General features: G+C 59.9%; 54 protein-coding genes, 2 tRNA genes and 3 pseudogenes (2 of these 59 running past the window's edge). 32 read left to right on the forward strand and 27 right to left on the reverse strand.

From position 1 onward, the window contains the following. The 3 genes from E0E29_RS03070 to E0E29_RS03080 form a co-directional block, all read left to right on the forward strand. Nucleotides 1-1,979 carry the 3' portion of an alpha/beta fold hydrolase gene (locus tag E0E29_RS03070; protein WP_130848586.1) on the forward strand. Its footprint begins 43 nt before the window's first position, so the window shows 1,979 of its 2,022 coding nt (coding positions 44-2,022); its start codon lies off the left edge, out of view; it ends in the stop codon at nt 1,977-1,979. A gap of 154 nt (nt 1,980-2,133) precedes the next feature. After that, nucleotides 2,134-2,220 (forward strand) — tRNA-Leu (locus E0E29_RS03075). 4 nt (nt 2,221-2,224) lie between these two features. After that, a tRNA-Met gene (locus tag E0E29_RS03080) sits at nt 2,225-2,301 on the forward strand. Between the two features lie 109 nt (nt 2,302-2,410). On the opposite strand, the gene E0E29_RS03085 is transcribed toward E0E29_RS03080, so the two are convergent. From E0E29_RS03085 to E0E29_RS03095, 3 genes are read right to left on the reverse strand one after another with little or no spacing between them, the layout of a single operon-like run. Continuing rightward, nucleotides 2,411-2,968: a site-specific integrase gene (locus E0E29_RS03085; protein ID WP_130848587.1), complete on the reverse strand. Its 558-nt coding sequence runs from the start codon at nt 2,966-2,968 to the stop codon at nt 2,411-2,413. A gap of 3 nt (nt 2,969-2,971) precedes the next feature. Further along, nucleotides 2,972-3,598, reverse strand: a complete 627-nt coding sequence (locus E0E29_RS03090) for a phage integrase SAM-like domain-containing protein (RefSeq protein ID WP_130848588.1) — start codon at nt 3,596-3,598, stop codon at nt 2,972-2,974. Continuing rightward, nucleotides 3,591-4,160 carry a helix-turn-helix domain-containing protein gene (locus E0E29_RS03095; protein WP_207303558.1) on the reverse strand — a complete coding sequence of 190 codons (570 nt, stop codon included), beginning with the start codon at nt 4,158-4,160 and terminating at the stop codon, nt 3,591-3,593. The genes E0E29_RS03090 and E0E29_RS03095 overlap by 8 nt, the downstream gene beginning before the upstream one ends. Nucleotides 4,161-4,352: 192 nt before the next feature. On the opposite strand from E0E29_RS03095, the gene E0E29_RS03100 reads away from it, so the two are divergent. Further along, complete coding sequence (locus E0E29_RS03100; RefSeq protein ID WP_130848590.1) at nt 4,353-4,550, forward strand: MerR family transcriptional regulator; 198 nt, start codon at nt 4,353-4,355, stop codon at nt 4,548-4,550. 111 nt (nt 4,551-4,661) lie between these two features. Continuing rightward, the gene (locus E0E29_RS03105; RefSeq protein WP_130848591.1) at nt 4,662-5,285 is read left to right on the forward strand and encodes a C39 family peptidase; all 624 of its coding nucleotides are present in this window, start codon (nt 4,662-4,664) and stop codon (nt 5,283-5,285) included. Nucleotides 5,286-5,421: 136 nt separating this feature from the next. On the opposite strand, the pseudogene E0E29_RS03115 reads toward E0E29_RS03105, so the two are convergent. From E0E29_RS03115 to E0E29_RS03145, 6 genes and pseudogenes are all read right to left on the reverse strand, one after another. Then, a pseudogene (locus tag E0E29_RS03115) lies at nt 5,422-6,186 on the reverse strand (type IV secretory system conjugative DNA transfer family protein); the annotation flags it as partial. Continuing rightward, nucleotides 6,173-6,652, reverse strand: a complete 480-nt coding sequence (locus tag E0E29_RS03120) for a PcfB family protein (protein WP_326928751.1) — start codon at nt 6,650-6,652, stop codon at nt 6,173-6,175. The gene E0E29_RS03120 and the pseudogene E0E29_RS03115, both read right to left, overlap by 14 nt. A gap of 55 nt (nt 6,653-6,707) precedes the next feature. Then, nucleotides 6,708-7,421, reverse strand: coding sequence for an antirestriction protein ArdA (locus E0E29_RS03125; protein ID WP_130848593.1), 714 nt, complete (start codon nt 7,419-7,421; stop codon nt 6,708-6,710). Beyond that, the gene (locus E0E29_RS03130; RefSeq protein ID WP_130848594.1) at nt 7,421-7,762 is read right to left on the reverse strand and encodes a DUF7768 domain-containing protein; all 342 of its coding nucleotides are present in this window, start codon (nt 7,760-7,762) and stop codon (nt 7,421-7,423) included. Before E0E29_RS03130 ends, E0E29_RS03125 begins: the two co-directional genes overlap by 1 nt. A 295-nt stretch (nt 7,763-8,057) precedes the next feature. Beyond that, nucleotides 8,058-8,435, reverse strand: a pseudogene (locus tag E0E29_RS03135) (ParB/RepB/Spo0J family partition protein); the annotation flags it as partial. Nucleotides 8,436-8,995: 560 nt separating this feature from the next. Then, nucleotides 8,996-9,232, reverse strand: coding sequence for a hypothetical protein (locus E0E29_RS03145; RefSeq protein ID WP_479723844.1), 237 nt, complete (start codon nt 9,230-9,232; stop codon nt 8,996-8,998). Between the two features lie 133 nt (nt 9,233-9,365). Here E0E29_RS03145 and E0E29_RS03150 point away from each other — a divergent pair, with 133 nt between their 5' ends. The 3 genes from E0E29_RS03150 to E0E29_RS03160 all read left to right on the forward strand — a co-directional run bounded on the left by E0E29_RS03150 (nt 9,366) and on the right by E0E29_RS03160 (nt 11,444). Further along, nucleotides 9,366-9,794, forward strand: coding sequence for a hypothetical protein (locus E0E29_RS03150; RefSeq protein WP_130848595.1), 429 nt, complete (start codon nt 9,366-9,368; stop codon nt 9,792-9,794). 69 nt (nt 9,795-9,863) lie between these two features. Beyond that, nucleotides 9,864-10,184 carry a helix-turn-helix domain-containing protein gene (locus E0E29_RS03155; protein ID WP_071430674.1) on the forward strand — a complete coding sequence of 107 codons (321 nt, stop codon included), beginning with the start codon at nt 9,864-9,866 and terminating at the stop codon, nt 10,182-10,184. A 3-nt stretch (nt 10,185-10,187) separates the two neighbouring features. Beyond that, complete coding sequence (locus E0E29_RS03160) at nt 10,188-11,444, forward strand: type II toxin-antitoxin system HipA family toxin (RefSeq protein ID WP_130848596.1); 1,257 nt, start codon at nt 10,188-10,190, stop codon at nt 11,442-11,444. A gap of 43 nt (nt 11,445-11,487) precedes the next feature. On the opposite strand, the gene E0E29_RS03165 is transcribed toward E0E29_RS03160, so the two are convergent. From E0E29_RS03165 to E0E29_RS03195, 7 genes are all read right to left on the reverse strand, one after another. After that, a complete protein-coding gene (locus E0E29_RS03165) occupies nt 11,488-12,357 on the reverse strand; it encodes a DUF6551 family protein (protein WP_130848597.1) in 870 nt (289 codons plus the stop codon). Continuing rightward, nucleotides 12,357-13,310, reverse strand: coding sequence for a ParB N-terminal domain-containing protein (locus E0E29_RS03170; protein WP_130848598.1), 954 nt, complete (start codon nt 13,308-13,310; stop codon nt 12,357-12,359). The genes E0E29_RS03165 and E0E29_RS03170 overlap by 1 nt, the downstream gene beginning before the upstream one ends. Beyond that, a complete protein-coding gene (locus tag E0E29_RS03175) occupies nt 13,291-13,689 on the reverse strand; it encodes a hypothetical protein (protein WP_130848599.1) in 399 nt (132 codons plus the stop codon). The genes E0E29_RS03170 and E0E29_RS03175 overlap by 20 nt, the downstream gene beginning before the upstream one ends. Further along, nucleotides 13,679-14,314, reverse strand: a complete 636-nt coding sequence (locus E0E29_RS03180; protein ID WP_207303559.1) for a hypothetical protein — start codon at nt 14,312-14,314, stop codon at nt 13,679-13,681. The genes E0E29_RS03175 and E0E29_RS03180 overlap by 11 nt, the downstream gene beginning before the upstream one ends. Beyond that, complete coding sequence (locus E0E29_RS03185; protein WP_242622349.1) at nt 14,251-14,784, reverse strand: recombinase family protein; 534 nt, start codon at nt 14,782-14,784, stop codon at nt 14,251-14,253. Before E0E29_RS03185 ends, E0E29_RS03180 begins: the two co-directional genes overlap by 64 nt. Then, the gene (locus E0E29_RS03190; RefSeq protein ID WP_130848600.1) at nt 14,777-15,382 is read right to left on the reverse strand and encodes a recombinase family protein; all 606 of its coding nucleotides are present in this window, start codon (nt 15,380-15,382) and stop codon (nt 14,777-14,779) included. The genes E0E29_RS03185 and E0E29_RS03190 overlap by 8 nt, the downstream gene beginning before the upstream one ends. Before the next feature lie 144 nt (nt 15,383-15,526). Then, a complete protein-coding gene (locus E0E29_RS03195) occupies nt 15,527-15,886 on the reverse strand; it encodes a helix-turn-helix domain-containing protein (RefSeq protein WP_130848601.1) in 360 nt (119 codons plus the stop codon). A 141-nt stretch (nt 15,887-16,027) separates the two neighbouring features. Here E0E29_RS03195 and E0E29_RS03200 point away from each other — a divergent pair, with 141 nt between their 5' ends. Both E0E29_RS03200 and E0E29_RS17970 read left to right on the forward strand, forming a co-directional pair. Continuing rightward, nucleotides 16,028-16,405 (forward strand): helix-turn-helix domain-containing protein, encoded by a 378-nt coding sequence (locus tag E0E29_RS03200; protein ID WP_122791188.1) that lies wholly within the window; start codon nt 16,028-16,030, stop codon nt 16,403-16,405. Between the two features lie 179 nt (nt 16,406-16,584). Next, nucleotides 16,585-16,734 carry a hypothetical protein gene (locus E0E29_RS17970; protein WP_165449772.1) on the forward strand — a complete coding sequence of 50 codons (150 nt, stop codon included), beginning with the start codon at nt 16,585-16,587 and terminating at the stop codon, nt 16,732-16,734. 409 nt (nt 16,735-17,143) lie between these two features. Here the strand turns inward: E0E29_RS17970 and E0E29_RS03205 are convergent, their stop codons facing one another. The 5 genes from E0E29_RS03205 to thiS are packed head-to-tail and all read right to left on the reverse strand — an operon-like array spanning nt 17,144 to nt 20,706. Next, nucleotides 17,144-17,779, reverse strand: coding sequence for a thiamine phosphate synthase (locus E0E29_RS03205; protein ID WP_130848602.1), 636 nt, complete (start codon nt 17,777-17,779; stop codon nt 17,144-17,146). Beyond that, entirely contained in the window at nt 17,772-19,034 is a 1,263-nt protein-coding gene (thiH, locus tag E0E29_RS03210; protein ID WP_130848603.1) for a 2-iminoacetate synthase ThiH, read from the reverse strand. The genes E0E29_RS03205 and thiH overlap by 8 nt, the downstream gene beginning before the upstream one ends. A 13-nt stretch (nt 19,035-19,047) precedes the next feature. Continuing rightward, nucleotides 19,048-19,830 carry a thiazole synthase gene (locus E0E29_RS03215; RefSeq protein WP_130848604.1) on the reverse strand — a complete coding sequence of 261 codons (783 nt, stop codon included), beginning with the start codon at nt 19,828-19,830 and terminating at the stop codon, nt 19,048-19,050. 44 nt (nt 19,831-19,874) lie between these two features. Further along, nucleotides 19,875-20,510 carry a sulfur carrier protein ThiS adenylyltransferase ThiF gene (gene thiF, locus E0E29_RS03220; RefSeq protein WP_130848605.1) on the reverse strand — a complete coding sequence of 212 codons (636 nt, stop codon included), beginning with the start codon at nt 20,508-20,510 and terminating at the stop codon, nt 19,875-19,877. A gap of 1 nt (nt 20,511) precedes the next feature. Further along, nucleotides 20,512-20,706: a sulfur carrier protein ThiS gene (thiS, locus tag E0E29_RS03225; protein WP_130848606.1), complete on the reverse strand. Its 195-nt coding sequence runs from the start codon at nt 20,704-20,706 to the stop codon at nt 20,512-20,514. Nucleotides 20,707-21,118: 412 nt separating this feature from the next. Between thiS and E0E29_RS03230 the strand changes: the two genes are divergently transcribed. Then, a complete protein-coding gene (locus E0E29_RS03230) occupies nt 21,119-22,840 on the forward strand; it encodes an FAD-dependent oxidoreductase (RefSeq protein ID WP_130848607.1) in 1,722 nt (573 codons plus the stop codon). Nucleotides 22,841-22,989: 149 nt separating this feature from the next. Beyond that, the gene (locus tag E0E29_RS03235; protein WP_130848608.1) at nt 22,990-23,676 is read left to right on the forward strand and encodes a DUF6710 family protein; all 687 of its coding nucleotides are present in this window, start codon (nt 22,990-22,992) and stop codon (nt 23,674-23,676) included. Between the two features lie 63 nt (nt 23,677-23,739). Here E0E29_RS03235 and E0E29_RS03240 read toward each other — a convergent pair whose 3' ends face one another. Genes E0E29_RS03240 through E0E29_RS03250 form a run of 3 tightly spaced genes read right to left on the reverse strand, consistent with a single transcriptional unit; the run spans nt 23,740 to nt 28,180 of the window. Continuing rightward, a complete protein-coding gene (locus E0E29_RS03240; protein ID WP_130848609.1) occupies nt 23,740-25,044 on the reverse strand; it encodes a sedoheptulokinase in 1,305 nt (434 codons plus the stop codon). A 13-nt stretch (nt 25,045-25,057) separates the two neighbouring features. Beyond that, nucleotides 25,058-27,424, reverse strand: coding sequence for a pyruvate formate lyase family protein (locus E0E29_RS03245; RefSeq protein ID WP_130848610.1), 2,367 nt, complete (start codon nt 27,422-27,424; stop codon nt 25,058-25,060). A 27-nt stretch (nt 27,425-27,451) separates the two neighbouring features. Beyond that, nucleotides 27,452-28,180, reverse strand: a complete 729-nt coding sequence (locus E0E29_RS03250; protein ID WP_130848611.1) for a radical SAM protein — start codon at nt 28,178-28,180, stop codon at nt 27,452-27,454. Nucleotides 28,181-28,399: 219 nt separating this feature from the next. On the opposite strand from E0E29_RS03250, the gene E0E29_RS03255 reads away from it, so the two are divergent. Together E0E29_RS03255 and E0E29_RS03260 are read left to right on the forward strand one after the other, a co-directional pair. Next, nucleotides 28,400-29,452: a class I mannose-6-phosphate isomerase gene (locus tag E0E29_RS03255; protein WP_130848612.1), complete on the forward strand. Its 1,053-nt coding sequence runs from the start codon at nt 28,400-28,402 to the stop codon at nt 29,450-29,452. A 12-nt stretch (nt 29,453-29,464) separates the two neighbouring features. Next, nucleotides 29,465-30,577: an ROK family protein gene (locus tag E0E29_RS03260; protein ID WP_130848613.1), complete on the forward strand. Its 1,113-nt coding sequence runs from the start codon at nt 29,465-29,467 to the stop codon at nt 30,575-30,577. A gap of 95 nt (nt 30,578-30,672) precedes the next feature. Here the strand turns inward: E0E29_RS03260 and E0E29_RS03265 are convergent, their stop codons facing one another. After that, on the reverse strand, nt 30,673-31,542 hold the full coding sequence (locus E0E29_RS03265; RefSeq protein ID WP_242622350.1) for an aldose 1-epimerase family protein: 870 nt from the start codon (nt 31,540-31,542) through the stop codon (nt 30,673-30,675). Nucleotides 31,543-31,910: 368 nt separating this feature from the next. On the opposite strand from E0E29_RS03265, the gene E0E29_RS03270 reads away from it, so the two are divergent. The 5 genes from E0E29_RS03270 to E0E29_RS03290 all read left to right on the forward strand — a co-directional run bounded on the left by E0E29_RS03270 (nt 31,911) and on the right by E0E29_RS03290 (nt 37,260). Then, nucleotides 31,911-33,434 (forward strand): sugar ABC transporter ATP-binding protein, encoded by a 1,524-nt coding sequence (locus tag E0E29_RS03270; protein ID WP_130848615.1) that lies wholly within the window; start codon nt 31,911-31,913, stop codon nt 33,432-33,434. Nucleotides 33,435-33,439: 5 nt separating this feature from the next. Further along, the gene (locus E0E29_RS03275) at nt 33,440-34,453 is read left to right on the forward strand and encodes an ABC transporter permease (RefSeq protein ID WP_130848616.1); all 1,014 of its coding nucleotides are present in this window, start codon (nt 33,440-33,442) and stop codon (nt 34,451-34,453) included. 67 nt (nt 34,454-34,520) lie between these two features. Then, a complete protein-coding gene (locus E0E29_RS03280; RefSeq protein WP_130848617.1) occupies nt 34,521-35,504 on the forward strand; it encodes a substrate-binding domain-containing protein in 984 nt (327 codons plus the stop codon). A gap of 89 nt (nt 35,505-35,593) precedes the next feature. Continuing rightward, nucleotides 35,594-36,280: a D-lyxose/D-mannose family sugar isomerase gene (locus tag E0E29_RS03285; RefSeq protein ID WP_130848618.1), complete on the forward strand. Its 687-nt coding sequence runs from the start codon at nt 35,594-35,596 to the stop codon at nt 36,278-36,280. Between the two features lie 23 nt (nt 36,281-36,303). After that, a complete protein-coding gene (locus E0E29_RS03290; RefSeq protein WP_242622351.1) occupies nt 36,304-37,260 on the forward strand; it encodes a carbohydrate kinase family protein in 957 nt (318 codons plus the stop codon). Between the two features lie 77 nt (nt 37,261-37,337). On the opposite strand, the gene E0E29_RS03295 is transcribed toward E0E29_RS03290, so the two are convergent. Next, nucleotides 37,338-38,270: a reverse transcriptase family protein gene (locus E0E29_RS03295; protein ID WP_165449773.1), complete on the reverse strand. Its 933-nt coding sequence runs from the start codon at nt 38,268-38,270 to the stop codon at nt 37,338-37,340. A 356-nt stretch (nt 38,271-38,626) separates the two neighbouring features. Here E0E29_RS03295 and E0E29_RS03300 point away from each other — a divergent pair, with 356 nt between their 5' ends. The 11 genes and pseudogenes from E0E29_RS03300 (at nt 38,627) to E0E29_RS03350 (ending at nt 54,376) form a co-directional block, all read left to right on the forward strand. Continuing rightward, entirely contained in the window at nt 38,627-39,061 is a 435-nt protein-coding gene (locus E0E29_RS03300) for a MarR family winged helix-turn-helix transcriptional regulator (protein WP_130848620.1), read from the forward strand. Beyond that, nucleotides 39,058-40,821, forward strand: a complete 1,764-nt coding sequence (locus E0E29_RS03305; protein ID WP_130848621.1) for an ABC transporter ATP-binding protein — start codon at nt 39,058-39,060, stop codon at nt 40,819-40,821. Before E0E29_RS03300 ends, E0E29_RS03305 begins: the two co-directional genes overlap by 4 nt. Continuing rightward, nucleotides 40,787-42,593, forward strand: a pseudogene (locus tag E0E29_RS03310) (ABC transporter ATP-binding protein). Before E0E29_RS03305 ends, E0E29_RS03310 begins: the two are co-directional and overlap by 35 nt. A 253-nt stretch (nt 42,594-42,846) precedes the next feature. Further along, complete coding sequence (locus E0E29_RS03315; protein WP_242622352.1) at nt 42,847-43,449, forward strand: ANTAR domain-containing response regulator; 603 nt, start codon at nt 42,847-42,849, stop codon at nt 43,447-43,449. Next, a complete protein-coding gene (locus E0E29_RS03320; RefSeq protein ID WP_130848623.1) occupies nt 43,446-44,819 on the forward strand; it encodes a sensor histidine kinase in 1,374 nt (457 codons plus the stop codon). Before E0E29_RS03315 ends, E0E29_RS03320 begins: the two co-directional genes overlap by 4 nt. A 161-nt stretch (nt 44,820-44,980) precedes the next feature. After that, nucleotides 44,981-46,348 carry an ethanolamine ammonia-lyase subunit EutB gene (eutB, locus tag E0E29_RS03325; RefSeq protein ID WP_130848624.1) on the forward strand — a complete coding sequence of 456 codons (1,368 nt, stop codon included), beginning with the start codon at nt 44,981-44,983 and terminating at the stop codon, nt 46,346-46,348. 16 nt (nt 46,349-46,364) lie between these two features. Beyond that, entirely contained in the window at nt 46,365-47,231 is an 867-nt protein-coding gene (eutC, locus tag E0E29_RS03330; RefSeq protein WP_130848625.1) for an ethanolamine ammonia-lyase subunit EutC, read from the forward strand. Nucleotides 47,232-47,267: 36 nt separating this feature from the next. Beyond that, nucleotides 47,268-47,558 (forward strand): BMC domain-containing protein, encoded by a 291-nt coding sequence (locus E0E29_RS03335; protein ID WP_130848626.1) that lies wholly within the window; start codon nt 47,268-47,270, stop codon nt 47,556-47,558. Nucleotides 47,559-47,854: 296 nt separating this feature from the next. Next, nucleotides 47,855-49,465, forward strand: a complete 1,611-nt coding sequence (locus E0E29_RS03340; RefSeq protein ID WP_130848627.1) for a hypothetical protein — start codon at nt 47,855-47,857, stop codon at nt 49,463-49,465. 160 nt (nt 49,466-49,625) lie between these two features. Then, on the forward strand, nt 49,626-51,047 hold the full coding sequence (locus tag E0E29_RS03345) for an S-layer homology domain-containing protein (protein ID WP_130848628.1): 1,422 nt from the start codon (nt 49,626-49,628) through the stop codon (nt 51,045-51,047). A 218-nt stretch (nt 51,048-51,265) separates the two neighbouring features. Further along, on the forward strand, nt 51,266-54,376 hold the full coding sequence (locus tag E0E29_RS03350) for an alpha/beta fold hydrolase (RefSeq protein WP_165449774.1): 3,111 nt from the start codon (nt 51,266-51,268) through the stop codon (nt 54,374-54,376). Nucleotides 54,377-54,450: 74 nt separating this feature from the next. Here E0E29_RS03350 and E0E29_RS03355 read toward each other — a convergent pair whose 3' ends face one another. Beyond that, on the reverse strand, nt 54,451-54,777 hold the full coding sequence (locus tag E0E29_RS03355) for a helix-turn-helix domain-containing protein (RefSeq protein ID WP_130848629.1): 327 nt from the start codon (nt 54,775-54,777) through the stop codon (nt 54,451-54,453). A 151-nt stretch (nt 54,778-54,928) separates the two neighbouring features. On the opposite strand from E0E29_RS03355, the gene E0E29_RS03360 reads away from it, so the two are divergent. Continuing rightward, entirely contained in the window at nt 54,929-55,132 is a 204-nt protein-coding gene (locus E0E29_RS03360) for a hypothetical protein (RefSeq protein ID WP_130848630.1), read from the forward strand. Between the two features lie 442 nt (nt 55,133-55,574). Then, nucleotides 55,575-55,975, forward strand: partial view of a threonine--tRNA ligase gene (gene thrS / locus E0E29_RS03365; RefSeq protein ID WP_130848631.1) — the start only. Its footprint extends 1,360 nt past the window's final position; only the first 401 of its 1,761 coding nucleotides appear in the window; the start codon lies at nt 55,575-55,577; its stop codon lies beyond the right edge, outside the window.

A 55,975-nucleotide genomic window follows, 5' to 3' on the forward strand; every position in this document is an offset into this window, starting at 1 on the left:
CCGGCATCATGGGCGGCAAGCCCGGCGACCTGCTCGACCCCAACGGCACCGCCGTCCGCACCGAGCTGGCCACCATCCTCCTCAACTTCTCCAAGCTGGCGGAGGCCTCCAAGGGCTACACCGAGACCGCTGTGAGCATCGAGGTGCCTGAGACCGACGGCATCCCCGCTCACGCCATCCCCGCCATCGTCACCGTGCCCGACGGCGAGGGCCCCTTCGCCGCCGTGGTGATGCTCCACGGTACCGGCTCCGACAAACACGAGGCCGGTATGGGCTATGACTACGCAGCCCCTGTCCTGGCTGAGGCTGGCATTGCCACCATCCGCTTTGACTTCATGGGCAACGGTGAGTCCACCGCCAACTATTCTGACTACTGCTACACCTCCGCCAACATCGACGCCAAGGCTGCCGCCGACTACATGGCTGCCCTGGAGAACGTGAACGCCGAGAAGATCGGCATTATGGGCTGGAGCCAGGGCGGCACCAACGCCCTGCTGGCCGCTGCGGCCTATCCCGAGACCTTCAAGGCCGTGGTGACCTGGTCCGGCGCCACCACCCTGGACGGCAGCACCCTCTTCGCCGAGGGCTTTGACGCCGCCTATGAGACTGCCAAGGCCGACGGCGTCTACACCATGACCTTCGACTGGCGCGATCCCCTGGAAGTGGGTACCCGCTGGTTCGAGGAGGTGGAGAGCACCGACGTGCTCAAGGAGGCCGCCAAGATCACCGCTCCCGTGGTGGCCATCAACGGCGATCTGGACACCACCGTCACTCCCGACAACGCCACCGCCATCGCTGAGGCCGCTCAGAACGGCAGCGTGTGGATGATCGAGGGCGCCGACCACACCTATAATGTCTTCACCGAGGCCGACCACGCCACCATCCTGAAGACCGCTGCCGATACCGCCGCCTTCTTCCAGCAGGCCTTTGACGGCGCTCTCTCCGGCACCGTCACCTCCGTGAGCAAGTACGGCAACGTCACCACCAGCATCTCCCTGGAGGCCCTGAGCACCATCGGCGCTGAGGCCGGCGACATCCTCACCATCACCGTGAATGGTGAGGCTATGGACGTGCCCTACGGCACCGCTTACAGCGATGTGGACAACGGCAGCGTCATCGCCCTGCCTGACACCGACACCAACACCCTGGCCGTGGCCATCAACATGGGCAACTTCGCTGAGACCTACAAGGCCGGCGAGGGCACCGTCATCACCGTGGCCATGAAGGAGAAGGCCGGCTATCTGGAGGAGTACCAGATCCGGAACATTGACTCCCTGCGGACCAACAACAGGGACGACTACGCCTCCGATGAGGTCTTTGCCAACTTCCGCCCCGTGGTCATGGGCGACATCGCCGAGGGTGTGCTCTACCGCTCCTCCAGCCCCGTGAACCCCGAGCTGGGCCGCAACACCTACGCTGACGCCTTGGCCGAGGCCGCCGGCATCAAGACCGTCCTCAACCTGGCCGACAACGAGGAGACCATGAAGGCCTACGAGGGCTATGCCGACAGCTACTACGCCACCCTGAACGTGGTGGCTCTGGACATGGGCGTGGACTTCGCCGCTGAGGACTTCAACGCCAAGCTGAAGACCGGCCTGGAATACATGATCGCCAACGAGGGCCCCTACCTGGTCCACTGCAACGAGGGCAAGGACCGTGCCGGCTTTGTCTCCGCTCTGCTGGAGGCCCTCATGGGCGGCACCGTCGACGAGATCAAGGCCGACTACATGACCTCCTATGAGAACTACTACCACGTGGAGAAGGACTCCGAGCAGTATGAGAAGATCGCCGAGAGCAACATCATGAACACCCTGCGGACCATCGGTGGTCTGGAGGAGGGTGCTAATCTGGCCGACGTGGACCTCGCCGCTGCCGCCGAGACCTATCTCACCGAGACTGTGGGCCTCTCCGCCGAGCAGGTGGACGCCCTTCAGGCCGTCCTCTCCGGCACCGCTGCCGAAGCTGAGCAGGCCGCCTGAGCAAATTTTGCAAGGGTAAAAAGGGAGACAGCCCATGGGCTGTCTCCCTTTTCTTCTATTGTGACAGATGGAATGTAAAAATAAGACTTGACAGAGACGTTAGGATATGGTATTCTATTCTAGCACCTGAAAGCGTGAGACGCTGGAGTGGGATGCCGGAGTGGCGGAATTGGTAGACGCCCGGGACTTAAAATCCTGTGGGAGCGATCCCGTGCCGGTTCGACTCCGGTCTCCGGCACCAATATCGCGGGGTAGAGCAGCTTGGTAGCTCGTCGGGCTCATAACCCGGAGGTCAGTGGTTCAAATCCACTCCCCGCAACCAGAAAAACGCCTGATTTCGTAAGAAATTAGGCGTTTTTATTACTTTTTTGCCGTTTTTAAAAATAAGGCGGACCGGGAAATTCAACTTTAGTTCAACTCGCCTTTTAAATTCAAGCCTTTTTCAAAAAGATATCTGACAAGATATCCGCATTGCGCTGGTCGGCCTCCTCCATCACATGGGCGTAAATATTGGCCGTGGTGCTGACCTGGGCGTGGCCCAGCCGTTTGGAAATGCTCACACTGTCCACCCCGTTGAAGTACAGCATAGAGGCCATTGTATGCCGGAAGGCATGGGCATTGATGTGTGGGAGACCGTGGCGCTTGCTGAACTTTTTGAGATAGTCGGTCACGCTGTCCGGGTGCATGGGCTTGCCGTTGTCCTGGGAGAATACGAAGTCCTGATTCTGGTGGTACTCCCCCAGCCGCATCCGTTCCTCCGCCTGCCATGCCCGATACCGCCGGAGCAACTGCATTGTCTCAGCGGGCAGGGTGATGTACCGCCGGGATCGTTCCGTTTTGGGCGTGCTCTCATAGATGCCGATATCCGGGGAATAGAGAACGCTGTTACAGATGTAAATCCGGTTCCCCTCAAAGTCCACCTTGTCCCATTTCAACCCCAGCACTTCACCACGCCGCGCGCCGGTAATGAGCAGCAGATGGACAAGCATTTTCTATTTGATCGGCTCTTGCTCCAGTGCGTCCCGGATCGCCGACACCTGTTCCGGCTGGAAGTAGTTTACTTCCTTGTGCTCCGCCTTTGGAAGTGTGGCACGGCTGGCGACGTTGAAGGGGACAAGGCCCTCTTTCACCGCTTGCTCCAGCACCGTGGAGATCAGCCGATGATGCTCCAGGATCGTCTTTGTGGACAGCTTGCCACCCCGCTTGTTCTGTCCCTCCTGGCCCAATAGGGTATAGAGATCATTCAGGTGGTCGGCCCTCAGTTCTCGCAGCTTGATGTGTCCTATCTGTGGGTAAATCCGGCCTGTCAGCTCCTTGTATCTCACAATGGTGGAGTGCTTCACGCCCCGCTGCTCTTTCAATCCAATTACATAATCACAGTAGGCGGCAAACTTCTGGCGGCTGTCGGAGGTTACACCCTCTCTGCATTCTTTCTCAAAGGTTGCGGCGAAAGCCTCAGCCTTTTTTCTTGCGCTTTTTTCCGTCCAGGTGGGTGATACCTCAAAAGTGGCCGTCCAGGGCTTGAGCTGCTTTCCGTCAGATCCCCGGCCCCGGTGTACCCGGATGGAGTAGGAGATCAGCTTTCCGGACTTGTCCCGGCGCTCTTGGATGTTAGCCATTCTCTATACCTCCCTTGGTCGATACAGGCAACGACACCATGTCGTTTTTCACAAGAAGGTTTACCAGATATGAGGCATAGTGCTCCAGCTCATCCCGCATTTGATCAAATGCCTCAGCAGGAACAGCACCCACGGCCTTCCCGGTTTTATCCGTGACCACAATGTACTCCCCTATCAGGCTGTCAACACCTTGGGAGTGCAAGCCAAACCCGCTTTTATCCTCTATGCCGTCTATAAAGAGGCGAAATGCCTTGTCGTAAAGGCGGGCGATTTCTTGTCCCGTCTCCCACTCTGCCTTTGCCGCAAGTTCCTTCTCCGCTTGTGTCTTAAAGTCGTCACGGCATAAGAGCCATTCCGGTCGCACATCAGGAAAAATCTCTCTCGTGATCCTGTCTGCAATATCCCCATTCAGCCGTCTATTCCCCCGCACAATATTTGAAATATGCTGAGGCTCATAACCCAAACGGGCCGCCAGATCTTTTTGAGTGATATTCCGCTCTTTCAACAGCAGTTTGAGCCTCTGCCCACACTCTTGATTTACTTCGACCGGCTTTCTCGGCATACCATCCACCATCCCAATAAGACTTATTTTAGCCCATTTTCTTACCAACATGGTAAGATAGTTATCCAGAATATATCTTCTTTTCGATATAATAGATGTTCGTCAAATATATCTTTATGATATATACTGCATTATAGTACGATACACACCAAAAGTCAATTAAATTACTACGAAAAGGGACGGTGTAACACTATGAGTGAGAATATCCCCAAGTTTTTAACCATTCGAGAAACTGCGAAAACCGGTATTCTTTCTGAGCATCACCTCAGGATTATGGAGAAGCAAGGGAGATTGCCCGGGGTCCGTGTCGGCAACCAGTTCAAAGTCAATCTGGATCTTTTGGTGGATCAGTTGAACCAGGAAAGTACACCCGCACAGCGGGAGGAGTAAGGCAATGGAAGATATAAAACCAAAGCACCCAAGCTGGTTCAAACTGAAGCTTGAGCGCCGGGAGCTTCTTCACCAGTTATCTCCTGAGACAGCAATCAATGTCCTGCTCTAGTGCAGGACTTTCAAATTCAGTACGGCTATAACCAGCAGCTCGGTATTTATGAAAAGGACTACATTGAAGGCAGCGGCCAGAGCTACGAGGGCGTGGTCTTTACCGATGGGGGCCGGGAGGTCATCTATTACAACCAACTGGATGAGCGGTGGGCAGATACCATGTACGGCACATCCGGCACGATTGGCGAGGCCGGGTGCGGCCCCACGGCGATGGCGATTGTCACATCCACTCTGACCGGGATGGCTCACGACCCGGTGGAACTCAGCGAATGGTCTGTGGCGAATGGGCACCGCTGCGAAGGGAATGGCTCTTATCACAGCCTGATCCCAGCCGCCGCCGAAGCCTACGGCCTATCCTGGGAGAGTGTTCCACGGGATGACCCGCAGGCGATGGTGGACGCCCTGACAGATGGGAAACTGGTTGTGGCGATCATGGCAAAGGGACACTTTACCAGCTCCGGTCATTTCATTGTCCTGCGCGGCGTGACTGCGGAGGGAAAAATCCTGGTAGCCGACCCTGCCAGCCGCAAGCGGAGCGAACAGGAATGGGATCTCTCCATTATTCTGGATGAAGCCAGAAAAGGCGCTGCCGCTGGCGGCCCCTTCTGGGCAATCTATTAAAGGAGCATGGTATGAACAACCGAAATAAACTGATTGAATTATTGATCTACATCGCCATTGTAGTGGTTGGCGTTGTCCTTTTGCTGACGGGAGGACCGGAAAAGACGGTAGAAAACATGGATATGGGAGGAACATCGTACAAAAGCGTTTCGGCCTTCGTCCAGAACGGATCGCCTTCCTTGCCCTCGCCTTTGGTATTGGAAATCAACGCATCCACAAATTTAAGGATGTCGGCCTCGTTCTTGATATAGGCCAGCGGATTGTAGTGCATGGATTTTGAAAAATCAATGGAATTGAACACCTTGATCCGATACCCGCGCCGCTGTAAGAAAGAGCCCACCTGGGAGAGCACCCCGCCTTTCGGATCTACGCACACATAGCTGCATCCGCCGTTTTTATCCGCGCTGGCCTGCAAAATCTGCGGAGTGAGCCAGAAGCGGGTTTTGCCCGAGCCGGACGAGCCGATCACGCAGGCGTTGAGGTTGCGGGCGTTGGCCGGGTTTTTTGGGCGGGTGTTCATAGTAAGAAACTCTGTCCCGGTCAAAATGATGTTGTTCTCAAATTTCGGATCGACAAAGGGCTTGATGTCCTTTTCCGTTCCCCACCGGGCGGAGCCGTATTCCTCATCCCGCCTGTACTTTTTCGCGTTCTTACTTTTGAAGTAGATCAGCAGGCGGAAGCCCACCGCGCCCACAATGCCGATGAGCCAGTCAAAGGGATTGAGCCCCGGCGCAAAGTCGGCAAAGGCCGGGCCGATGGTCTGCCCCAGCCCCATGAGCTTATGGGCGAAATCCGCGCCAGCGGCCAGACGGTAAGCCGTCCCCAGCTTTAAGCAGGCCCACAGCACAAACAGATAGGGGATGTTGGGGAGTACATATTTTTTGATGTTATCTGTCCTCACGAACCGCCTCCTTTACCCGTTCCCGCTTGCGGGGCTTTTCCTTCGCAAGCTGATCCGCCGCCTGTTTAAGCTGTTCCCGGATGGGGATGCGGCGGGATTTGGATTTATTCAGCACCTTCCGCGAGTATTCAGAAAAGCAGGCGGTGATCGCATCCGCCTGCCCCGACTTGAAAAACAACAGGTATTTGTCCGGCCCGGTTTTATAAAAGGCATAGTCTACATTCCACTTCCGGGCCACCCGGTCAAAAGCCTTCGTGTCCCCGGAAAGCTCAATGCTGTTTGTAGCCGCGCCGTGTCCCATGAGCTTTTTCACGCTCTGCCTGCCGTGGGGCGTTTGGTGTTCCCGGTAAGCCTTGCGGATCTTCCGGCCCACAGCCCCCAGCACATAGGCAAGGCCCCGCGCCGTCAGCTTGCTGGCCCGGACAGAAATTGCTATGGTACGCCGGGAAACATCTTCATCAATCAGTTATACCGCCTCCTTTCCGGCGGCCACCTCGGGACAAAGTGTCTCGAAGTGCCGTCTATCGTTCCTCACGCTCCTTATTGGAAAGTTTCCGATAGCCTTCCAAAGAGGAACCGTCAATAATCTCCTTGTAGGCCGCCATCTGTTCCCGGATAGAAAGTTTCGGATAGGAGAAAACTCTGTGCTCGGCGGGGATGTCCTCGATCCCGTGGTAGTGCTCGATGAATTTCCCACCGTTATTCAGCACATAGCCGCCGGGGGCAAAATGACCGTCCTCGTTAATCCGAATATCACGCCCGTATGCCTCATAGTCAAAATAATTCAGCAAATGCTCCGGCACATCAATGGCCTCCATGTCCTCCACATAGATGCGGCCCAGCGTTTCATCGTCCCCCACACCGGGATAAAATTCAAAACAGTCCAGGTTTTGCGTGAGATTGATGAGGTCGGCCACGCTGGAAGTGTGCTCGCCGCTGTCGATCACAGCCTCGAATTTCTCCAAATCGCTCAGATCCAGTTCGGAAAGTAGGCAGGCCAGATGGTTGAGCTCGTCAAGATTTTCGTATTCCGTCAGATAGTCATAGAGCCCCAGCACATCACCGTCAAAGCTGGTAATGAAAAACTCCTCATACCGCACCCCATCCACGCCGATGCGCTTTAGGAGCGCCTGCACCTCCTCCGTAGTAGTGGGGAATTTCAGCGTTTCTCCTACAAGCTCGCCCTCGTTATATTTCCCCAGGTTCGTGATGTAGGCTTCGAAAAGGGCCGCCATCAGCGGCGGCCCTGTCCCTTGACGGTAAGGATGCCCTCAAGGGTGGTATCAGTAATCCCCAGCCGCTGGGCAACGGCGATGTCGTTTTTCATGGCCTCGGTCATGGTATGGCCGCAGACCACCAGCACATGGGAGCGGCGGAGCAGGTCGCGGCTCATGTCAATGCCGCTTTTGTGCTCCTCCGGTACTGCGTCATTGAGGAACAAGGGCAGATACAGGGTAGGACAGATGGGCGAAAACCCCGCCTCGTACACCGCCCGGCAGTAGCGGGCCGCCTGTTCTGCGTTTTCACTGTCACCGCCAAGCCATCCGGCGGTAATATAAGCAAGTGGCCGTTTCATTGTCAAAACCTCCGTTCTTTGAAGAAAGATACTTCAGCCCAATCCCCCCGCCCTTTCCCAGTCATGGGAAAGGGAGCGGCTCTGGAGGATATATGCCCCCGCCGCGCCGCTGGAAGTAACACAGCCGGGGCAGACCGTCAAGGGCAGGCCGCCGCAAGCGGCGGTGCGTTGCACCCTTGACGGCCCACTCCCGGCTGTGCAGGAATATAGGCGGCGACGGGGGATATATCACCACAGAGCCCTCTGCAGGAGGGGCGGGGCCCCTCGGGACAATTTGTCTCGAAGTGTGGTCGGGTTACTTGTCTTTTTCCATCTTTTTCGGAGCCTTTGCCAGCTCGGGCGGCTGTTTCTCCTTCCACTCGTCCAGCAAAGTCATGATCTGCTCCTTCATTTTGGCGGGAGTGGCCTCCTTGCCAAAATATTTCTCCAGTTCGGCCATCGAAATAATCACGCCGCGATCCTCCTTTTTCTTTTCGCTTAATATGCCGTCAATCACATCGCCGTTGAGCTTACCTTCCTTATCCAGTTCCCGGAGCTGTTTCGCCTGGGCCAGAGAGGGGGACGCCTGTTCCCCGTCAATGGAAACGGCAATCAGCCTTTGATTTTTCGGCTTGATATAGGAAAGCTCCACCGCAGGCATGAAGCCCATCTTTTTATCGTCCACCTTAAGCAGCCTCTTTACGATCAAACTCTTTGAACATTTCTGCAACTTCTTCCGATACTTCCATGAAGCAATCCGATGTATAGAATGGGTAATAGTCCCGCAAATTGATAATAGCCATATTGACCTCCGTTTCGGTTGTTGGTTGACGAGTGACCGAAACGAAGGCGGCGGGGAGCGGCACCGGGGAATGACTTCGGGCCAACATGACCCGAAGCAGCCCCATAAGAACACAAAAGCGCCCGGGCGGCATGAAGCCGCACAGACGCATGAAGTTACATATTCATTTATGTACTGCCTAATTTCACTTCCATAACCAGACTGTCCCGGAGGGGGAGCTACGCTTTTTTTTGCTGGTGTAGATCATGGGTGCTGTGAAAAAAGGCAAAAATAGACACGGCGGCAATCCTCCTATATGCCGCCGTGGATTTACACGGTGTTAGGTCGTCGTTGGTTTAGGATAGACGAAAAGAAACGGCGGCTCTGAAAATCAAAGCCGCCGCTTCATAGGCGCGTGGAAATGTGTCTGCTTTACGACGGCTTTTTTTCTTTTGCCGTCGTCCGGCAGAATGTTATTCAATATTCAATTCAATGTTTCCAGTAAAGTCCTCACACTCAATGCCGATATAATTTCCACCATCAGGAAGTGTAATTGTGTCACTATAAGTTCCGGTTGTTTCAATCAAAGTGACTGCTTCATCCGATCCAGAAATCCAAAATACTTTTGCAGTACCTTCCGTAACCTCCAAAGTGCAGTCAATAGACAGCTCCTTACCGGCTTCTCTCTTTATGGAAGTTCCTCCGAACAAATACTCTGTATCTGAAAAATTCTCATATGGAAAGCGCTACTGCAAAACCTCGCCCACGGTAGATGAGACCGCCCTCCACGCCGCCATTGTTCGGGCAATCAACCGATTCAACGAGGAAGACGAGTCCACTTATATGGCACTCATGCGGGCAACCATTGGTGAAGCAATCGGTCTAACCGGAGGCACAGATGAGATCGACCTGCTCCGGCGGAAAATAGATGGGCTGAATCGGAAAATGGTATCTCTTATCAATGAGAGCGTGGAAAGCGGAGAGGGTATCGAGAGTCACGAAGCTGAATTCAAAGAACTTTCCGATACCATTGAACTCCTGCAAGGACGGATTCAGAAACTCGAAGAAGCACTTGCTTCCGATCAGGTGAATGACAGCCGAATCCTTCAACTACAGCAGATCATCGCCGACCGAGCATCCAAAAAGATGGAGTACGACGATACCATCGTCCACCAAATGATTGAGTGTGTGAAGGTGTATCCCGACGGGAGACTGGACATTATCTTCGGAGGAGGGTACCTTATCGAAGAACGCCTGGAAAAAGAAAGTTGATAACTTAAAATATAATTGACATAACCGACGAAATAATATAGTATAATTTATGTTAGGAGGCGATTGTGCATGGCAAAAAAAGCTGCGGTCATCATGCCGCAGACACGGGAGATCCTGGCACAGATGGGTGAGCAGATCCGCCTGGCCCGCCTGCGCAGGAAGTTGAGCCTGGAATTGGTAGCAGAGCGTGCCGGGATCAGCCGAGCCACTCTGATATCCATTGAGAAAGGCACCCCTACGGTATCCATCGGCTCCTATGCCGCTGTGCTGCACGCATTAAACAATATGGACAGCGACCTGCTGCTTATTGCAAAAGATGATGAATTCGGCAGGAAACTGCAAGATCTGGCGCTGCCCACCAGACGGCGGGCGCCCAAGAAAGGAGAGTAGCCCATGGCGCAGGACGAAAAGACCATCTATGCATATGAAAATTGGCGTGGAGAGGCACCCACTCTGCTGGGGCGGCTGCGCTGCGGCTTCGTCCGCGGACAGGAAACCTTTTCCTTTGAGTATGATCCGGCCTGGCTGTCATCCGCCGAGAGTTCTTTCTCTCTGGACCCGGATCTGGCTCTCTACCGCGGGCGGCAGTATGTGCCGCTGAACAAGCAGCTCTTTGGCCTGTTTTCCGACTCCTGTCCGGATCGCTGGGGGCGTCTGCTGATGAAGCGCAAGGAGGCCATCGACGCCCGCAAAGAGGACCGCAAGCCCCGTAAGCTCACCGAGAGCGACTTCCTGTTGGGGGTCTACGATGAATCCCGCATGGGGGCACTTCGGTTCAGCTTGGAAGAAGGGGGCGAATTTCTTTCGAACGATAAAGCGTTTGCGACGCCTCCTTGGGTAAACCTTCGGACGCTGGAAAACGCCTCTATCGCTTTCGAGAACGATGAGAGCGGCCTGAATGAAAAATGGCTGCGTGAGCTTCTGGCCCCTGGCTCCTCCTTGGGCGGTGCAAGACCCAAAGCTACGGTGCAGGCCACAGATGGCGCCTTGTGGATTGCCAAGTTCCCCTCTAAGCATGATGAATATAACAGTGGCGCGTGGGAGAAGGTCGTCCATGACCTGGCACGGCTCTGTGGGCTGGATGTTCCGGAATCCAAATTGGAGACATTCTCCAAGACCGGCAGCACCTTTCTCGTCAAGCGATTTGACCGAAATGGCAGCCGCCGCATCCACTTCGCCTCCGCCATGACCCTGCTGGGTAAGATCGATGGAGCCTCTGCAGCGGACGGAAGCAGCTATCTGGATCTGGCGGCGTTCATCCGGGCCAACGGGGCATCACCCCGGCAGGATCTGGCCGAGCTGTGGAAGCGGATCGTGTTCAGCATGGCGGTATCCAATACTGACGACCATCTGCGCAACCATGGTTTTCTTCTGACACCCACCGGCTGGCGGCTGGCCCCTCTCTATGATGTGAACCCAGTCCCCTCGGGGGACCGGCTTTCCCTCAATGTGAGTGAGTATGATAACACCATTGACTTGGAACTGGCTCTGGAAGTAGCCGATTATTTCGGCCTTGCCCCGCAGGAAGCGGAACAGGCTGCAGAGGAGGTCTGCAAAACAGTATCCGGACACTGGGAACAGTTGGCCGGGCAGTATGGTCTCAGCCGAGGAGCGATAGAGTATATGCGCCCGGCCTTTTCCCTTCCATGATAAGATTACAAACGGACGATTCCTGGTGGAACCGTCCGTTTGCTTATTCTTTGGCGACTCCCTCAAAAGAGTCCTCGCCCTCATCCTCGTCCATATCCGTATCAATGTCCAGTCCTTCATTGTTCCCCACATTCTTCTCGTAGAGCTTGGTCCATTTGAGCGGGTATTTGCATTTGCGGTTATAGGCCAGAAGCATCGCCTCGGCATAGCCCATAGAACCGGGGCGTCGTTCCTTGGCTGTTCTCGAAAGCAACTTGACCGACATTTCCCCCACTTTTTCCTTAAAGGTCTCATCTTTCAGGGCATCGCCGAACGTGTAGACCAATCTGGCGATTCCGTTGAGCATATTGGCAGACAGCGAATTCATATCGCCCTCCCAGGTGCCTACGCAGAGTCTGAGTGTTCGATCAAGTACGTGGTAACCAAACCGCTCATATATATTTTCGAGCGTGGAGACAGCACAGACAACGCCATAGTTTCTGACCTGGCCAATGGAAAGAGAATAAGACTCTACCAGATCTTTGATCATAAGCTGCTCCTGATTCCCGGCTTCCACATTTGCCATAAACACTTCATAGGGACGGAGCGGTTTGACAAACTTCATCTGGTTGGCGAAGATATCTGCCTCGTGCTCGTAGTTCAGATCGTCGTATATCATGCACCAGACTGGCGTTTCACGAGAGCCAGAGGCCAGGGCGACGATCTCCACCGTGTGCTGGCCATTGAAGACATAGTTGACCCCATTTCGACGGCTTACCTTCACGGGGTTGATCTGATACAGATCAAAGTGTGCCGCAGCATTCAGCACATGCTGTTCGGAAATATTCCTCTGGTACTCCTGATTGGATACGAGGTTCTTGATGGGAATCTGTTCGAAGTGAACATTGGGAACAAACATACTATAATCTTCCATTAGGATTCCCCCTCAATTGCATTGAGCATTTCCTGGATTTTTCCTTCTAATTCAGTCAACGCCGCCAAGAGGTTTTGTCTGGCAGCAGGTGAGATCGCTTCCAAATGTGCCATGGACTTTGTCCGGTCGATGGAGCTCATCCAGGAGGGGATCGTAAGAGTAAGTCCAGCAACTTCCGCATCCGGGTCATAGGCGGGCATCGTCTTGATTGCCGGCTGCTCTGCCGCCGCTGTGCCGGGTTTGGCAGAAGCGTCGGAATAAAGGCATCGTCTCGATTCACTGTAACGAGCGAAAGCATAGGGATTTTTTCCGATTTTTTTACTAAGTGCTTTCAATTCTTCGGGTCCCATTTCTGAAAGAGCAACGATATTTTCGAAAGAAATCTTATATGCCCCGGAAAGAATATGCGGAATAAGCTCAGGAGCATTTTGTGCGATGGTATCTAATGCTGTACTGTATTTCGCATATTTCTGTACGGTTGCGCCGGACACATGATACTTCCTTCCCAGCCGAGCTGCTGTTCGCCGGCCGCTCTCTTCATCTATTGGGCGGCCTCTCCCCACAGTGATGTTGGGATTCGGACGGTACTGATTATAGCCATTCCTATTTCGCTGTACTTTCTTTTCCACTTCATATTGTTTCCCAATCAGATATTTCCTGGTTTCTTCTGAGATGTTGCGGCGCCCAAGTTGGTTCGCACAGATCCAGGCGATGGCAGCATCTCTGCTTGGAAAATCCAGCTCCTTGACTCCATAAGGAATGCGCATTTTATTGCATATTTCATAGCGATTATGACCGTCGATGATGGTATCATTCCATGCGATGATATCTTCCCGGCATCCTTCCATGACCAGATTCAGCTCCAGTTGCCGGTATTCCTCCCGGCGAAGTGGACGAATCAAGTTTTTGAATTCCGGATCGATGTTAAGCTGCCTAAATGCTTTCTCTGTCATGGAGCCTCCTGCGTTCCAGCTGTTTCACGGTTTTGAGGGAAAAATATGCGACCCGGTTGACTTGATCGATCTCACCGGTCAGCTGGTAATTAAATCTCGGGTCAAAGCCACCCAGCAGTTCGGAAAAGTTTTTGATAAGGATCGTACTATAGAATTCTATAGACTGCTGGGATGTGCTTGACATCCGAACCTTGTTTGCGGTCCCGCCTGAAATAGGTTTATCCGATCCGAGAACGGCGATATACAGTTCTTCAGGGTTTACCAGGAATTGCACATACGCAGGATTCTTCAAGAGACGAATCGTTTGCCTGTGGATTCGAATCCGGTTTCGCGCAGGGTCCAGCGTTAAGTAAGCCTGCAATTGATTTTCATGGTTCATGTCCTTGTCCTCCCAAAACGGACTTATGATCAGTATCAGAGGCAGCCTCGTCTGACTGCTCTGATGCAGCAGGAGCGATGTTATCGCGCAACCCATATACAGCATATCCTTCAAAAATGTCTACCTGCATAGATTTCTGGTGTTCCCGGAACGGGAGTCCAAACTGCGTCTTCCAGCCCTCCGGAAACACGGGAGTTCGAGAAGACTTGGGCTTCTGGCCGTCTTTCTGCACCCGCTGATACACTTCGGTCGCTGTGAGATCAAATGCGATGAGCCACTCATCCCTTGCATGGATTATCCGCCCGAGGAGTTTATATCGATAGTCCAGATTCCAGCCCATCAGTGAAAACACTTTGGCGAAAAAAATCTTGCAGGTGATCTGTTTCGGTTTGCGTCTGCCGGAGCCGTTGGTGCACCAGGCGCAGGCATCCCGATCTTCCGCCCGACAGGGACGGATCGCCAAGATCCTGCTCTCCTGATTGACCAATACCTGCACATAATCAACTTGTGGGAAGCGGTTCAGGCAGGCGGTATTTACATAAAATTTGTAATTGTTGAAAGTTACAGACGGCTCATTAATATGGGCGAAGAACTCACGGCGTACCACTTGGTAGCCATCGTACATTCGCTCTCAAAGAACACCCCGACAGGACTGGGCAGCTCCGCAAGCATACGAACCATGCTGATACAGTCCACCACATTCCGGGCAAAGCGAGACACGCTTTTGGTGATGATCATATCGATTTTCCCGCTGCGGCAATCGGCGATCATGCTGTTGAACTCGTCCCGATGAGCCAGAGAAGTCCCGCTGATCCCCTCATCCGCATAGATTTTGACCAATATCCAGTTGGGATGATGCACAACAAAATCTTCATAGTATTTCTTTTGCAGCTCATAGGAGGAAGTCTGCTGGACGTTGTCTGTGGAGACACGGGCATACACGGCAACCCGCTGCCTTATATCATTGTCGTAATAGTCGATGGGCTTTTTAGCCGGAATGAATTCATAGTTCTCCGGGTCAACTTTTGTGTTGATACGCCGGCGGACCCGTTCTTTCCGTTCCGCAAGCTGTTTGCGTGTGGACTTGTCAATCATGCAGCATTTCCCTCCGGGGTTCGTCATCAGGGAGTATCTTCCAACCGGGATCTGGCAAAAAGTACGGGTCGTGTAGATCCTCCTGGTAATAGGAAGCCAGCGTATAAATATCCTCCGAAACGAAGTAAACGCCCACTGGCTTTGGGAGTGCTGCCAAGAGGCGCGTACAGAAAGAGAGCTCGGAGAGCTTCTTCGAGATATTGCTTGCTTTCTGGGTAATAATCAGATCGACCTTTTCCTCGTAGCAGTCTTGAAGGAGCCTTGACCACTCCGGGGCGCTCTCCATATTGGGCGCTGTGCTGCCCTCGTCCACATAGAAACCGACAAACTTCCAGTTTGGGCAGAGAGCCAGTGTGTCAAGAAATTGCTTTTTATGAGCTGAAAGATAGTCCTCATATCGGGTCTGGTTGAAGTAGCGGATGTATACCGCCACACGGTAATGTGTTTTGGGAAGCGGGCGTTCCCGCTTGATTTCCTTTAACCAGGCACGATGTTCCGCTAAAAGGGTGTTTCGTTCCGTCTCCCTTTCCAGCAGGAAATCAAATGAGGGCATAACTTCCTGCTCTGACTCTCTATTTTGAACGGTCAGATCTGACATATTTGCTCCCCCTGTGTTATTTCTCTTCCAGGCCATTATATAATCTGCAGACTAATAACAAAATCGACCAGAAGTCAACACATTGACTTCTGGTCGATAGATGAGAAAAAAAGAAGCGAGCCGGCAATTCCAGCTCGCAAATTTTCAGGTATTGTCATCCCGTCTGGACATAGTGGATTTCAACTCACGAACAATCTTCAGGATGGAATCCAGCTCCTTGGGAGAGCAGTCGGCCAGCAGCTCGTCAAACTCGCTCTGGTATAGACTTCTCACCTCCGGCACATCGGGCCGAAGAAGGGAATCAGCAGACACTTGCAGGGCTTCGATGATTCGGATAAAGGTTTCCAACTTCATGCTCGTCTTGCCTTTTTCGATATTGCTGATATGCGGCAGCGAGATATTGGCCTTCGCAGCAAGATCGGCCTGGCTCATCCGGCGATTGATCCGCGCATCTCGAATACGGGAGCCGATCAGCTGGCTCTCGGTCAAATCATGTTCCGTCATCGGCTTCCCCCCTCAAATATATTCTCCAGATTATCTATTTCTAAGAGTATATCAACTTGAGGTGAAATTGATATAAGGCCGAGTTGATGATATAATCTAAACACTATAATAAGACTGCAAAATTTTTTTGGAGGTCTTATTATGAGCCTGAACTACAAAGTCATTGGAAAACACATCCGTGAAGTCCGCCAGCGCAACCACCTTTCGCAAGCGATGCTCTCTGAACTGGTGGATAAAACGCCATCTTACATCAGCTACATAGAGAGCGGGATCAAGAGCATGAGCCTTGACACCTTTGTGCTTATCGCCAATGCTTTGGGCGTATCTCCCGACCGGCTTTTGATGGAGCAAGTCACCAGCACTGAACGGTGCGCCAGCGAAGAAATCTCCCTGCTCCTTTCGGATTGCAGCACCTATGAGATGCTGATTCTCCTGGATGTTATAAAATCGTTGAAAGCTTCCTTGAAAGAGCATCAAGGCAGATACGGTAAACCAGATAACTCTGATTTTACCGTCTGAACCTGAGAAAGCAATCAACCGGAAGTCACGAGCATTGACTGCCGGTCGATCTATGCCAGTAAAGGTGGATATATTTTGGGAATGGTGGATATATTTTGGGAATGGTGGATATGTTTTGGAAAGTCCCGGATATGGGCCTTCCGAGTTGGTATAATGAAAAAAGAAAGGTGGAATGACCAATGATCTATTACACGGGTGATATCCACGGAGACCCCTATGAGGTCATACAGTTTTGCGACAGCAAGAAGCTGACAGAGCAGGATACTCTGGTTCTGCTTGGAGATGTAGGAGCGAACTACTACCGAAACCGGCGAGACACAGGGATATGAGTACACCTATACCCTCAAGCCCATCAACACCAATGACCCCGACGAGATGATGGCCGACTATGGACATGTCACCTACCGGTAATACGTGTAAAAACCTGCCTTGTGTCGGGCAATGGCCTTTTAAAATATTACATAAGGCATATAAAACAGAAATCCGCTGGGATCACCTGATCCCAGCGGATTTATTGCTATTTCCTGCATTTGAGAGCACAAAAGGTGTGTAGCATACCTCAAGAAAATCATTCGATCCCATCAGATTCAGAGTCATCTACTTCAAGTTTTGACCGTGAGCAGATAATCTGTTTTCTGAATGCAGTAAATTGCGCTTTTTCCTCAGAGTGTTCTGAAAATGTGGGATGGAAGTGGTATTTCAGGCAATACATTTTGAAAAAGTCAACTCCCGTGGAAATCAGCTTATCAGAGCAGTATCCGCTCCGGAAACTCGTTCCGGAGCGTTGTCAAAGGCCGCCAGCAACGCTGCCGGATCGGGACAGACCATGAGACCGCTCATGACGCAGCCGCCTCGGGCGCCGGTGGCCAGCACTGGCGAAAGATTCTCCGGCGCAATGCCCCCGATGGCCCACACGGGGATGGTCACAGCCCGGCATACCTCCCGGAGAAAGGGGAGCCCCCTGGGGGCCAGCCCCTTTTTGCAGTCGGTGGCGAACACATGGCCGGCGGTGATATAGGTGCACCCCAGCGCCTCCGCCTCCCGTGCCTCCGCTGCGCTGTGGCAGGAGGCACCCAGCACCCGGAAGGAGTGCCGCTCCTCCTGGGACAGAGCCCGCAGCAGGGGGAGGGGCAGGTGGAGCCCCTCCGCCCCCAATTCCCGGGCCACGGCGGGGAAGCTGTGGAGGATGCAGGGGACCCCGTGGGCACGGCAGGCCGCCAGGACCCGCTCGGCCAGGGCGCGGTATGCCTTGGGGGACAGGTCCTTCTCCCGCAGGATCACCCCGGCGGGACCGGCGGCGGCAATCCGTTCCAGCCGGGTAAGAAAGTCCTCACGGCACAGGCTCCGATTGGTCACACACAGGATGTCAGACATAGAGGTAGTCGTTCAGCACGGGCTGGAGGCCCTCGGCGGAGATGTCGGCATACATCCTGTCAAAGCTGCGGTCGTCGCTGATCTCAAACTGTTCGTCGCCCTCAGCCTCACTGTGCTCCTTGCCGGTGTACTTGCTTTCGTGGTCACCAATGCCGGTGGATACTCCGGCGGACACCTTGGTGGCGGCGATCTTCACGATGCCGTTGCGGAACTCCGCGCTCTCACGGGAGGACACGGTGATGCCCGCGAAAGGCAGGAAGATCCGATAGGCGCACAGCACCTGACACAGCTGCCGCTCATGGACGTCCCGGGGGTTGATCTTCTCATTGTTGATGATGGGGCGCAGCCGGGGACAGGACAGGGACATCTCGGCGTGGGGGTACTTGCGCTGGAGGTAGTAGACGTGGAGACCGGTGGCCAGGGCGTCCTTACGGAAGTCGGCCAGACCCAGCAGGGCAGAAAAGCCCACGCCCCGCATGCCGCCCATGAGGGCCCGCTCCTGGGCCTCAAAGCGGTAGGGCCACACCCGCTTATGGCCCATGAGGTGGAGGGTCTCATACTTGTCGGCGTCGTAGGTCTCCTGGAACACGGTGACGTAGTCGGCGCCGCAGGAGCGGAGGTAGCGGTACTCATCGCTGTTCACCGGATAGATCTCCAGGCCCACCATGCGAAAGTATTTCCGGGCCAGCTTACAGGCCTCGCCGATGTACTCCACGCCGCTCATGGACCGGCTCTCGCCGGTGAGAAGGAGCACCTCCTCCATGCCGGAGTCGGCGATGACCTGCATCTCGCGCTCAATCTGCTCCGTGCTCAGCTTCATGCGCTTGATGTGGTTGTAGCAGTTGAAGCCGCAGTAGATGCAGTAGTTCTCGCAGTAGTTGGCGATGTACAGGGGGGTAAAGAGGTAGACCGTGTTGCCGAAGTGCTTGCGGGTCTCCAGCCGGGCCCGCTGGGCCATCCGCTCCAGGAAGGGCTCCGCCGCCGGGGAGAGAAGAGCCTTGAAATCCTCGATGGAGCAGGTCTCGTGGTCCAGAGCCGCCTCCACGTCCCGGGCGGTATAGCTCTCCGGGTCATAGGCGTGCATCTGGTCCATCACCTTGTCCATCACATCGGACTGGATGCGTTCCATGCCGGGGAGATAGGCCATGTGGTCGGTGCGGCTGGAGGGATCGGTTTCCAGCTTGTGCTTGCGTTCCAAGGCCTGGGGGCTCAAAAACTCCGAGTCCACCAGGAACTGGTTCTCTTTGTTTTCCATACTGCGCCTCCTCTCAGTCCCGAAGGAAACCGGTGAGGGGGTCAGAGGCGGCGGCGCCCCGGACCAATACCCGGCCCAGCCCGGACAGATAGGCCTGTCGGCCCGCCTCGATGGCCTTGCGGAAGGCGGAGGCCATCAGGGGCAGATCTCCGGCGGTGGCCAGGGCGGTGTTGGCCATGATGGCCGCCGCCCCCATCTCCATGGCCTCACAGGCCTGGGAGGGCCGGCCAATGCCGGCGTCCACGATGATGGGCAGGTCAATCTCGTCGATGAGAATCTGGATGAACTCGCGGGTGGCCAGGCCCTTGTTGGAGCCGATGGGGGAGGCCAGAGGCATCACTGCCGCCGCGCCGGCGTTCACCAGGTCCCGGGCCACATTCAGGTCGGGATACATGTAGGGCATGACCACAAAGCCCTCCTTGGCCAGGATCTCCGTGGCCCGGATGGTCTCCTGATTGTCGGGCAGCAGGTACTTGGAGTCCCGCATGATCTCAATCTTTACGAAGTCGCCGCAGCCCAGCTCACGGGCCAGCCGCGCGATGCGCACCGCCTCATCTGCATTCCGGGCGCCGGAGGTGTTGGGCAGCAGGGTGACTCCCTTGGGGATATAGTCCAGGATGTTTTCATGCTCCTTGGTGTTGGCCCTGCGGACCGCCAGGGTGATGAGCTGTGCCCCCGCGTCCCGGACGGCGGCCTCGATGAGCTTCAGGGAGTACTTCCCTGAGCCCAAAATGAAACGGGAGGTAAAGGTGTGTCCGCCGATGACCAGCGGATCGTTCTTCTGTTGTTCTGTCATAGGGATCTCCTCATCTTTCCATATTATTTTTGGATGGGGCCGTATTACGGCTCCGTTTCCCCGGCCAGGAGCCGGAGGATCATGTTGGCCTGATGGGCGGCACACACTGCCACCCGGGCGGATACAAGGCCCAGTCCGTCGGAGACATCGGAGGCCTCATCACCGCACAGGTACAGCCGCCCAAAGGCCCGCCGGGTGCGGATGGCGTTGGCGCTGCCCAGACCGGCCATGCCGGAGGCGGCCACCAGATACTTTTCCGGAAAATGCTCCAGCACGCCGGAGACCAGCATGGCTTTGGCCTCCGGCACGTCAAAGGCCTCGCAGATGATGTCGTCCCCCGCCAGCAGCGCCGGCAGGTTGTCCTCCGTCACCTTGACTGTGTCCATCCGCAGGGTACAGTAGGGGGCGATCCGGCCCAAAGTCTCCGCCAGGGCCTCAGTCTTGTACTGGCCCAGCTGGTCTACTGTGTACTGCTGACGGTTCAGGTTGGTGAGGTCCACCCGGTCGAAGTCGATAAGGTGGAGCTGCCCCACACCCGCCCGGGCCAGGGCAATGGCCACGTTGGAGCCCAGGCCGCCCAGGCCGCAGACCGCGACCCGTCCGGCATCAAATCTGGCCTGGAGGGCTGCGCCATGGCGTTCAGCCAGGGCCCGACGCATCTCCTCGTGTGTGGGGATCATGTCAGCCGCCCCCCACAAAGCCTACCACCTCCAGGGCGTCCCCATCCGCCAAGACGGTCTCCCCGTAGAGCCGTTTGGGCACGATCTCGCCGTTTCGCTCCACCGCTACCCGGGACAGGTTGAACCCCGCCTCGGAAAGATAGTCGGACAGAATACGGCCGGACAGATCCAGCTCTGCTCCGTTGATTTTGACCACGCTTTCGCCTCCTTTGCGACAAAAAAGCCGCACGAAAGAACTACACCCGTGGTGGTGTACCCCTTCGTGCGGCATTTGCCTTACACTCTGGCGCTTATTATAGCATAAGCGGATGGAATGTCAAGATATGGAGGCGGGCGGCAAAAGGGTGATTTTGTCACAGAAGGGGCGGGCAGTTTTTGGTATCCTAAGCCTGTAAACAAGAAAAGACCGGAGTGGAACTGCCGCCCGGCAAAGGGAGAAACGTATATGGGCCTGTTTGATTTTTTGCTCCACCGCCCTGATTTTGAAGAGGGACTGGAGCGCCCGGGCCTGCGCCTGGCTGAAGCGGCAGGGCCATGAGGCCGTAAACCTGGGCGGCATCGGCGGCTACCGGGGCCCATTGGAAACCAAAGGATAAGGAGGAAACGCCATGAAAGTCGTTATCGTCGGAGGCGTGGCCGGAGGGGCCACTGCCGCTGCCCGCCTGCGCCGCCTGAACGAGGAGGCCGAGATCATCATCCTGGAGCGGACCGGATATGTCTCCTACGCCAACTGCGGTCTGCCCTACTACATCGGGGGGACCATCCAGGACAAGGGGGCGCTGACCCTCCAGACCCCGGAGAGTTTTCGGGCCCGGTTCAACATCGACGTCCGTGTCAGGAACGAAGTCCTCTCCGTGCAGCCCGAGGAGCACACCGTCACCGTCCGCCGCCTGGAGGACGGCAGCGAGTACACCGAGACCTATGACAAGCTGATCCTCTCCCCGGGGGCCAAGGCCATCCGGCCTCCCCTGCCCGGCATCGACCTGGAGGGCATTTTCACCCTGCGTACCGTGGAGGACACCTTCCGCATCCGGAACTTCCTGGAGCGGGAGCGGCCTAAGTCCGCCGTGGTGGTGGGCGGCGGCTTCATCGGTCTGGAGATGGCGGAGAACCTGATCCATGCCGGGGTCCGCACCACCATGATCCAGCTGGACGACCAGGTGCTGCTGCCTTTGGACAAGGATCTGGTTGGCGAGGTCCACGCCTACCTGCGGGGCCAGGGCTTGGACCTGCGGCTGAGCACCGCCGTTACCGGCTTCCGCCGTCGGGGCGGAAAGGTGGAGACCCTCATCGGGGAGGAGGCGCCGGTGGCCGCCGACCTGGTCATCCTGGCCATCGGCGTGGCCCCTGAGTCCGATCTGGCCCGCCGGGCGGGCCTCACCCTGGGGCAGAAGGGCGCCATCGTGGTGGATGACCACATGCGCACCTCCCACCCGGACATCTACGCCGTGGGCGACGCGGTGGAGCTCACCCACGCCGTCACCGGTCAGAAGGCCCTGGTGGCCCTGGCCGGACCGGCCAACCGGCAGGGCCGTGTGGCTGCCGACCACATCTGCGGCCTTACCCAGGGCTATGCCGGGGCCCAGGGCTCCTCCATCCTCAAGCTCTTCGGTATGACGGCGGCCGCCACCGGCCTCAACGAGCGGGCCGCCAAGGCCGCCGGGGTGGCCTATGACAAGGCGGTGACCTACTCCGCCTCCCACGCCACCTACTACCCCGGGGCACAGAACATGACTGTCAAGACCCTCTTTGACCCGGATACCGGCCGCATCCTGGGGGCTCAGATCGTGGGCTTTGACGGGGTGGACAAGCGTATCGACGTCATGGCCGCCGCCGTCCGCCAGGGGCTCACCGCCCGGCAGCTCACCGAGCTGGATCTGGCCTACGTGCCCCCCTATTCCTCCGCCAAGGACCCGGTGAATATGGCGGGCTATGTCATCGAGAACCTGCGGAGCGGCCTGGTGGAACAGCACCACTGGGACCAGGTGGCCGGTCTGCCCGCCGACGGCTCGGTGACCCTCCTGGACGTCCGCACCCCAGACGAAGTAAAGCAGCAGGGCCTGCTGCGGCCCGACGCCGTCCACATCCCCCTGGACGAGCTGCGGCAGCGGCTGGGGGAGCTGGACCCGGCCAAGAAGATCTATGTCAACTGCTTCAGCGGCCTGCGCAGCTATCTGGCCTGCCGCATCCTGAGCCAGAAGGGTTTCCGCTGCTCCAACCTCTCCGGCGGCTGGCGGTTCTGGTCTTACGCCGCCACGGACCGCGTCCACGACGCCATTCCCACCCATCCCTGCGGCATCCCCACCGAGCGGGGAGGCTGCGGCAAGTAAACCGTCCGAACGCGCGCTGGATTGCACCAGAGAGACGAGGGCCGGCACCCAATGGGTGCCGGCCCTCTTTCGGGATACCGTCTTGCGGCGGGGGTTCCAATATGCTAAAATGCCACAAGAACGGTATCCTATTTTGGAGTTGGTAAAAAATGTTCAGAAAGAAAGCGTTCCAGCCCCTGGCCGGGCCTCTGCCGCCTCTGGGGCTGCTGGATTTTGAATCCACCATGAAGTTTCGGGAGGACGCCCTGGAGCAGTACCGGGCCAACGGCTGGGACACGGCGGTGCTCCTGGACTGGATGATCCGTACCCTGCTGAGCAGTCTCATGGCGGACAGCGCCTCCCGGATCTTCCTGCCCAAGACCGAGACCAGCCCCTTTGAGCTGGACGACCTGCTGCCTCTCTCCGCCGCAGCGCCCACGGGGCGGGTCAAGCTGCCCCTGAACCGGGTCTTTCTGCTGGCGCCGGTCTGGAACAACCGGGAGACCGCCGAGGAGCTCCACCAGGCCACCAGACGTTCCCCGGAGGAGCTGGAGGAGGGGGAGTCAGTGGGGGTCTACCTCAAGGAACTCAACCTGGCCATTGTGGACGCCGATCCCCACGAGAGCCTGTGCTGTCGTTTCCTGGGCCGTGGCACCGTCGTCCTGGACAGCTATTCCCTCCGGGACCTGGCCCCCATCATACGGACCGACGGGCAGGACTGGTTCGTGACGGAGGAGGACGGCGAGGAGAGCTACTGCCCTGTGCTGGAGCCTCGGATGGCCGCCCTCTACCGCCTGGGCCTGGAGCGGTACTATCCAAAACTCCTCTCCCGCCAGGACAGGGAGGAGCGAACCTGAATTTTCTGGAAAACTGAGAAAAGAAAGGCGCGTATCCTGTTTGATACAGGATACGCGCTTTTTTCAGCTGGAAATGTGGGCGGCGGCATAGGCGGCCGCGCCGCAGGCGGCCTCCTCCTGCCGGGTGGACAGGGAGAGGGGGCAGCCGAAGGTCTCCTCAAAGATCCGGCAGAGGTGGGGATTCTTTTGGAGACCGTTTCCGGAGCCCACCATCCGGGCGGGCATTTCTCCGCCGGCGGCCAGGTAGGAGCGGAACATGGTGTGGAGCTCCTGAGCCATGCCGTGCATGACACCGTGCATCAGATGGACCGGGGTGAAGTTGTCGGCGCCCAGCCAGGTGATGGCGCCCCGGCACAGGGGGTCCTTCCGGGTGCCCAGGAAGGTGGTGACCGTCTCCGGATAGTCCGTCACCGGTCCCGCCGCGTCCAGAGCGCGGCCCATGGCGCCGTAGAGACTGTCTGTCTCACTGCCGGCCATGGCCGCCACCTGGCGGAAGAACTGCTCCAGCAGGGCGTAGCTGCGGCCTCCGGCCAGGGAGGCCCCCACCAGCAGCCAGCCGCCGTCGGGGAAGGGACGGGTCTCCAGGGCCTCTGTCTCCAGATAGTTAGGGGAGTAGACGGAGACCTGCCCTCCCGTGCCCATATTGACCAGGAGGGTGCCGGCAGGCTGGCCTGCCGCGCCCAGGAAGCTGGCCTGATTGTCGCCCAGAGCCACGGTGACGGGGCGCCCCAGCGGACCGGTCCCCAGCACAGGCTCCTCCGCCATGGCGGGCAGCAGGCCGGCGCCTACGCCCGCCTGTAGCAGGGCCTCCCGGTCAAAGTCCCGGCGGCGCAGGTCGTAGACCCCCAGGCTGGCGGCGTTGGTGGGGTCCACAGCCGGCGCGGTCCGGCCGCTGAGGACCATGGCCAGATAGTCCGGAATGGTGCAGAACACGGCGGCCTCCGGCGGGACCAGACCGTTGAGGGCATTGTAGGCGTGGGTCACCATGCCGAAGCCGGTGGCCAGGGGATAGCCGGTGGTCTCGGACAGCCACTGCGCCCAGGTCATACCGTCCTCCCTCGGCTGCTGGCCCCGTCCGTCCTGCCAGGTATAGAGAGGGCTCACCGGGTTGCCCTGACTGTCCAGATAGAGAATGCCGTGCATCTGGCCGGTGACGCCGATGGCGGCCACATCGCTGTGGTCCTCCAGGAGAGCATCCACCATGGCCAGTGCAGTGGAGCGGATGACAGCGGGGTCCTGAAGACGCTCCCAGGACGCCCCGGAGAGAAAGCTCTCGTTCTTCTCCGTGCGGGCCACGACCAGCTTCCCGTCCTCCAGCACCACCGCCGAGATGGTGGTGGTGCCGATGTCCAAACCCAGTGTTTTCATGGGGCGGTCCTCCTCAGCAGCAGGTGGACATGGGGTCCAGCCGGCGGATGATGTCCTGCTGGATGGCCGGGGACAGGTCCAGGAAGTTGACGAAGGTGCCGTGGATGCGCATGATATAGACCCCGTTGGGGGCGTACTTCTTGGGTTCAGCCAGAACCTTGCGCAGGGTCTCCGGGGTGGTGACGTTGACGTAGAGGTAGAAGGGGGCGCGGCCATCCACCAGGTCGTTGAAGAAGAGGGGACGGATGATGCGGTCCCGGAACTGAAGGCCCTTCTCCTCGTAGGTGCTGCCGGTGAAATACTTGGGGTCTACGCCGAAGTGGGAGGCCACGCCGCCGTTGAATTTCCCATAGGGCAGCTTCAGGGAGGACAGGGTGCGGAAGCCCAGACCGTTGGAGGCGTCGCCGAAGAGGGGATCGATGCCGTAGTTGAGCATCTCACGGCTCTGGCGGCCGTCGGGGGTGGCCCCCACCCAGTAGCCGTAGAGCAGGTGGGTGGAGGGGGTGGCCCAGTCAGGGCGGAAGGGGTTGCCCAGGTAGTTTTTCAGGCCCCCCACCAGGTCGGATACCCGGCTGGCCAGCTCCACGGCGGCGGCGTCGGCCTCGTCGTCGTTGTTGCCGAATTTGGGGCAGCTCTGGAGATAGGCACGCAGCTCCTCGTAGCCCTCAAAGTTGCAGCGCAGGGCGGCAAGCAGGTTTTCGGCGTCCTGGGGGCGCTCCTTCAGCAGGTGCTCCACGGCCACAAAGGAGTCGGACACCACGGAGAGACCGTGGATGAGGCAGCCGGAGCCGTTGTAGCGGGTGCCCTGTTCCCGGGTATCCCGGCAGTCCACACCGGTCTCCAGTCCGCCCATGAAGCTGGACAGGAAGGGGACCCGCAGGAGAGAGATGGCCTCGGAGGCGCCGTTGGCGGCCTGGGCCATGCGCTGGGCGAAGTAGTTCAGATTCTCATAGAAGAGGGGCTTAAGCTGCTGGAGGGTCTCCAGAGCGGGGCAGTCGGACTGAGGACCGATGGCCTTTCCGGTGATGAGGGATTTGCCGCCGGTCAGGGTCAGTTCCAGCACTTTGGCCAGATTCAGCCAGGAGTTGGTGGTGTTGCCGTTGTCCTTGCCCATGATGAGGGGCTCCTGGCAGCCTGCCACGCTGTAGTCGGGCAGATCCTCCTCGGCCACACCGTGCTCCCGCAGGGTCTCAAAGAGGGAATCGTCATTGAAGATGGAGGGAGTCAGGCAGCCGGGGGTGAAGAAGAACCGGCCCAGCTCGGCGTAGAGGGTCTCCGGGGTATTCCGGTGCAGCTTCACAGACAGAATGGGCTGGGGCAGGTTCATCTCGTAGTAGGCATCCAGGATGGCGTAGGTCATGGGGCAAGTGAGATCTCTGCCGTCCACGTCCCGGCCGCCCACCAGCACGTTCTGGGAGATGGCCCAGCTGCGCTCGCCCACATTGAAAAAGACCAGGAAGTGGGTGAAGAGGGCGGCGGCCTCCTCACGGCTCAGGCCGTCGGCGGCCCGGTAAGGCTCAAAGATCCGGTCGGCGTTGCCCACGGAGAAGGCGAAGGGGTTGGGGGCCTGCTCCAGGCACATGACCTCCCACAGCAGCAGGAAGGACTGCATGGCCTCGTAGGTGGTGCGGGCGCCCAGCCGGGGCACCCGGTCCAGGGTCTCCGCCATGAGGGCAAAGCGCTCCTTGGCCTCCCCCTGGGCGGCGTCGGCCTTTTCACGGGCCAGTGCGGCATAGCGCCCGGCCAGGGTCAGGGCGCAGGCCAGGGAGCGGTCCATGGCCCGCAGATTGACGGCGTGGGCCGGGTCGGTCCGGGGCAGAGCCTCGGCGATCTCCTCGCGCAGGGTCTCCAGACCCACCCGGATGGCCCGGCGGAAGTCGGGGATCAGGTGGCCGGTGACCTGCTCGATGAAGTAGGCCACCTCCTCGGTGTCCTGGGCGCAGTCGGCGTAGACCCGGGAGAGGGTCCGCACATAGTCGCTGTCGGCGGCCCGCTCCCGCTGGGCGTCGATCCGGCTCTGGGGCACCTTCTCGGTGGGGGTGGCGAAGTCATAGACCTCCAGGGGATCGCAGTAGCCCCGGAAGGACTCCACGGTGAAGGCAGGGTTGATGAGGGCGTAGCTGGCGGCGAAGGCGTCCCGCTGGGTACCGGCAAAGACGGCGTTGTCGCTGATATCCAGCGGCAGCCGTGCCACAATGGCCTCCAGCTTTTCGGCGGCGCAGGTCTCCAGGTCGGAGTGGCTTTCCTTGGCCACGTCTGTGGCAATCTCCTGGGCCAGGAACCATCCGTTGAGCACGGTCTTGGAAGTGCGTTCCTCGGCGAACAGGGCCTTGGCCAGGGCAGTAAGCTGCGCGGGGTCGTGATGAGCAAAGACATTCATAACAGAAACCTCCTTCAAAGCCAGATGTCAGGTATGTACGACACGGATGCCTTCCTCCGTTAGGATGTTCTGGAAGGTATGCACCGTTTGAGCACTGACATGGGCCTCCTCAGTCATCGTATAAGGGAGACCAAGATCCGCGTATTTCTGCCGCCCGTACTCATGGTAGGGCAGCAGCTCCACGGTCATTTGTCCGCTGCCTTTCAGGTCCCGGAACAGCCGGGCGAAGGCCCGGGCATCCTCCGCGGTGGCGTTGAAGCCGCCGATGAGGGGGATGCGGACGGCAGGGGAGAAGCCCCGTCGGAGGGCGAGGGCCAGATGTTCCAGAGCGGGGCGGTTGGACGCGCCGGTCACCCGCTGATGGATCTCAGGGTCGTGGTGCTTACAGTCCATGATCAGGTGGTCCACAAGGGGAAAGAGCTCGGGCAGCCGCGGGTGGATCCCGTTGGTCTGCACGGCGGTGTGGATCCCCGCTGAGCGCAGCCGGGTCAGCAGGTCCAGAACGGCGTCAAGCTGCATGGTGACCTCTCCGCCGGTGAGGGTCACGCCGCCGCCATCGATGAACATGGGGCGGCAGCGCTTGGCCTCCTCACACAGAGCCTCTGTGGAGCAGAGCTTTCCGCCGGTCAAGGCCAGCCCCTCCGGATTGGAGCACCAGGGACAGCGCAGGTTGCAGCCCTGCAAATGGTAGACAAGACGGTTTCCGGGACCGTCCTGGGAGTAGTTGAAGCCTTTTTGAAAGATGGATAGTTCCACAATATCGCCCCCAAAGCGAATATAGCAAAGTTTAGGAATTTTGTCAATCCAATTAACAAAATAGCTGATTAGAAATTGACAAACCTCCGCGCAGAGGATATGATGTCATCGTGCATGATTTGAAAGAACAGGCGGGCGTCCCTCTGGGCGGAGGGACCGGAAAACCGGTGCGGAAGGATATTGGGGACCGTACGCCGCCGCATATAGGAGGGATTGAGCATGACGATGCCAATTTGGGAACGGCCGGTGTTTTTTGAGCGGAATCGGGTCTTCCGGGTCTATCTGGGCGGAAAGCTGTTCGGAGACTTTTTGGGGGATGCGCCGGAGGATGGTTTCTACCCGGAGGAGTGGATCGCATCCTCTGTACATGCCCTGAACGCCGACAGCAAGGACTCCCTGGAGGGGATCTCCATCGTGGAGGGAACGGACCGCCTGCCCTTCAGCCAGCTGCTGGAGGAGCACCGGGAGGCCTGCCTGGGCCAGAGGGAGAACCTGGGCGTCCTGGTCAAGTTCCTGGACAGCGCCATTCGCCTTCCCATGCAGGTACATCCCACCAGGGCGTTTTCCAGACAGTACTTCCACAGCCCCTATGGGAAGGCCGAGTCCTGGGTGATCCTGGCCACCCGTCCCGATGCCTGCATTTACTATGGCTTTTCCCGGAAGGTGAGCAGGGAGGAGTTCGAGGCGGCGGTAGACCGCTCCGAACAGGACAAGTCCTGCATGACGGAGTTTGTCAACCGTGTCCCGGTAAAGCCGGGAGACGTATTCTTTGTCCCCGCCGGGGTCATCCACGCCATCGGCGCGGGATGCCTGCTACTGGAGGCCCAGGAGCCTACAGACTTCACGGTGCAGCCGGAGCACTGGTGCGGGGACTACCACCTCAACGACCACGAGATGTATCTGGGTTTGTCCAGAGAGGTGGCCGGGGCCTGCTTTGACTATGACCGCTATGGTCAGGAGGTGCTGGACCAGGGGAAGATCACGCCCACCGTGCTCGCTCAAAACCAGGCTGCCACGGTGGATCGCCTCATTGGGCCTGCCCAGACGGACTGCTTCACGGTGGACCGCCTGCGCCTGAGCGGCACAGAGCTCTACACCCTGGAGGAGGGCGCCGCCGTCTATATCGCTGTGGCGGGCAGCGGCAGTGTGCGCTGCGGGGACTTCTCCCACGACGTAAGCAAAGGCGGGTACTTCTTCCTTCCTGCAGCCGCCGCCGGCAAGACCGTAGTGGAGGGTGCGCTGGAGCTGGTGTGCTGCAAGGGCGGCAGATAGGTTGGGTGGCTTATGCCAAAGGTACGCAACGCGGAGTACACCAAGGAATATAACCGCAAGGTGGTTTTGCGCCTGCTGCGGTCCCACCCGGCCAGCCGGGCGGAGCTGGCCAGGCTGACCGGCCTGACCAGGGCGGCTACCTCGCTCATTGCCAACGAGCTGCTGGCCGACGGTGTGATCCGGGAGCTGGCGCCGGAGATCGTGGGCCGGGGCCGCAGTGTGATCCCCCTTGCCATCTGCCCCGACAAATATTATGCCATCAGCGTCTGCCTGGAGCGCGACGTCTGTGAGGTGGGGCTGTGTGACTTCTCCGGAGACCCCGTCGTCTGCCGCAAGGTGCCCGCCCACGGAGACCCTCTGGCCGAGGTCATCGCCCAGATCGAGCGGCTGCTGGCGGAACATGACAGGAGCCGGGTGCTGGGCATCGGGATCAGCTCCCCGGGTCCTCTGGATTCGGAGCGAGGCGCTATCCTCAATCCGCCCCGCTTTCCCCAGTGGCACGGTGTGGAAGTGGCGCCCAAGCTCTCCAAGTGGTTCTCTCTGCCGGCCTATCTGGAGAACAATGCCATGGCCCTGGCCATGCACCAGCACCGGCTGGGCACCAGCGAGGATTTCCTCCTGATGCTGGTGGATCAGGGCGGCATCGGCGGCGGGATCGTCACCCGGGGGAAGCCTCTCTACGGGTCCCGGCACTTCAACTGCGAGTTGGGTCATGCCTCCATCCGGTATGACGGACGGCTGTGCGAGTGCGGGAACCGGGGGTGCCTGGAGGCCTACGCCTCCATTCCCAATCTGCTCCGGGGAACCTCCTTCCCGGACTGGTCCTCCCTGATTGACGCCTACGGGACCGACCCGGAGGCCAAAAAGCTGATCCAGCGGGAGGCCATGTATCTGGCCACGGGGATTGTCAACATGGTCAGTCTGGTCAACGTGGATACCATCTACCTGGCAGGCGATATCCGCTACGGCTTCTCCATCCTGGCCGACTATCTGGACCTGGAGCTGGCGGGCCGGAGCCTGCTGCAAAAAAATCGGTTCATCCAGGTGCTGCCGGCGGATTTCCGCAGCGACGTCAAGGTCGTGGCCGCGGCCGACATCGCATTTTCCAGGTTCCTGGAGGTATAAAAGACCACCGGCGGTTCCGCTGTTGCGGAACCGCCGGTGGTCTTTTCAGCCTTTGGAAACAGCCATAAACAGCTGTTTCCAAAGGCTCGTCTTTTTTAAAAGCAGTGCAGGGACCAGGTGACCTCGAAGGTCTTGCCCGCCGGCAGGGACAGCAGATCCGGCTGTGTGGCCAGATCCTCCACGATCCCTTTGCGGGAGGGCAGAGAGGACCAGGGTTCCAGACACACATAGGGGGCGTCGGTGCGGGGACGGTGCCACAGCCCCAGGTAGGGCAGGCCGCCGGTAAAGAGGGTGACCCCGTGGCGACCTCCGGGCGCGCGCAGCGTCACCTGGGAGGGGGCGTGGGAAAGAACGATGGCGTCATCATCAAAAAGACCGTGTTCCAGTGGCAGGACGTGGTTCCTCAGCGGGAAGGGCAGCCGCTCCCCGGTGGGGAAACAGTCGGGAGAAAAGATCTCACGCCAGGGGGCGCTGTCGGGAGGGAACTCCAGAACATAGTCGGTAAAGTCCAGCCCTTTCTCCAGGGGCACCCGGATACCGGGATGCCCTCCCAGGCCGAAGTACATGGTCCCGTCTCCACGGTTCTCCACCGTAAAAGTCACATGGAGCTGATCGTCCTCCAGGGCATAGGTAATGGAAAAACGGAAGGAAAAGGGGTACGTGGTCAGCAACTCAGGCGTGCTCTCCAGGGTGAAGCACATCCGGTCCTCTGCGCACTGACGGCAGGAAAACATGGACGTGGGCGCGAAGCCGTGGATGGGAAGGGAGTAGCTCCGCCCTCCAAGGGTGTAGCGTCCCTCCGTCAGCCGCGCCACATAGGGGAAGATATTGGGCGCCCGGTCCTCCCAATAGGCGGGGTCGCCCTGCCAGAGGTATTCGGTCCCGTCGGCGCCGCGGATGGACTGCAGCTCGGCGCCCCGGGCGGCTGCCCGCACGGTCAGGCAGCGGTTTCTGATCTCAAACATCACGACAACTCCTTGACTGAGCAGATGATGCCGCCGGCGCGCCGACGGCGGATATCTTCGGTGTTTGGTATCATTATACAAAATTATTTTTGTTTTGCAAGATGCGCCTCCGGACCGCGGGAGGCTAAAAATGGGGAAAAATCGTAAAACTATCGTAAATAATCAACAAAAGTAAAGCCTTATATTTATATAAATGTATCGGAAATGTGAGATGGAGGGCGAAATATTTGTCAATTGACTTGACGAAATATGAAATACCGTTTATAGTATACATAAATGAAAAACAGGTGTTGAAAAGGCTGCTGCCTGCGGGGAGCGGACGCCGCGGCATTTGCTGCGCCAGTACCAAGAGAGGGGTTGAACAGTGAATGGGTGAGACCATCGTCTCAATGAATGGCATCTGCAAATATTTTCCCGGCGTCAAAGCGCTGGACAATGTGCAGTTTGAACTGCGCTCCGGTGAGGTCATGGCCCTGCTGGGCGAAAACGGCGCGGGAAAGTCCACGCTGATGAAGATCCTCAGCGGCGTCTATACCAGAGATGCCGGAACAATGGATATCTTTGGAAAACCCTACGGAGATCTTTTGCCGAAACAGGCTCAGCAGGTGGGCGTGGCCATCATTCACCAGGAACTGAACATGTGTCCCCACCTTACGGTAACGGAGAACATGTTTCTGGGCCGGGAGATCCAGCGAGGGCTGTGCGTCGACAAGCGGGCCATGGAAAAGGCCGCCGAACAAATCTTGTCGGAACTGAAGATCGACATATCCCCCACAGACCGGGTAGGCGACCTCCCCGTGTCCAAGCAGCAGATGGTGGAGATCGCCAAGGCCCTCTCCATCAAGGCCCGTATCCTCATCATGGATGAGCCCACCTCGGCTTTGACCGCCAAGGAGATCGACGAGCTGTTCCGCATCATCCGCAAGCTCCGGGAGGACGGCTGCGGCATCGTCTATATCTCCCACCGGCTGGAGGAGCTCCAGCACATCGTGGACCGGGTCACCATCATGCGGGACGGCCAGTACATTATGACGGCAAACTTCCAGGACCTGACCATGGACCAGATCATCACCAACATGGTGGGCCGGGAGATCAAGGAGAAGTTCCCCCGGGTGGAATGCCCCAGAGGGGAGAAGGTCTTTGAGGTGCGCCACCTCAACGCGGGCCGTCTGGTCCGGGACGTCAGCTTCAGCGTCTATGCCGGAGAGATCGTGGGCATCGCCGGGCTGATGGGCGCCGGGCGTACCGAGACCACCCGGGCCATCTTCGGCGTGGACCCCAGAACCAGCGGAGAAATCCTGCTGGACGGAAAACCCATCTCCTGCAAAAATCCCAGACAATCCATCCAGTCGGGCGTGGTGCTCATCCCGGAGGACCGGAAGAAGGACGGACTGTGTACCAAGCTGCCCATCCGTAAGAACATCGCCCTGCCCAATCTGGATCTGCTGTGCAACAAGTTCGGCGTCATCAGCTCCCGCAAGGAGAGTGAGATGTGCGACAAGGCCGTGGCCGACCTGCGCATCAAGACCCCCAGTGTGGAGGTGAACGCCAGCACCCTTTCCGGCGGCAACCAGCAGAAGGTGGTGGTGGGCAAATGGCTGGCCCGGAAGTCCCGGGTGGTCATTTTTGATGAGCCCACCCGCGGCATCGACGTGGCTGCAAAGGTCGAGATCTACAACATCATGAACCAGCTCAAGCAGCAGGGCATCGCCGTGATCTGTGTCTCCTCGGAGCTCCCGGAGGTCATGGGCATCGCCGACCGGATCCTCGTCATGTGCGACGGGCGCATCACCGGCGAGGTCATGGCCAAGGAGACCACCCAGAGTGAGATCCTGACCCTGGCAACCCAGTTTGAAAACAAATTTACGGTCGCTGCCGCAGAGGAGGAATAAAACCTATGAATACGCTCACGCAGAGATCCAACAAACTTCGCGCGACCCAGGGGCTGGGCGCGGCAATGATCGCCTTCGGGGGCTGGATCGTGCTGTACATCGCCTTCGGCATCATCAATCCACAGATTCTGACCATGGGCAATCTGATGAACCTGCTGCGGTCCATGGCAAAGTACCTGCTGGTCGGTATCGGGCAGAGCGTGATCCTCATCACCGGCAACATCGACCTCTCCATCGGTTCCGTGGTGGCCACCAGCGCCATGATCTCCGCCACCATGATGTCCAAGGGCATTGCCGCCCCTCTGGCCGTCCTGACCGCGCTGGTCTGCTGCCTGCTCTTCGGCCTCATCAACGGTATCCTGGTGGGCAAGTTCAAGCTGCCCCCCTTCATCGCCACCCTGGGCACCATGTTCTGCGCCCGCGGCACTGCCTACATGGTCAACGGCAACCGCAACACCGATGCCATCGCCTCCGGTATCGGCAAGGAGGCCGGTGAGGCATTCCAGAACTTCTTCTACTACGGAAAGACCCTGGGCATTTACAACGCCTTCTGGATCGCCTTCCTGATCTTCCTGGTGGTCTTCTTCCTGATGAGCAAGACCAAGACCGGACGCCACATCTACGCCATCGGCTCCAATGTGGACGCGGCCAAGCTGTCGGGCGTCAACGTCTTCGCCACCGTGACCAAGTCTTATCTCATCAGCGCCTTCTGCGCCTTCGTGGTGGGCCTCATCCTCTGCGCCCAGGCCAGCATGGGCAACATGGAGGCCGGCACCAGCTATGAGATGTACGGCGTGGCCGCCGGCGTCATCGGCGGCGTCTCCCCCCTGGGCGGCACCGGTCTGCTGCTGGGCACCTTCGCCGGCGCCGGCGTGTGGCAGACCCTGGAGAACGGCCTGGGCATCATCGGCGCCCCTGTGGGCCTGCAGCGTATCGTCATCGGCGTCATCGTTGTGGCCGCCGTGCTGGTGGACGTGGTGGTCCGGCAGGGCATCGGCGCCAAGAAGGCCAAGGCCTGAAGCATTTGACGGTAATGAGCGCGCTGGCGCTTGTTATAAATCACACACAAACAAGGAGGATCTGAAAATGAAAAAGATGATTGCACTGCTCTGCTCCATGGTGATGGTCTTTGGTCTGCTCGCCGGCTGCGGCGGCTCCACCAGCGGAACCGATACGCCTGCTCCCACCGGTTCTGCTCCCGCCGAGACCACCTCCGGGACCGAGAGCGAGGGCACCAACTACAACATCGCCCTCATTACCATGGACTCCATCGACCAGCACTGGGTCACCCTGAATGAGGGCGCCCAGAAGGCCGCCCAGGAGCTGGGCGTCACCGTCACCTACATGGCCCCCAACACCAAGGACGACGCGCAGCAGATCGAGCAGGTCAACAACGCCGTGGCCGCCGGCTGCCAGGCCATCATCGTGGCCGCCAACGGCCCTGACGCCATCACCTCCGCCCTGCAGGAGGCTGTGGACGCCGGCGTGAAGATCATCTATGTGGACTCCCCTGCCAATATGGACGCTGAGGCTACCTTCTCCACCGACAACGAGGCCGCCGGCAAGATCGCCGGTGAGACCCTGCTGGCTGAGCTGGAGGCCCAGGGTGTCACCTCCGGCAGCATCGGCATCATCAACACCAACGCCGCTTCCGACTCCACTCTGAAGCGCGAGGCCGGCTTCCGCTCCGTCTTTGAGGGTACCGACTTCACCGTCCTGGAGACCCAGTACGGCGAGGGCGACGCCGCCAAGAGCCAGACCATTGCTGAGAACTACATCACCCAGGGCGTCGTGGGTATCTTCGGCACCAACGAAGGCTCCACCACCGGCGCCGGCAACGCCATCAAGGCCGCCGGTGAGGGCGCTCCCATCTGCGTCGGCTTCGATAAGTCCGATGCCATCCTGGGCCTGATCGAGGACGGCTACATCCTGGCCACTATGGCCCAGAACCCCGATGTCATGGGCTACGAGGCCGTGAAGGCCGCTGTTCAGGTGCTCGACGGTGAGGATCTGGGCGGCAAGGTGGTCGACACCGGCGTCTCCGTTCTGACCAAGGACACCCTGTCCTGATCAGAGCCAGTTCCAATGTTATCCATGCCGCCGCGGTGTCCCCGCGGCGGCATTCTTTCCCCACAAATAAAAAATGGGAGGTATCAGCCATGAAACGAAGCGAGATCAACGCGGCGCTGAAGGAGATGGAGGCCATGGTGGCGGCCTACCGCTTTTCCCTGCCGCCCTTCTGCCACTTTACCCCCGAGGAGTGGCAGGAGAAAGGACATGACTACGACGAGATCCGGGACAACATGCTGGGCTGGGACATCACCGACTACGGCATGGGGAACTTTGACAAGCTGGGCTTTTCCCTCATCACCATCCGCAACGGTAATCTGAAGATGAAGGACAAGTATCCCAAGACCTACGCCGAGAAGATCCTCTACATCCGGGAGGGCCAGTACTCCCCCATGCACTTCCACTGGACCAAGGCGGAGGACATCATCAACCGGGGCGGCGGCAACGTGTTCATTCGGGTCTATAACTCCACCCCCGACGGCGACCTGGACCGTGAGAAGCCGGTGGAGGTCCATGTGGACGGTCAGACCCGGACGGTGCCAGCCGGAACCCAGGTCCGGCTGACCCCCGGCGAGAGCATCACCATCTACCCCTACCTCTATCACGACTTTGAAGTGGAGCCGGGCACCGGCGCCGTGCTGCTGGGTGAGGTCAGCCAGTGCAATGACGACAACACCGACAACCGCTTTTATGAGAAGCTGGGCCGGTTCCCCGCCATTGAGGAGGATGAGCCGCCCTACCGGCTGCTGTGCAACGAGTATCCGCCGGCAAAGTGATCGGAGACCGGAGGGGATAGAGCATGGCACAAATGGACATCACTGCGATCGGAGAAGTGCTGATCGATCTGACCCAGACCGGAGTCAACGAGTATGGAGTGCCTGTTTTCGCGGCCAATCCGGGCGGTGCGCCGGCCAATGCGGCGGTTGCCGCCGCACGGCTGGGGGCCAGGACTGCCTTCCTTGGGAAGGTGGGCGAGGACGGCTTTGGGGCCTACCTGACCCAAGTGCTCCGTGAAAATGGAGTGGATGTGTCGGGGCTCCGAAAGGATGAGGCCCCCACTACTATGGCTATTGTGTCGGTAGACGGTACCGGAGAACGGGACTTCCGCTTTGTCCGCGGAGCCGACAGCCGTCTGACCGAGGGGGAGGTGGACCTGGAGCTGATCCGGGAGTCTATCTTTCTGCACTGCGGTGCCGTGAGCCTGACGGCGCCCACCGCCAGGGAGGCCACGCTCTACGCAGCCCGGAAGGCCCATGAGATGGGGGCCCTGGTGAGCTATGACCCCAATTATCGCCAGGCCCTTTGGAGCAGCCGGGAGGAGGCGATGGAATGGATGAAAAAGCCCCTCCCCGTGGTGGATGTACTGAAGATCGCGGAGGAGGAGCTGCCGCTTCTGGCCGGCACCGATGACCTGGAGAAGGGGACCGCCTGGCTCCAGAGGCTGGGCATCTCCCTAATCATGGTTACTCTGGGCAGTGAGGGTGCCTTTTACCGCCTAGGGGAGACCACCGGGCGGGTCCCGGGGAGAAAGGTCCAGGTGGCAGATACCAACGGCGCGGGAGATACCTTCCTGGGGGCGGTGCTCAGCCGCCTGTGCCGCAGGCAGCCCGGGCCTTTGAAAGGGCTTGGGGCCGCCGAACTGGAGGAAGTGCTGGACTTCGCCAACCGGGCCGCCGCGCTGACCTGCTCCCGCAGCGGAGCCATCCCTGCCATGCCCACCGCCCAGGAGCTGGAGGCAGAAGTGCCGCAGCAATAAAGGTAGGGCACGGGCGAAAAATCGGACACAAAGAAACACCCGCTGGGCCTGGATGGACCCGGCGGGTGCTTTGTTTTTTAAGTGTGAGGCTCTGTCCGTCCGCCGCCCGCGCGCAGCCAGGCCCGGGCCTGTTCCAGGTCCGAACGGCCGGGGGAGATCTGGAGGGCGTAATTCACCTGACCCAGCAGTCGGGCCAGATAGGCGTCCTCACTGCAGGTAAGGCCCTGCCAGGCCATGTGGGCGGCCACGCCGTACCTTTGGCAGAAGTGGAGCTCCTGCCGTAGCTTCCGGCGGTATTCTGCCGGGGTATTGAGGGCCTGGTTGACCACAATGCCCGTTACCAGCTGCCGTCTGTCCGACGGGAGATAACGGGTCTTTCGCCTGTTGAGGAAAAGCCCCAGAGGCCGCAGCCGGTCTGAGACGAAGGAGACGACCTCAGACGGGACGGGAGCGCCGGAGAAGGTCATATCGTCGCAGTATCGGGTGTAAGTGAGACCCCGTTCCCGGCACCAGGCAGAGACCTGGGCGTCAAAGTCGGCCATGACGATGTTGCTGATGGCCGGGGAGCTGGGCGCGCCCTGGGGAAGCCCCTCCCTGTGATAGCAAAGCATGCCCAACAGGATGCGCAGAGGCTCGGCGTAGATATCCGCCGGGAAGGCGGCCTCCTTTACCGAGGTGTAACGGATGCTGTCAAAAAAACGCTGAATGTCCAGTCTGAGAACGGCGCTCTGCCCGACGTGGGGGGCGGCGTTGACCAAAACGCTGCCGCCATACCGGTAGGCGGTAGCGCAGGGAGAGATGGGCATGTGGACCAGAAGCACCTGGGTGATGCGCCGCTGGATGTGCTTGAGCAGAGGGTCAGGGACGGAGAGCGCCCGTACGCCTCCGTCCGCCTTGGGCAGTTCTGCCCGGCGGTAATGCTGATCCAGCCCGTTGCTGACGGCATAAAGGGTCCTGGCGCTGATCCCAAGGTCATGCACAAGGGAGGAGAGCTCCCGATAGACGATCAAGCGGCTCTCCTCCCTTCTGCCCGCCTGCGAAGCGGTACAAATGTGTATGGCGAACGCCGCGGCGGTATCTGTCTGCACACCCCGGTGTGCGGAAATACCGCAAGGCGGCTCGCCTGAGCACAGCGAATACGCGGGGATGCTGCCGACCGGCCGCGACGCGCGGCCGGCGCCCGGTAAGGGACGGGGACTGCCGCTCCGCAGGACGGACACTGTGCTGACTTGAGAGTCATTATAGCAGACCGGCCCGGCCTGTCAAGCAGCCATCCCTGTTTCGAGGCCGGGGTTGACAGGGCAGGTGGATGGACTATAATAGTTGATATATCAATGGTTGACATATCAATTTGGAGGCGGAACGGATGGAACGTACCTTCCACATGCTGCTCTATCGGGCCTTCCACGCCCAGCGGAACGCCCTGCGTCCGGCTTTGGGAGAGCTGGGCCTGGGGGCGGGACAGCCCAAGCTGCTGGGCTATCTGCTGCAGAACGGCCCCTGCGGACAGCGGGAGCTGGCTGGCTACTTTGAGATCGACCCGGCGGCGGTGTGCCGGATGCTGGACAGCCTTCAGAAGGGGGGCTTTGTCACCCGGCGGGCCGACGAACAGGACAAGCGGCGGGACCTCATCGCCCTCACCCCGGCGGGGGAGGCGGCCTATGAAGCCTGGCAGGAGCGGTGCCGCGACATGGAGGAGTGGATGCTCGCCGGCTTCACTCCGGAGGAGCGCGCGCACTTCGCCGACTATCTGGGCCGGGCCTACCGCAATCTGAAGACGGAGAGGGGGGAGGAGACGTGAAAGAGTTCCGGCGTCTGCTCTCCTATCTGGGACCCTACCGGCGGGACATGGCCATCGGGGCCCTGCTGGTCTTTATCGAGACCGTCTTTGAGCTGGTGATCCCGGTGCTTATGGCCGACCTCATCGACGTGGGCGTGGAAAACCGGGACCTCCACTACATCGTGGGAAAGGGGGTCCAGATGGGCATATGCGCCCTGCTGGCCCTCATCACCGGCCTCCTCTACGCCAGGTTTGCCGCCCGGGCGGCCTACGGCTGGGGTGCGCGGGTCCGGGAGGCACAGTATGAGAAGGTCCAGAGCTACGCCTTCTCCAACCTGGACCGGTTTGAGACCGCCTCCCTGGTCACCCGCATGACCACCGACGTGACGGTGCTCCAGAACGCTGTCAACGGCGGCCTGCGTCCATTGGTCCGCAGCCCCGTGATGCTGGGCATGGGCCTGGGGCTCTCCTTCTGGATGAACGCTGAGCTGGCCCTCATCTTCCTGGTGTGCGCCCCCATTTTGGCCATTATCCTTTTCCTGGTGGTCATCAAGGTGGCCCCCATGTACGGCCGCCTTCAGAAGGCGGTGGACCGTCTCAACAACGTGGTCCAGGAAGGCCTTACCGCCATCCGGGCGGTGAAGGCCTTCGTCCGGGGGGAGTACGAGGAGGACAAATTCCAGAGCGTCAACCAGGAGCTCATGGCCACCAGCCAGCGCACCTTCCACCTGGCGGTCCTCAACCTGCCCGCCTTCCAGTTCACCATGTATACCGCTATCGTCCTCATCCTGTGGTTCGGCGGCGGTATGATCCTGGACGGCGGATTGCAGGTGGGCGAGCTCACCGGCTTTCTGAGCTACGTCCTCCAGGTGATGAACTCCTTCATGATGATCTCCAATGTATTCCTGCTCCTCACCCGGAGCCTGGCCAGTGCCCACCGCATCGCCGAGGTGCTGGACGAGGACGTGGTCCTCACCTCCCCCGACGACCCCATCCGGACCGTGCCCGACGGCAGCGTGGACTATGAAGGCGTCTCCTTTAAATATCGCGCTGACGCCAAGGAGTACGCCCTCTCCGGGGTGGACCTCCACATTAGGGCCGGCCAGACGGTGGGCATCCTGGGGGGCACCGGCTCGGCCAAGACCACCCTGGTCCAGCTCATCCCACGGCTCTACGATGTGACCGAGGGCGCCGTGAAGGTGGGCGGATACGACGTGCGGGACTACGACCTCACCGCCCTCCGGGACGCCGTGGGCATCGTCCTCCAGAAGAACGTCCTCTTCTCCGGCACCGTGCGGGAGAACCTCCAGTGGGGCAACCCCGACGCCACCGACGAGGAGCTGTGGGCGGCCTGCCGGGCGGCCTGCGCCGACGAGTTCCTCACCCGGATGCCCGGCGGCCTGGACGCCGATCTGGGCCAGGGGGGCGTCAACGTCTCCGGCGGCCAGAAGCAGCGGCTGTGCATCGCCCGGGCCCTGCTGAAAAAGCCCAAGATCCTCATCTTCGACGACTCCACCTCCGCCGTGGACACCGCCACCGAGGGCAAGATCCGCGCCGCCCTGGCCAAGCTCACAGGGGTGACCAAGATCATCATCGCCCAGCGGGTGACCTCCGTGATGCACACCGACCTCATCGTCATCCTGGAGGACGGCAGGATCCACGCCACCGGCACCCACGAAGAGCTCCTGGCCTCCGACCCCATCTACCAGGAGATCTACGCATCCCAGATGAAAGGAGGGGAGGACCATGGCGGCCCGACAGCTCAGCGCCAAGAAGCCTAAAAACCTGGCCTACACCCTGCGCACCCTGCTCTCCTATATGGGACGGCACAAGTACCTCCTCCTGGTGGTGGCGGTGCTGGTCACCGTCAGCGCCCTCTGCAACCTCCTGGGTACCTACATGATCCGCCCCGTGGTCAACAACCTGGCCTCCGGCGGCGTCAAGGCCCTCCTCAGGGGCGTGGCCCTCACCGCCTGCATCTATCTGGCCGGCGCCCTCTCCGCCTGGGGCTACACCCAGACCATGGTCAAGGCGGCCCAGAAGGTCCTCTTCGACATCCGCCGGGACCTCTTCGCCCACCTCCAGACCCTGCCCCTCCGGTTCTTCGACACCCGCCGCCACGGCGACATCATGAGCTACTTCACCAACGACGTGGACACCATCTCCGACGCCCTCAACAACTCCTTCGCCATGGTCATCCAGAGCTTCATCCAGGTGGTGGGCACCCTCACCATGCTCTTCATCCTCAACTGGCGGCTCACCCTGGTGGTGGCGGTGTGCTATGTGGTCATGTTCCTCTACATCCGTTACAGCGGAAAGCGCAGCAAGGCCTACTACCGCAAGCAGCAGGCCAGCCTGGGCGACCTGGACGGCTACATCGAGGAGATGGTGGCAGGACAGAAGGTGGTGAAGGTCTTCAATCACGAGGGGGAGAACCTCCACCGCTTCCGGGAGAAGAACGAGGCCCTCCGCCGGGCTGGTACCGGCGCACAGGGCTACGCCGCCACGATGGTGCCGGCGGTGGTGAGTATCTCCTACATCAACTACGCCATCGTGGCCGCTCTGGGCGGCTACATGGCCATGAAGGGCATGACCGACGTGGGCAGTCTGGCCAGCTATCTGGTTTTTGTCCGCCAGGCCGCCATGCCCATCAACCAGTTCACCCAGCAGAGCAACTTCCTCCTGGCCGCCCTGGCCGGTGCCGAGCGGGTCTTTGAGGCCATGGACCAGCCCGCAGAGGTGGACGAGGGCAAGGTGGAGCTAGTGAAGGAACCCCAGGGCGGCTGGTCCTGGCGCAAGCCAGACGGCACCTCCGTGCCCCTGCGGGGAGACGTACGCTTCGACCACGTCACTTTCGGCTACGACCCCGGCCACCCCATCCTCAAGGACATCAGCCTCTTCGCCAAGCCCGGACAGAAGATCGCCTTCGTGGGCTCCACCGGCGCCGGCAAGACCACCATCACCAACCTCATTAACCGGTTCTACGATGTCCAGGCTGGAACGGTGACCTACGACGGCATCGATGTAAAGGACATCAAAAAGGACGATCTGCGCCGCTCTCTGGGCATGGTCCTCCAGGATACCCACCTCTTCACCGGCACCATCGCCGACAACATCCGCTTCGGCAAGCTGGATGCCACCATGGAGGAGGTGGAGAAGGCCGCCCGCATCGCCAACGCCGACTCCTTCATACGCCGCCTGCCCCAGGGCTATGACACCATGGTCACCGCCGACGGCGCCAACCTCTCCCAGGGCCAGCGGCAGCTGCTGGCTATTGCCCGGGCCGCCGTGGCCGACCCCCGTCCTCATCCTGGATGAGGCCACCTCCTCCATCGACACCCGCACTGAGGCCCTTATCGAAAAGGGTATGGACCAGCTCATGGAGGGACGGACCGTCTTTGTCATCGCCCACCGGCTCTCCACCGTCCGCAACGCCAACGCCATCATGGTGCTGGAGCAGGGGCAGATCGTGGAGCGGGGCAGTCACGACGACCTGCTGGAACAGAAGGGCGAGTACTACCAGCTCTACCACGGCATGTTCGAGCTGTCCTGAGGCTCCGCCGTTCAAATTGGGGATTGACAGTGGGAGACGGTCTCTGTATAATGTGCTTATAAATCAAGAAGCAAACTATGCCGGGTGTAGCAAGTTTGCTGTACCCCGCTCCCGTTGGGGCGGACCACTTCAGATGCGTAGGGAGCATTTTGAAGCGCCGTTTGGCGCTCCAAAATGCTCCCTTTTTTCAGAAAGAAGGGTCTGCTGGCTCCGCACCCGGGAGCGGTGGTACGGAGAAAGCGAGGTGCGGGACGTGAGCACCAAGGAGAGACGCACCACAACGCTCTTCCTGGCCGATGATGACGAGTGCGTACGCCGGACCTTAGAGCACTTTTTTTCCCAATGCCCAGGCTACCAGGTGGTGGGGGCCGCCAGCGACGGCGCCGCCGCGGTGGAGGGCTGCAAGCGGCTGCGGCCGGACGTAGCGCTGCTGGACATCCAGATGCCGGTACTCAGCGGCACCGGTGCGGCCAGACTGATCCTGGAGGAGGGGTATGCCAAATGCGTGGTCATGCTCACCGCCTTCAGCGACCGGGACAGTGTGCGGGAGGCCCAGGAGGCCGGAGCCTTCGGCTATCTGACAAAGCCCTTTGAGCCGGACAAGATCCTGCCCACCCTGGAGGTGTGCCTGTACCGCAGCCGGGAATACCATCTGCTGCGCAAGGAGCAGCGGAATCTGGACCGGCGCCTGGGGGAGCGGGAGACCGTGGACCGGGCCAAGCTCCTCCTCATGGAGTCCAGACGGATGTCGGAGGAGGAGGCCTACCGCTATATCCGGGAGCTCAGCCGCCGGAAGAACCTCTCCATGGCCAAGGTGGCGCGCTACCTGGTGGAGCAGTTGGGAGGGGCGCCATGATCAGTGCGACCAGGATGCTCTGCCAAAAATATACCGATCTCACCGACGGGGAGATCGCCCACATCGAGTCCTACAACGCCCTCCTGCCCGCTCTGGCCAACGCTGAGGAGGCCGACGTTTTCATTGACTGCCGCACATCCACCGGCCGCTCCGCTATCGTGGTCTGCGAAGCCAAGCCCCAGACCGTGCCCTCCAACTATGAGAGTACCATCCTGGGTATGCTGATCCAGTGGCAGGACGAGCCGGCGGTGGACCGCTCCTTCCGGCTCCAGGTCCCCACTGTGGGTGTCCGGGCGGTCTCCATGCCCGAGGACCGGCGGATCGTCCAGTCGGTGGAGCCCATCTTCTACGAGGAACGGCTCATCGCCGTGCTCATCTACGAAAAGCCCGCCATGGCTGTGGAGGCGGTGGTGGCCCAGCAGGAGGAACACCCTGCCGGGGAAAAGGACGGCCTGGATTGGGCCGGTGTGGCCGACTGCCTGGGAGAGGCCGTCATCTTTCTGAATCAGGAGGGGGCGGTCTGCGGCTACAACCAGGCAGCCGGTACCCTCTATCGGGACATGGGGTATATCGGTGACCTGATGGGGATGCCGGGCAGCAACATCCAGCCGGCGGCGCTGGCCGAATGTGACGGCCAGTGGCACGAGTCCTCGGTGGTCAACCGCACCCTCCAGTACCGCCGGGTGGCTGTCACCAGCGGCACGGCCCGGTGGGCCCTCATCATCCGCGATCTCACCGGGCAGCGGTGGCTGGAGCAGGAACTGGCTTTTCAGAAGACCGCTCTGCGGGAGCTGCGGCACCGGATGAAAAACAGCCTCCAGATGATCGCCAATATCACCCGGAACCGCAGCTATGAGACCAACGACCCCACTGCCATCCAGACCGCTTTGCTGGATACGGCCAACCGCCTGCTCTCCCTCACCGCTACCTTGGACGGTGTGGTCCAGGTATCGCCGGAGAAGGTATCCCTCCTCCAGGTGCTGGAGCAGGTGCGCAAATATACCTTCCAGACCCTGCTGACGCCGGCCAGAAGCATCACCATACGGGTGTGGGGCCAGGACGTAGCGGTGTCCGCCGACTGCGCCGCCTCAGTGGCCCTGGTGGTCAATGAGCTGGTGCAGAACGCCCTCAAGCACGCCTTCCCCGCCGGAGCGGCGGGTGAGGTGGATATCCAGCTCCAGGCTGGCCGCCCCCTGTGCAAGGTCACCGTGGGGGACAACGGTGTGGGCTTCCGCCAGGAGGCCGTGAGACCGGGTGGCATGGGGCTGGAGCTGGCCGCCACCATCGTCCGGGAGAAGCTCATGGGCGAGTGGAAGGTGGACAGCGGCAGCGGGGGGACCCGCATCACCTTCGATTTCTTAGAACAATAACCGCACCGACCTGAGGTTATGGCGGCGCGGGAATACGCTGGGCGACGCAGCCCAGGGACAGCGGAAGCGCTGCCCCTGGGCTGTTTTGCATATTTTTCCCCATTGTCAGCCAAAGCGGGGGAGACCACGCCAGAATCTGTTCAAAAGAGGTGTATCGAAACATGAAACTGAAGACGACCCTCAACGGCAGCAGTTTCGCCTTCCGGGACATCAAGGATGTGCTGGCCAAGGCCAACGAGCCCAAGTCCGCCGACCGCTTCCAGGGCATCGCGGCGGCCACCGCCACCGAGCGGGTGGCGGCTAAGATCGTGCTCTCGGAGCTCACCGTGGGCGACCTCACCGAGAACCCCACCGTCCCCTATGAAAAGGACGAGGTCACCCGGGTCAACATCGACGGCCTGAACAAGCCCATGTATGAGCGGTTCAAGAACATGACCATCGGTGAGCTGCGGGAGTGGATCCTGGATCACGGGACCTCTACCGAGGAGCTCTGCCGGGCCAGCCGTGCCTTCACCGGCGAGGTGGTGGCCGCCGTGGCCAAGATCATGTCCGCCATGGACCTGGTCTACGGCGCCAGCAAGATCGTCCGGCCCACCAAGTGCATCACCCAGATCGGTCTGCCCGGCACCCTGTCCTACCGCTGCCAGACCAACAGCACCACCGACGACGTGCCCAGCATCCTCCTGGGCGTCATGGAGGGCCTGACCTATGGCTCCGGCGACGCCTGCCTGGGCATCAACCCCGTCACCGACGACGCCGAGACCACCAAGCGCATCGCCGACGGCCTGTGGAACCTGGTGCGGAAGAACGACATCCCCACCCAGATCACCGTCCTCTCCCACATCACCACCCAGATGCAGGCTGTCCGCAACGGCGCTCCCCTGTCCATGTTCTTCCAGTCCATCGCCGGCACCCAGGCCGCCAACGATAACTTCGGCGTCAACCGTGCCCTCCTGGAGGAGGCCTATGCCCTGGCCCGGGAGTCCTGCACCGGCCTCGGTCCCAACCTCCTCTATTTCGAGACCGGCCAGGGCTCCGAGGTGTCCATCGGTGCCGACGAGGGCGTGGACGAGATGACCCTGGAGGCCCGGACCTACGGCTTCGGCCGCTTCTTCAACCCCTTCATGGTCAACAACGTCTCCGGCTTCATCGGCCCAGAGACCCTCTATGACGGCAAGGAGATGATCCGGGCCAACCTGGAGGACCACTTCATGGGCAAGCTCATCGGTCTGCCCATGGGCATGGCCCCCTGCTACACCAACCACACCTCCATCACCCAGGACGACCAGGAGATGGCCACCGCCCTGCTGGCCATGGCCGGCGCCAACTACTACATGGGCGTGCCCGTGGGCGACGACGTGATGCTCTCCTATCAGGACACCAGCTTCCACGACGACGCCACCCTCCGGGAGCTCACCCACCGCCTGCCCGCCCCGGAGTTCCACAAGTGGATGATGAAGATGGACCTGATGGACGAGAACGGTCGTCTCACCCCCCGGGCCGGCGACGCGTCCATTTTCCTGAAGTGAGAAGGAGGGAGCAATCATGAACGAAGCCCAACTGCAAGAGATCATTCTGAAGACTATCACTGAACTGGTGGGCCAGGAGGGAAAGACGACAGCCCCCTCCGCCGGTCCCAAGGTGGACCCCGGTGAGGTGCCCGACCTCTCCGCCGTGGACTACCGGAAGATCATCGACGTGCCCAACCCCGCCAACGAGGAGGAGTACCGCCTCCTGCGGTCCCAGACCGTGGCCCGGCTGGGCGTCTGGCGGGCCGGTCCCCGGTACCGCACCAACACCTTCCTCCGCTTCCGGGCCGACCACGCCGTGGCCATGGACGCCGTCTTTACCGACGTGCCCGAGCAGGTGCTGGAGGATGCGGGACTCTTCTCCGTACAGACCCTCTGCGATAGCAAGGACACCTACCTCACCCGCCCCGATCTGGGCCGCCGCTTCTCCGATGAGACTGTGGCCGAGCTGAGAAAGCGCTGTGTTCTGAACCCCGACGTCCAGATCGTGGTCTCCGACGGCCTCTCCAGCACCTCCGTCTCCGCCAACGTCAAGGATGTGCTCCCCGCCATCCTCCAGGGCCTCAAGGCCTCCGGTGTCGCCGTGGGTACCCCCTTCTTCATCAAGTATGGCCGGGTGGGCGCCATGGACGCCGTTACCGAGGCCCTGGGTTCCAAGGTCACTGTCATCCTCCTGGGCGAGCGTCCCGGCCTGGCCACCGGCGAGTCCATGTCCGCCTACATGACCTACGGCGGCTATATTGGTATCCCCGAGGCCAACCGTACCGTGGTCTCCAACATCCACCGGGGCGGCACCACTCCCACCGAGGCCGGCGCCTTCATCGCCGAGCTGTGCCTGCGCATGCTCAAGGAAAAGGCCTCCGGCCTGGACCTCAAGGTTTGAGCATCCATCATTATGTTTGAATAGGAGCAGATGAATATGACCGGAACACAAGCCCTTGGTATGATCGAGACCCGCGGCCTGGTGGGCTCCATCGAGGCCGCCGACGCCATGGTCAAGTCCGCCAATGTCACCCTGATCGGTAAGGTCCACGTGGGCAGCGGCCTAGTGACCGTTATGGTACGGGGCGATGTGGGCGCCGTCAAGGCCGCCACCGACGCCGGTGCCGCCGCTGCCGAGCGGGTGGGTGAGCTGGTGAGCGTCCACGTGATCCCCCGTCCCCACCAGGAGGTGGAGTACATTCTTCCCAGCCTGGACCACCAGGCTTAGTATGGCTGGAAAACGGTAATACTCAGAAAAAGCCATAAAATAGAATAAAAAGGCTGGAGAGAGGTCCGAATAGACCTTTCTCACAGAAAAAACACGGAGGGTACCGCTTTGGGTCCCTCCGTGTTTTTTACGCCTTGGCGCGGAGTCCTGCCGCCGGTGGCTCCTTTGTCTGTCAGAAGCGAGTGGTGAGATCGTGGGCAGCATTCTTGAACTTCATAGGGAAACAATGGTATAATACTTTTTTCTTAAATTGGATATAGCGGGCAGCTGTGTCCACCGAAATGGAGGCATGGGATATGAGGACAAGCCGCAATCATCCAGAGCTGACCTCGGAGAGCACAGAACGGGTCCAGGCGGCGCGGGGGACCAGCAGAGCGGCACCACCCGGCACCACTCTGCCCAATTCGGCTGTTCTCGCCATGCTGACGGACGAAGACGGGGCCGCTTCCGACCGCCAGGAGGCAGAGCAGGCGCTGGCCGGGGCGATCCACGAACGGATAGCCAGGTTGGGAGGTGCCCCCGAGACACTGGAAGAGTCAGCCACACCGGCCCGGGTGGTCCTCCCCGAAGAAGGCGAGGGCCAACAGCGTTCCCACCGTTCCAATGTCAAGTTCCAGCATTTCCTGACAGCTCTGGACGCCTACAAGACAGAGGGGGGCACTCTGGAACAGGAGCTGGCTCTGCTGGGGGCCGCCGGCAGCTACATCAGAAAGCACGGCCACGAGACCGATGAGAACCATCTGGCGCAGAGTGCCCAAGTGGAGGACGCGCTCTATGAGCTCACCATGCGGGGCGATACTGCAAAACAGGCCAATGCGAACATTGACCATATTCGGAGCATCATGAGCGTTGAAGAGAGTGCCAAAGAGAAAACAGATACGGTTAAAAGGCTGGAAAAAAAGGCCCTGGAAACGCTCAAGTCCATCTACCACCCGACAAAAAGTTCTTTCTCGTCATGGGGAAAAAGGCAGAAGCCGGCGTACAGCAAAGCGCTGCAGCTGATCACAGCGGACGTGATGAGCCAGCAAGGAAACATAGCGGCATATTTCGGAGGTTGGCGCTCATATACGACAAAGCTTCAAGCGGAGGAAGCTCCCGATGGAGGACGAAGGGACAGCTATGAGGTGTACAGCCGGGCAACCAGTGACGTAAACGATACGCTGGGCACCAGCCTGCATGAGTTTACCCATGTGGCCAACTCTATTGCGTACGATAACTCCGGATTGTTTCTCACCTATGAGCCGGGGACCAGCCCCGAGAAGGTCGAAAGGGAAATGCGCTGGCGTAAGGGCCGACTGCGGATGCTCAAGCAGTTGTCCGGGGAGGAACCACCTGAATGCCGGATTGGCTGCTCCACCCTTAAGGAATATGTGGAAGGGCGAACGGACTATGGCGGTGACTGGAAATCCAGAAATCAATATATTCCAGTACGTATGAAATGGCTGAATGCGGAGGAGTGCAAGAGGGGGCACACCCCGTTTTTAACCGAGGACAGGCAAAAGGTGGAGGCGTTCAAGGATATTGTGGAAACTCTGTTCCAGCAGGGCAAGATCGGCGAGCAGGCCCGCAAGTTGGAGGAATACAGAGCAGAGCTGGAGGCAGGGGAGCACCCTGTCGATTCTAAAAGCCATGTGCCGGTCACGCCACAATGGATCGAGGAACAGATGCGTCATCTTGACGAGAGCTGCGGCGGTTCGGCGCAGGCTCTGATGACACTTCCTGAGGAGATCTCGCCGGATACCATGATCGAGTATGATTCCGTAATCAATCAGATGCTGGTCCAGTACGAGGCCTCCGGTGGGAGCAAGGCGTCTAAGTTCTATCAGGCGCTCAAAGCCTCCGCCCTCGATGCCTTTGTACGCCGCAGGATGGCCGCCCTGAAGCGGCAGATCGGCAGCGGTAGATGAATGGGAGAGGACGACCGGAAATGCATGGAAGAGACGGAGACGTTGCTTCGGGAAATAAAAAACCGTAGTTTTTGTCACAAAAACCGGTGCAGAGGCGATATAAAAGGTAGAGAACCGCACGTTGAACGTTCAAAGCAGCCAAAATATGGAGGTGTATCAAATGAACGGAAAAATGCGAGCGGGGCTGAGCCTTCTGCTGTGCCTTGTGCTCTGTCTGGGTACCGCCGGGGCGGCGGAGAGCCGGGACCTGACGAGTCAGGAGGGCCAGGCCATGCGCCTGGAGCGCCTGGGCCTCTTCCTGGGCGTGGGGGAGGATGAAAACGGCTTCACCGACTTCGACCTGGACCGGACACCCAGCCGGGAGGAGGCGGTGACCATGCTGGTCCAGGCCCTGGGCAAGGGTACAGAAGCGGCGGAGATGGGGAAGACCCACCCCTTCACCGACGTGCCCGCCTGGGCCGACGGCTATGTGTCCTATGCCTATGACCAGGGCCTTACCAAGGGTACCTCGGACACCACTTTCGGCGCCGGAGACACCGCCACCGGGGCCATGTACGTGACCTTCATGCTCCGGGCCCTGGGTTACGCCGACGGCACCGACTTCACCTGGGACGACCCCTGGGCCCTGGCCGAGACCTGCGGCATCCTGCCCGACCGGGGGGACCTGGAGGACTTCCTTCGGGCCGATGCGGTGGAGGTCACCGCCGCCGCCCTCTCCGCCAAGCTAAAGGGGACAGATGCCACCATGGCCCAGAAGCTCATTACCGAGGGAGCCGTCTCTCAGGCGGCCTACGACCAGGCCTTCCAGAACTATGAGGCGGCCATGGCGGGGATCGCCGCCAACGACTTCTATCGGGAGGAGGAGCGCTGGGAGTCGGACTATGGCACCGTGGTGCTGGGACTAGTATCCGGTCTGCCCAGCGGAAACGGTTACACCCTCCAGATGGTGACCAAGCCAGCTGCCGCTGTGGGAGAGGGCCTGATCATCGACCTGCCCTTGCCCAACAAGGTGGCACCGGAGGAACCTGCATTGAGTGCGGACGGGCAGACTTTCACCTACTCTATCCACTTGGAGGAGACGGTCACCGTCAGCTCCAAGACGGACCTGGAGGGCGTGACCTACCAGGCCGGTACCTATACTTATATGGTGGACCTGAGAAGCGGCAAGGTGACGAGAGATATTCGGCCCACGGAGGTCACCACAGAAGCGGAGCAGGCGGCCTATGACGCCGCCATTGCCCAGCGCATCCAGGGTGTCACCGTTCTGGAGCGGCTGGAGAGCGACTACTGTACGGTCCTCTATACCTCTGCTGCCAGCGACTCCAGGGGAGAATTCCGGTCCCTGACACTGGTCTATAAGCCCGGCTCGCCCAGAACCGCCGGGGAGACCCTGGGTCTGGAGCTGCCAATGGCCTCTGACACCACCCAGGCTGTGCCGGAGGGCATGGCCTTCCGCGATGACGGAGATGTCTTTTCCTACACCTGTACTGTGGATGGTTCAGCCGAAAGCTGGGAGGCGGGTACCTATCGGTTTACCGTTCATCTGCATGACGGAGGCGTCGAAATGGAGTTTGTCCCCTGAATGTGGAAAAGAAGAGATCAAGACGCGTGGAGAGCGGCGGCCGCTCTCCACGCGCTTTTCTTCTGTCACCAAAATGAGTCGGGGATTTTTGCCAAAACAGGGCAAAAATCTTTGGGACTCTCTTGTAATTTTGTCACCATTTTGTTACCATTAGAACGTATCCAAACAGGGGATATCTTTCCCCATGAACCGGGAACAGAAAGGTGGAAAACGGGAAAATGAAGAAGAAAGTGCTCTCGCTGGTACTGGCGGCGGCCATGGTCATGGGCTTGGCTGCACCCGCACTGGCAGCGGAAGAGAGCGAAAGCGGCAAGATCGTGATCCTGCACACCAACGATGTGCACTGCGGGATCGACCCTGTGACCGATGAGGAGACCGGGGCCGTGACCAACGTGGGCTACGCCGGTGTGGCGGCCTACAAGGCCGAGATGGAGGCGCAGTACGGCGCCGAGAACGTGACCCTTGTGGACGCGGGCGACGCCATCCAGGGCGGCCCCATCGGCACCCTGTCCAAGGGGTCCTACATCGTGGACATCATGAACGAGGTTGGCTATGATTTCGCCATCCCCGGCAACCATGAGTTCGACTACGGCATGGACAACTTCCTGACCCTGGCCAAGGAGAAGGCGGAGTACACCTACCTGTGCTGCAACTTCACCGACCTGGAGGGGAATGCGGTTCTGGACGCCTACAAGGTGGTCGACTACGGCGACGTGAGCGTGGGCTACGTGGGCATCGACACCCCCGAGTCCTTCACCAAGTCCACCCCCACCTACTTCCAGGACGCCGAGGGCAACTACATCTACAGCTTCAGCCAGGGCAATGAGGGCGCTGACCTCTACGCCGCTGTGCAGAAGGCCGTGGATGCCGCCGTGGCCGACGGCGCCGACTACGTGGTGGCCCTGGGCCACCTGGGCAACGAGGGCTCCACCGACGTGTGGACCTCCAAGAGCGTCATCGCCAACACCACCGGCATCGACGTGTTCATCGACGGCCACTCCCACGAGACCTACGATGAGACCGTCCAGAACAAGGACGGCGAGGACGTGGTTCTGGCCCAGACCGGCACCAAGCTGGCCAACATCGGCAAGGTGGTCATCGACACCAAGACCGGCGACATCACCGCCGAGCTGGTGAGCGGCTATGAGAAGCAGGACGAGACCGTGGCCGCCTACGTGGCCGGTGTGAACGAGGAGTTCGCCGGTGTGCTGCAGGAGGTCGTGGCCAAGAGCGACGTGGCCCTCACCACCCTGGACCCCGCTACCGGTGAGCGCGCCGTGCGCAACGCCGAGACCAACCTGGGCGACCTGTGCGCCGACGCCTACCGCGTGCTGCTGGGCGCTGACATCGCCTTTGTGAACGGCGGCGGCATCCGCGCCGACATCGCTGCCGGCGACATCACCTACGAGGACATCATCAACGTGCATCCCTTCGGCAACGAGGCCTGCCTGGTGGAGACCACCGGCCAGGACATCCTGGACGCCCTGGAGATGGGCGCCCGCCTGTACCCCGAGGAGAACGGCGGCTTCCTGCAGGTGTCCGGCATCAGCTACACCATCGACGCCTCTGTGCCCTCCTCCGTGGTGCTCAGCGATGAGGGCGAGTTCGTGAAGGTGGACGGCGACTACCGCGTGAAGGACGTCATGGTGGGCGACGAGCCCCTGGACGTGACCAAGACCTACACCCTGGCCTCTCACAACTACATGCTCAAGAGCGGCGGTGACGGCTTTGTGATGTTCAAGGACGACACCGTGCTCAAGGACTGCGTGATGATCGACAACCAGGTGCTCATCAACTACATCGTTGACGAGCTGGGCGGCGTTGTGAGCGCCGACTACGCCGAGCCCCAGGGCCGCATCACCATCGTGAACGCCGATCAGGCCGCCGAGACCCCTGAGGAGCCCGAGGCTCCCGCCGACTGGGCCGACGTGGCCGCCGACGCCTGGTACGCCGAGGCCGTGAATTACGTCATCGAGAACGGCATCATGGGCTCCACCAGCACCGACGCCAAGGTCTTTACCCCCGACGGCACCGTGACCCGCGCTACCGTGTATCAGACCCTCTACAACATGGAGGGCAAGCCCGCTGTGACCGAGGCCGCCACCTTCACTGACGTGGCCGGCACCTGGTACGCTGACTCCGCTGCTTGGGCGGAGGACACCGGCCTCACCACCGGCGACGGCACCGGCGCCTATGCCGGCGACCGCGCTGTGACCCGCGCTGAGCTGGCCACCATCTTTGCCCGCTACGCTGAGGTGAAGGGCCTGGCCACCACCGCCGGCGACCTGAGCACCTACGCCGACGCCGCCGACGTGGCCGAGTGGGCCGCTGACGGCATGGCCGTGGCCGTGGGCTCCGGCATCATGGGCGGCAAGCCCGGCGACCTGCTCGACCCCAACGGCACCGCCGTCCGCACCGAGCTGGCCACCATCCTCCTCAACTTCTCCAAGCTGACCCCCGCTGAGGAGACCGAGACCGACTCCGAGGCCACCTATATCGCTGAGACCGTGAGCATCGAGGCCAACGGCCGGACCATCCCCGCTGTGGTCACCCTGCCTGTGGGCGAGGGTCCCTTCCCCGCCGTTGTGCTCAACCACGGCCACGGCGGCAATAAGGATGAGGGCACCGGCTTCGGCGGCATCGCTGAGGCCCTGGCCGAGGCCGGCATCGCCAGCATCCGCATGGACTTCCCCGGCTGCGGCGACTCCACCGAGCCCTTTACCGAGAACACCCTCTCCAACATGATCGCCGACTCCAACGCCGCCAAGGACTACCTGGTGGCCAACTACCCCGTGGACGCCGACAAGCTGGGTATCCTGGGCTACTCCATGGGCGGCCGTGTCGCTCTGGAGATCATCACCGCCGAGGACAACCCCTACAAGGCTACGCTGATCCTCTCCGGCCTGTCCACTCCCGGTGACGAGGCCATCGCCAACATCCTCCCTGAGGGGATGACCGTGGAGGATGCCATCGCTGTGGCCGAGGAGAAGGGCTCCTATGACTATACCACTCAGTATGGTCAGAACCTCTCTCTGTCCGCCCAGTGGTTCACCGACATGCTGGTGGACCCCCTGGCCAACATCGACAACTACACCGGCCCCATGCTGGTGATCCACGGCGACAAGGACGACGTGGTGACCGACGCCACCAACAAGCTGACGGTCTCCTCCTATCCCGCCGCCGAGGAGCTCATCGTACCCGACGCTGACCACGGCTACGGCTTCTACTCCGATCAGCCCGACGTCACCGCCATGGTGGAGGGAAGCATCACCGACTTCTTCACCGAGCATCTGGTGGGCGCTGTCGAGACTGAGGCCGACGCCGCCTGAGCGCTGACAGCATCAAAAAGCGAAAAAGACGTGGAGCCATACGGCTCCACGTCTTTTTTGCTCAATAGGGAAGATCAAAGGGGCTGCTGCTTGAGCCAGGTGAGGAGGCTCCCGGCCAATTCCAGATGCTTGTCGTCCATGTCCCGCAGTAGCTGTGCCACCTCCTGCCAGCGATCCCCGGTGTCCCGGACCGCGCCAACCAGAAACTCGTCCGGCGTGGTGTCCAGAGCCAGCGCCAGACGCATGATGACCTCGGTGGAGGGGATGGAGACTGCCCGCTCAATATTGGATAAATACTGATTGCTCAGGTCCGCCCGCTCAGCCACCGCCGCCTGCGTCAAATGAAGCTGGTTGCGCCGGCGGGCGATCCGTGAACCGATCTCATGGTAGTTCAGTTCCATGCCGCGTCCTCCTTTCTCTTTTCGGGTCTATCATAGCCATATTTTGATAAAAATAAGAATCGTTTTATAGTTTATATATAAACTTGACGTTATATTTTATAAATGTTATAGTTTGAATATCAACTTCTAGAAGAAAGGGAAGGAAGGGTGCATGGTGGAAACGCAGGACGACCTGTTGGAGTATCTGGCGGAACGTATGGGCTGCGCCATGCTCTCCGAACTGCGGTGTCCTGAGCTGCGCAGTGCGTTGCTGCGGGCGGTGAGGGATATACCGGCGGAGATGTTCTCTTCGGAACAGTGGCGGGAGGCTCTGGACTACCTGCTCCGTCCCCTTGACACCGCCGGGTTTTGGTGATATAGTATCGCTGTCAAAATGGCATGGACGGAGAAGAACCCGCAGAGGCGGCACCCAGAGAGGGGCGCGTATGGTGAAAGTGCCCTGTGTGCGCGGCGGCGGTACCACTCCTGAGCCGCCCGGGAAAGGACCGGGACGGGACCCGCCCGTTACAGTGGGACACAAGCGGCCAGATGTAAGATCAGTGCTCCCGGGCGTTCTGCGCTTCGGTGTCACGCTGCGCGCCCTCCGCGACGGCCAACTGTTCCCCGCTCCGCCGAAAATACCGTCGGGCTTTGCCCGCCCTGTTTTTCGGTCTGCGCGGCTCACTGTTGTCCTGCTCCCGGGTGCTCCGCGCTTCTGGCAAGCAGGGTGGAACCGTGGGACTTACGTCTCACCCCTGAATCATCATCAGGGGTGGGGCTTTTTTATTGCCTGCCCCAGAATACTAGGAGGAATTATCATGGCAGAAGAAAACAAAGAGTTTAGCTTTGAGAACCCCGAATACCGCCAGACCTACTGGCACACCTGCTCCCACATCATGGCCCAGGCCGTCAAGCGGCTGTGGCCTGAGGTGAAGCTGGCCATCGGCCCCTCTATCGATGAGGGCTGGTACTACGACATGGACGCCCCCTTCGCCTTCACTCCCGAGCACCTGGAGCAGATCGAGGCTGAGATGAAGAAGATCTGCAAGGAGAAGTTGAAGCTGGAGCGGTTCGAGCTGCCCCGGGCCGAGGCCCTCAAGCTCATGGAGGAGAAGGGTGAGCCCTTCAAGGTGGAGCTCATCAACGACCTCCCCGAGGATGCCCACATCTCCTTCTACAAGCAGGGCGAGTTCACCGACCTGTGCGCCGGTCCTCACCT

It is taken from the genome of Intestinimonas timonensis (assembly GCF_900626145.1).
Classification (GTDB): Bacteria; Bacillota; Clostridia; order Oscillospirales; family Oscillospiraceae; genus Intestinimonas; species Intestinimonas aquisgranensis.

What these genes read in the sequence shown, in the direction of transcription:
- E0E29_RS03085 (WP_130848587.1), bottom strand. Translation starts at nt 2,968, where the DNA reads ATGCTTGTCCATCTGCTGCTCATTACCGGCGCGCGGCGTGGTGAAGTG.
- E0E29_RS03090 (WP_130848588.1), bottom strand. Translation starts at nt 3,598, where the DNA reads ATGGCTAACATCCAAGAGCGCCGGGACAAGTCCGGAAAGCTGATCTCC.
- E0E29_RS03095 (WP_207303558.1), bottom strand. Translation starts at nt 4,160, where the DNA reads ATGCCGAGAAAGCCGGTCGAAGTAAATCAAGAGTGTGGGCAGAGGCTC.
- E0E29_RS03100 (WP_130848590.1), top strand. Translation starts at nt 4,353, where the DNA reads ATGAGTGAGAATATCCCCAAGTTTTTAACCATTCGAGAAACTGCGAAA.
- E0E29_RS03125 (WP_130848593.1), bottom strand. Translation starts at nt 7,421, where the DNA reads ATGGCGGCCCTTTTCGAAGCCTACATCACGAACCTGGGGAAATATAAC.
- E0E29_RS03130 (WP_130848594.1), bottom strand. Translation starts at nt 7,762, where the DNA reads ATGAAACGGCCACTTGCTTATATTACCGCCGGATGGCTTGGCGGTGAC.
- E0E29_RS03150 (WP_130848595.1), top strand. Translation starts at nt 9,366, where the DNA reads ATGGCACTCATGCGGGCAACCATTGGTGAAGCAATCGGTCTAACCGGA.
- E0E29_RS03155 (WP_071430674.1), top strand. Translation starts at nt 9,864, where the DNA reads ATGGCAAAAAAAGCTGCGGTCATCATGCCGCAGACACGGGAGATCCTG.
- E0E29_RS03160 (WP_130848596.1), top strand. Translation starts at nt 10,188, where the DNA reads ATGGCGCAGGACGAAAAGACCATCTATGCATATGAAAATTGGCGTGGA.
- E0E29_RS03165 (WP_130848597.1), bottom strand. Translation starts at nt 12,357, where the DNA reads ATGGAAGATTATAGTATGTTTGTTCCCAATGTTCACTTCGAACAGATT.
- E0E29_RS03170 (WP_130848598.1), bottom strand. Translation starts at nt 13,310, where the DNA reads ATGACAGAGAAAGCATTTAGGCAGCTTAACATCGATCCGGAATTCAAA.
- E0E29_RS03175 (WP_130848599.1), bottom strand. Translation starts at nt 13,689, where the DNA reads ATGAACCATGAAAATCAATTGCAGGCTTACTTAACGCTGGACCCTGCG.
- E0E29_RS03180 (WP_207303559.1), bottom strand. Translation starts at nt 14,314, where the DNA reads ATGTACGATGGCTACCAAGTGGTACGCCGTGAGTTCTTCGCCCATATT.
- E0E29_RS03185 (WP_242622349.1), bottom strand. Translation starts at nt 14,784, where the DNA reads ATGATTGACAAGTCCACACGCAAACAGCTTGCGGAACGGAAAGAACGG.
- E0E29_RS03190 (WP_130848600.1), bottom strand. Translation starts at nt 15,382, where the DNA reads ATGTCAGATCTGACCGTTCAAAATAGAGAGTCAGAGCAGGAAGTTATG.
- E0E29_RS03195 (WP_130848601.1), bottom strand. Translation starts at nt 15,886, where the DNA reads ATGACGGAACATGATTTGACCGAGAGCCAGCTGATCGGCTCCCGTATT.
- E0E29_RS03200 (WP_122791188.1), top strand. Translation starts at nt 16,028, where the DNA reads ATGAGCCTGAACTACAAAGTCATTGGAAAACACATCCGTGAAGTCCGC.
- E0E29_RS17970 (WP_165449772.1), top strand. Translation starts at nt 16,585, where the DNA reads ATGATCTATTACACGGGTGATATCCACGGAGACCCCTATGAGGTCATA.
- E0E29_RS03205 (WP_130848602.1), bottom strand. Translation starts at nt 17,779, where the DNA reads ATGTCTGACATCCTGTGTGTGACCAATCGGAGCCTGTGCCGTGAGGAC.
- thiH (WP_130848603.1), bottom strand. Translation starts at nt 19,034, where the DNA reads ATGGAAAACAAAGAGAACCAGTTCCTGGTGGACTCGGAGTTTTTGAGC.
- E0E29_RS03215 (WP_130848604.1), bottom strand. Translation starts at nt 19,830, where the DNA reads ATGACAGAACAACAGAAGAACGATCCGCTGGTCATCGGCGGACACACC.
- thiF (WP_130848605.1), bottom strand. Translation starts at nt 20,510, where the DNA reads ATGATCCCCACACACGAGGAGATGCGTCGGGCCCTGGCTGAACGCCAT.
- E0E29_RS03230 (WP_130848607.1), top strand. Translation starts at nt 21,119, where the DNA reads ATGAAAGTCGTTATCGTCGGAGGCGTGGCCGGAGGGGCCACTGCCGCT.
- E0E29_RS03235 (WP_130848608.1), top strand. Translation starts at nt 22,990, where the DNA reads ATGTTCAGAAAGAAAGCGTTCCAGCCCCTGGCCGGGCCTCTGCCGCCT.
- E0E29_RS03240 (WP_130848609.1), bottom strand. Translation starts at nt 25,044, where the DNA reads ATGAAAACACTGGGTTTGGACATCGGCACCACCACCATCTCGGCGGTG.
- E0E29_RS03245 (WP_130848610.1), bottom strand. Translation starts at nt 27,424, where the DNA reads ATGAATGTCTTTGCTCATCACGACCCCGCGCAGCTTACTGCCCTGGCC.
- E0E29_RS03255 (WP_130848612.1), top strand. Translation starts at nt 28,400, where the DNA reads ATGACGATGCCAATTTGGGAACGGCCGGTGTTTTTTGAGCGGAATCGG.
- E0E29_RS03260 (WP_130848613.1), top strand. Translation starts at nt 29,465, where the DNA reads ATGCCAAAGGTACGCAACGCGGAGTACACCAAGGAATATAACCGCAAG.
- E0E29_RS03265 (WP_242622350.1), bottom strand. Translation starts at nt 31,542, where the DNA reads ATGTTTGAGATCAGAAACCGCTGCCTGACCGTGCGGGCAGCCGCCCGG.
- E0E29_RS03270 (WP_130848615.1), top strand. Translation starts at nt 31,911, where the DNA reads ATGGGTGAGACCATCGTCTCAATGAATGGCATCTGCAAATATTTTCCC.
- E0E29_RS03275 (WP_130848616.1), top strand. Translation starts at nt 33,440, where the DNA reads ATGAATACGCTCACGCAGAGATCCAACAAACTTCGCGCGACCCAGGGG.
- E0E29_RS03280 (WP_130848617.1), top strand. Translation starts at nt 34,521, where the DNA reads ATGAAAAAGATGATTGCACTGCTCTGCTCCATGGTGATGGTCTTTGGT.
- E0E29_RS03285 (WP_130848618.1), top strand. Translation starts at nt 35,594, where the DNA reads ATGAAACGAAGCGAGATCAACGCGGCGCTGAAGGAGATGGAGGCCATG.
- E0E29_RS03290 (WP_242622351.1), top strand. Translation starts at nt 36,304, where the DNA reads ATGGCACAAATGGACATCACTGCGATCGGAGAAGTGCTGATCGATCTG.
- E0E29_RS03300 (WP_130848620.1), top strand. Translation starts at nt 38,627, where the DNA reads ATGGAACGTACCTTCCACATGCTGCTCTATCGGGCCTTCCACGCCCAG.
- E0E29_RS03320 (WP_130848623.1), top strand. Translation starts at nt 43,446, where the DNA reads ATGATCAGTGCGACCAGGATGCTCTGCCAAAAATATACCGATCTCACC.
- eutB (WP_130848624.1), top strand. Translation starts at nt 44,981, where the DNA reads ATGAAACTGAAGACGACCCTCAACGGCAGCAGTTTCGCCTTCCGGGAC.
- eutC (WP_130848625.1), top strand. Translation starts at nt 46,365, where the DNA reads ATGAACGAAGCCCAACTGCAAGAGATCATTCTGAAGACTATCACTGAA.
- E0E29_RS03335 (WP_130848626.1), top strand. Translation starts at nt 47,268, where the DNA reads ATGACCGGAACACAAGCCCTTGGTATGATCGAGACCCGCGGCCTGGTG.
- E0E29_RS03340 (WP_130848627.1), top strand. Translation starts at nt 47,855, where the DNA reads ATGAGGACAAGCCGCAATCATCCAGAGCTGACCTCGGAGAGCACAGAA.
- E0E29_RS03345 (WP_130848628.1), top strand. Translation starts at nt 49,626, where the DNA reads ATGAACGGAAAAATGCGAGCGGGGCTGAGCCTTCTGCTGTGCCTTGTG.
- E0E29_RS03350 (WP_165449774.1), top strand. Translation starts at nt 51,266, where the DNA reads ATGAAGAAGAAAGTGCTCTCGCTGGTACTGGCGGCGGCCATGGTCATG.
- E0E29_RS03355 (WP_130848629.1), bottom strand. Translation starts at nt 54,777, where the DNA reads ATGGAACTGAACTACCATGAGATCGGTTCACGGATCGCCCGCCGGCGC.
- E0E29_RS03360 (WP_130848630.1), top strand. Translation starts at nt 54,929, where the DNA reads ATGGTGGAAACGCAGGACGACCTGTTGGAGTATCTGGCGGAACGTATG.